Annotated in this window: 53 protein-coding genes and 1 tRNA gene (2 of these 54 only partly in view); 32 read left to right on the top strand and 22 right to left on the bottom strand. The window is 74.3% G+C overall.

All coding sequences use genetic code 11. The features are described 5' to 3' along the window. The 3 genes from E4P43_RS20320 to E4P43_RS00530 form a co-directional block, all read left to right on the top strand. On the top strand, positions 1-871 hold the 3' portion of the coding sequence (locus E4P43_RS20320; protein ID WP_245158843.1) for a methyl-accepting chemotaxis protein. Its footprint begins 545 nt before the window's first position; the window shows 871 of its 1,416 coding nt (coding positions 546-1,416); its start codon lies beyond the left edge, outside the window; the stop codon is at positions 869-871. After that, positions 868-1,047, top strand: a complete 180-nt coding sequence (locus E4P43_RS20315) for a hypothetical protein (protein WP_245158842.1) — start codon at positions 868-870, stop codon at positions 1,045-1,047. The genes E4P43_RS20320 and E4P43_RS20315 overlap by 4 nt, the downstream gene beginning before the upstream one ends. Positions 1,048-1,299: 252 nt before the next feature. Next, on the top strand, positions 1,300-2,955 hold the full coding sequence (locus E4P43_RS00530) for a methyl-accepting chemotaxis protein (RefSeq protein WP_135143461.1): 1,656 nt from the start codon (positions 1,300-1,302) through the stop codon (positions 2,953-2,955). Positions 2,956-3,044: 89 nt separating this feature from the next. Here the strand turns inward: E4P43_RS00530 and E4P43_RS00525 are convergent, their stop codons facing one another. Then, on the bottom strand, positions 3,045-3,599 hold the full coding sequence (locus E4P43_RS00525; RefSeq protein WP_135143460.1) for a bacterial proteasome activator family protein: 555 nt from the start codon (positions 3,597-3,599) through the stop codon (positions 3,045-3,047). Between the two features lie 109 nt (positions 3,600-3,708). Here E4P43_RS00525 and E4P43_RS00520 point away from each other — a divergent pair, with 109 nt between their 5' ends. Next, positions 3,709-4,932, top strand: coding sequence for a cysteine desulfurase-like protein (locus E4P43_RS00520; RefSeq protein ID WP_135143459.1), 1,224 nt, complete (start codon positions 3,709-3,711; stop codon positions 4,930-4,932). A 6-nt stretch (positions 4,933-4,938) separates the two neighbouring features. Here the strand turns inward: E4P43_RS00520 and E4P43_RS00515 are convergent, their stop codons facing one another. The 4 genes from E4P43_RS00515 to folP form a co-directional block, all read right to left on the bottom strand. Then, the gene (locus tag E4P43_RS00515) at positions 4,939-5,925 is read right to left on the bottom strand and encodes an NAD(P)H-quinone oxidoreductase (protein ID WP_135143458.1); all 987 of its coding nucleotides are present in this window, start codon (positions 5,923-5,925) and stop codon (positions 4,939-4,941) included. Between the two features lie 102 nt (positions 5,926-6,027). Further along, positions 6,028-7,620 carry a 4-coumarate--CoA ligase family protein gene (locus tag E4P43_RS00510; protein WP_135143457.1) on the bottom strand — a complete coding sequence of 531 codons (1,593 nt, stop codon included), beginning with the start codon at positions 7,618-7,620 and terminating at the stop codon, positions 6,028-6,030. Positions 7,621-7,699: 79 nt separating this feature from the next. Continuing rightward, a complete protein-coding gene (locus E4P43_RS00505) occupies positions 7,700-8,125 on the bottom strand; it encodes a PaaI family thioesterase (RefSeq protein ID WP_135143456.1) in 426 nt (141 codons plus the stop codon). Between the two features lie 23 nt (positions 8,126-8,148). Next, positions 8,149-9,009 carry a dihydropteroate synthase gene (folP, locus tag E4P43_RS00500; RefSeq protein ID WP_135143455.1) on the bottom strand — a complete coding sequence of 287 codons (861 nt, stop codon included), beginning with the start codon at positions 9,007-9,009 and terminating at the stop codon, positions 8,149-8,151. 82 nt (positions 9,010-9,091) lie between these two features. Between folP and E4P43_RS00495 the strand changes: the two genes are divergently transcribed. Continuing rightward, complete coding sequence (locus E4P43_RS00495) at positions 9,092-9,553, top strand: MaoC family dehydratase (protein WP_135143454.1); 462 nt, start codon at positions 9,092-9,094, stop codon at positions 9,551-9,553. A 46-nt stretch (positions 9,554-9,599) separates the two neighbouring features. On the opposite strand, the gene E4P43_RS00490 is transcribed toward E4P43_RS00495, so the two are convergent. Both E4P43_RS00490 and E4P43_RS00485 read right to left on the bottom strand, forming a co-directional pair. Further along, positions 9,600-10,850: a serine hydrolase domain-containing protein gene (locus E4P43_RS00490; RefSeq protein ID WP_245158841.1), complete on the bottom strand. Its 1,251-nt coding sequence runs from the start codon at positions 10,848-10,850 to the stop codon at positions 9,600-9,602. Positions 10,851-11,017: 167 nt separating this feature from the next. Then, on the bottom strand, positions 11,018-11,425 hold the full coding sequence (locus E4P43_RS00485; protein ID WP_280790916.1) for an HU family DNA-binding protein: 408 nt from the start codon (positions 11,423-11,425) through the stop codon (positions 11,018-11,020). Positions 11,426-11,580: 155 nt separating this feature from the next. On the opposite strand from E4P43_RS00485, the gene E4P43_RS00480 reads away from it, so the two are divergent. Next, complete coding sequence (locus E4P43_RS00480; RefSeq protein ID WP_135143452.1) at positions 11,581-12,504, top strand: aldo/keto reductase; 924 nt, start codon at positions 11,581-11,583, stop codon at positions 12,502-12,504. 60 nt (positions 12,505-12,564) lie between these two features. Here E4P43_RS00480 and E4P43_RS00475 read toward each other — a convergent pair whose 3' ends face one another. Next, complete coding sequence (locus E4P43_RS00475) at positions 12,565-12,744, bottom strand: DUF1059 domain-containing protein (protein ID WP_135143451.1); 180 nt, start codon at positions 12,742-12,744, stop codon at positions 12,565-12,567. Between the two features lie 65 nt (positions 12,745-12,809). Next, positions 12,810-13,910 (bottom strand): EAL domain-containing protein, encoded by a 1,101-nt coding sequence (locus E4P43_RS00470; protein ID WP_135143450.1) that lies wholly within the window; start codon positions 13,908-13,910, stop codon positions 12,810-12,812. Between the two features lie 172 nt (positions 13,911-14,082). Here E4P43_RS00470 and E4P43_RS00465 point away from each other — a divergent pair, with 172 nt between their 5' ends. Continuing rightward, entirely contained in the window at positions 14,083-16,830 is a 2,748-nt protein-coding gene (locus E4P43_RS00465) for a SpoIIE family protein phosphatase (RefSeq protein ID WP_245158840.1), read from the top strand. A gap of 9 nt (positions 16,831-16,839) precedes the next feature. On the opposite strand, the gene E4P43_RS00460 is transcribed toward E4P43_RS00465, so the two are convergent. The 3 genes from E4P43_RS00460 to E4P43_RS00450 form a co-directional block, all read right to left on the bottom strand. Further along, positions 16,840-17,571: a TRIC cation channel family protein gene (locus E4P43_RS00460; RefSeq protein ID WP_135143448.1), complete on the bottom strand. Its 732-nt coding sequence runs from the start codon at positions 17,569-17,571 to the stop codon at positions 16,840-16,842. 87 nt (positions 17,572-17,658) lie between these two features. Then, positions 17,659-19,710, bottom strand: a complete 2,052-nt coding sequence (locus E4P43_RS00455) for an acyl-CoA dehydrogenase (protein ID WP_135143447.1) — start codon at positions 19,708-19,710, stop codon at positions 17,659-17,661. After that, a complete protein-coding gene (locus E4P43_RS00450) occupies positions 19,707-20,453 on the bottom strand; it encodes a TetR family transcriptional regulator (protein WP_135143446.1) in 747 nt (248 codons plus the stop codon). The genes E4P43_RS00455 and E4P43_RS00450 overlap by 4 nt, the downstream gene beginning before the upstream one ends. 59 nt (positions 20,454-20,512) lie before the next feature. Here E4P43_RS00450 and E4P43_RS00445 point away from each other — a divergent pair, with 59 nt between their 5' ends. The 11 genes from E4P43_RS00445 to E4P43_RS00400 all read left to right on the top strand — a co-directional run bounded on the left by E4P43_RS00445 (position 20,513) and on the right by E4P43_RS00400 (position 32,060). After that, complete coding sequence (locus E4P43_RS00445) at positions 20,513-21,820, top strand: acetyl-CoA C-acetyltransferase (RefSeq protein WP_135143445.1); 1,308 nt, start codon at positions 20,513-20,515, stop codon at positions 21,818-21,820. Between the two features lie 75 nt (positions 21,821-21,895). Further along, positions 21,896-23,251: a 3-oxoacyl-ACP reductase gene (locus tag E4P43_RS00440; protein ID WP_135143444.1), complete on the top strand. Its 1,356-nt coding sequence runs from the start codon at positions 21,896-21,898 to the stop codon at positions 23,249-23,251. Beyond that, positions 23,251-24,105 carry a MaoC/PaaZ C-terminal domain-containing protein gene (locus tag E4P43_RS00435; RefSeq protein ID WP_135143443.1) on the top strand — a complete coding sequence of 285 codons (855 nt, stop codon included), beginning with the start codon at positions 23,251-23,253 and terminating at the stop codon, positions 24,103-24,105. The genes E4P43_RS00440 and E4P43_RS00435 overlap by 1 nt, the downstream gene beginning before the upstream one ends. 106 nt (positions 24,106-24,211) lie before the next feature. After that, positions 24,212-25,426, top strand: a complete 1,215-nt coding sequence (locus E4P43_RS00430; protein ID WP_135143442.1) for an acyl-CoA dehydrogenase family protein — start codon at positions 24,212-24,214, stop codon at positions 25,424-25,426. A gap of 125 nt (positions 25,427-25,551) precedes the next feature. Then, a complete protein-coding gene (locus tag E4P43_RS00425; protein WP_135143441.1) occupies positions 25,552-26,310 on the top strand; it encodes a class E sortase in 759 nt (252 codons plus the stop codon). Positions 26,311-26,321: 11 nt separating this feature from the next. Then, complete coding sequence (locus E4P43_RS19710) at positions 26,322-26,477, top strand: hypothetical protein (RefSeq protein ID WP_167759007.1); 156 nt, start codon at positions 26,322-26,324, stop codon at positions 26,475-26,477. Positions 26,478-26,620: 143 nt separating this feature from the next. Further along, entirely contained in the window at positions 26,621-28,144 is a 1,524-nt protein-coding gene (locus E4P43_RS00420; protein WP_135143440.1) for an ABC transporter substrate-binding protein, read from the top strand. Continuing rightward, the gene (locus E4P43_RS00415) at positions 28,141-29,082 is read left to right on the top strand and encodes an ABC transporter permease (protein ID WP_135143531.1); all 942 of its coding nucleotides are present in this window, start codon (positions 28,141-28,143) and stop codon (positions 29,080-29,082) included. The genes E4P43_RS00420 and E4P43_RS00415 overlap by 4 nt, the downstream gene beginning before the upstream one ends. Beyond that, positions 29,079-30,020, top strand: a complete 942-nt coding sequence (locus E4P43_RS00410) for an ABC transporter permease (protein ID WP_209313660.1) — start codon at positions 29,079-29,081, stop codon at positions 30,018-30,020. The genes E4P43_RS00415 and E4P43_RS00410 overlap by 4 nt, the downstream gene beginning before the upstream one ends. Beyond that, positions 30,017-31,033 carry an ABC transporter ATP-binding protein gene (locus tag E4P43_RS00405; RefSeq protein WP_135143439.1) on the top strand — a complete coding sequence of 339 codons (1,017 nt, stop codon included), beginning with the start codon at positions 30,017-30,019 and terminating at the stop codon, positions 31,031-31,033. The genes E4P43_RS00410 and E4P43_RS00405 overlap by 4 nt, the downstream gene beginning before the upstream one ends. Further along, entirely contained in the window at positions 31,026-32,060 is a 1,035-nt protein-coding gene (locus tag E4P43_RS00400; RefSeq protein ID WP_135143438.1) for an ABC transporter ATP-binding protein, read from the top strand. Before E4P43_RS00405 ends, E4P43_RS00400 begins: the two co-directional genes overlap by 8 nt. Before the next feature lie 11 nt (positions 32,061-32,071). Here E4P43_RS00400 and E4P43_RS00395 read toward each other — a convergent pair whose 3' ends face one another. After that, a complete protein-coding gene (locus E4P43_RS00395; RefSeq protein ID WP_135143437.1) occupies positions 32,072-33,292 on the bottom strand; it encodes an MFS transporter in 1,221 nt (406 codons plus the stop codon). Between the two features lie 116 nt (positions 33,293-33,408). Between E4P43_RS00395 and E4P43_RS00390 the strand changes: the two genes are divergently transcribed. From E4P43_RS00390 to E4P43_RS00375, 4 genes are all read left to right on the top strand, one after another. Beyond that, a tRNA-Ser gene (locus E4P43_RS00390) sits at positions 33,409-33,496 on the top strand. A 252-nt stretch (positions 33,497-33,748) separates the two neighbouring features. Next, positions 33,749-36,022, top strand: a complete 2,274-nt coding sequence (locus E4P43_RS00385; protein WP_135143436.1) for an immune inhibitor A domain-containing protein — start codon at positions 33,749-33,751, stop codon at positions 36,020-36,022. A 411-nt stretch (positions 36,023-36,433) separates the two neighbouring features. After that, positions 36,434-37,273: a hypothetical protein gene (locus E4P43_RS00380; protein WP_135143435.1), complete on the top strand. Its 840-nt coding sequence runs from the start codon at positions 36,434-36,436 to the stop codon at positions 37,271-37,273. A gap of 85 nt (positions 37,274-37,358) precedes the next feature. Then, positions 37,359-38,399: a GGDEF domain-containing protein gene (locus E4P43_RS00375; protein WP_245158838.1), complete on the top strand. Its 1,041-nt coding sequence runs from the start codon at positions 37,359-37,361 to the stop codon at positions 38,397-38,399. A 4-nt stretch (positions 38,400-38,403) separates the two neighbouring features. On the opposite strand, the gene E4P43_RS00370 is transcribed toward E4P43_RS00375, so the two are convergent. Genes E4P43_RS00370 through E4P43_RS00355 form a run of 4 tightly spaced genes read right to left on the bottom strand, consistent with a single transcriptional unit; the run spans position 38,404 to position 41,565 of the window. Further along, on the bottom strand, positions 38,404-39,519 hold the full coding sequence (locus E4P43_RS00370) for a geranylgeranyl reductase family protein (protein WP_135143434.1): 1,116 nt from the start codon (positions 39,517-39,519) through the stop codon (positions 38,404-38,406). A gap of 27 nt (positions 39,520-39,546) precedes the next feature. After that, entirely contained in the window at positions 39,547-40,482 is a 936-nt protein-coding gene (locus E4P43_RS00365; RefSeq protein WP_135143433.1) for an alpha/beta fold hydrolase, read from the bottom strand. A gap of 52 nt (positions 40,483-40,534) precedes the next feature. Further along, complete coding sequence (locus tag E4P43_RS00360; protein ID WP_245158837.1) at positions 40,535-41,110, bottom strand: TIGR00730 family Rossman fold protein; 576 nt, start codon at positions 41,108-41,110, stop codon at positions 40,535-40,537. Beyond that, positions 41,107-41,565, bottom strand: a complete 459-nt coding sequence (locus E4P43_RS00355) for a MaoC family dehydratase (RefSeq protein ID WP_135143432.1) — start codon at positions 41,563-41,565, stop codon at positions 41,107-41,109. The genes E4P43_RS00360 and E4P43_RS00355 overlap by 4 nt, the downstream gene beginning before the upstream one ends. Before the next feature lie 124 nt (positions 41,566-41,689). Between E4P43_RS00355 and E4P43_RS00350 the strand changes: the two genes are divergently transcribed. The 5 genes from E4P43_RS00350 (at position 41,690) to E4P43_RS00330 (ending at position 45,037) form a co-directional block, all read left to right on the top strand. Further along, positions 41,690-42,181: an NUDIX hydrolase gene (locus E4P43_RS00350; RefSeq protein WP_135143431.1), complete on the top strand. Its 492-nt coding sequence runs from the start codon at positions 41,690-41,692 to the stop codon at positions 42,179-42,181. A 40-nt stretch (positions 42,182-42,221) separates the two neighbouring features. Then, positions 42,222-43,010, top strand: coding sequence for a hypothetical protein (locus E4P43_RS00345; protein WP_135143430.1), 789 nt, complete (start codon positions 42,222-42,224; stop codon positions 43,008-43,010). A 43-nt stretch (positions 43,011-43,053) separates the two neighbouring features. Then, complete coding sequence (locus tag E4P43_RS00340) at positions 43,054-43,941, top strand: 1,4-dihydroxy-2-naphthoyl-CoA synthase (RefSeq protein WP_135143429.1); 888 nt, start codon at positions 43,054-43,056, stop codon at positions 43,939-43,941. A gap of 50 nt (positions 43,942-43,991) precedes the next feature. Continuing rightward, entirely contained in the window at positions 43,992-44,324 is a 333-nt protein-coding gene (locus E4P43_RS00335; RefSeq protein WP_135143428.1) for a hypothetical protein, read from the top strand. A gap of 122 nt (positions 44,325-44,446) precedes the next feature. After that, positions 44,447-45,037, top strand: coding sequence for a TetR-like C-terminal domain-containing protein (locus tag E4P43_RS00330; RefSeq protein WP_135143427.1), 591 nt, complete (start codon positions 44,447-44,449; stop codon positions 45,035-45,037). Between the two features lie 11 nt (positions 45,038-45,048). Here the strand turns inward: E4P43_RS00330 and E4P43_RS00325 are convergent, their stop codons facing one another. Continuing rightward, complete coding sequence (locus tag E4P43_RS00325) at positions 45,049-45,759, bottom strand: TetR/AcrR family transcriptional regulator (protein WP_135143426.1); 711 nt, start codon at positions 45,757-45,759, stop codon at positions 45,049-45,051. A 179-nt stretch (positions 45,760-45,938) separates the two neighbouring features. Between E4P43_RS00325 and E4P43_RS00320 the strand changes: the two genes are divergently transcribed. Then, positions 45,939-47,054, top strand: a complete 1,116-nt coding sequence (locus E4P43_RS00320; protein ID WP_135143425.1) for an NDMA-dependent alcohol dehydrogenase — start codon at positions 45,939-45,941, stop codon at positions 47,052-47,054. Positions 47,055-47,156: 102 nt separating this feature from the next. Then, a complete protein-coding gene (locus E4P43_RS00315) occupies positions 47,157-47,825 on the top strand; it encodes an HAD family hydrolase (RefSeq protein WP_135143424.1) in 669 nt (222 codons plus the stop codon). Between the two features lie 49 nt (positions 47,826-47,874). Here E4P43_RS00315 and E4P43_RS00310 read toward each other — a convergent pair whose 3' ends face one another. The 4 genes from E4P43_RS00310 to E4P43_RS00295 all read right to left on the bottom strand — a co-directional run bounded on the left by E4P43_RS00310 (position 47,875) and on the right by E4P43_RS00295 (position 54,322). Further along, complete coding sequence (locus E4P43_RS00310; protein ID WP_135143423.1) at positions 47,875-48,696, bottom strand: glycerophosphodiester phosphodiesterase family protein; 822 nt, start codon at positions 48,694-48,696, stop codon at positions 47,875-47,877. Between the two features lie 81 nt (positions 48,697-48,777). Continuing rightward, entirely contained in the window at positions 48,778-49,743 is a 966-nt protein-coding gene (locus E4P43_RS00305; RefSeq protein WP_135143422.1) for a glucosyl-3-phosphoglycerate synthase, read from the bottom strand. Between the two features lie 92 nt (positions 49,744-49,835). Further along, positions 49,836-52,421 carry a diguanylate cyclase gene (locus tag E4P43_RS00300; RefSeq protein ID WP_135143421.1) on the bottom strand — a complete coding sequence of 862 codons (2,586 nt, stop codon included), beginning with the start codon at positions 52,419-52,421 and terminating at the stop codon, positions 49,836-49,838. Then, positions 52,418-54,322: a GGDEF domain-containing phosphodiesterase gene (locus E4P43_RS00295; protein ID WP_135143420.1), complete on the bottom strand. Its 1,905-nt coding sequence runs from the start codon at positions 54,320-54,322 to the stop codon at positions 52,418-52,420. Before E4P43_RS00295 ends, E4P43_RS00300 begins: the two co-directional genes overlap by 4 nt. Before the next feature lie 128 nt (positions 54,323-54,450). Between E4P43_RS00295 and E4P43_RS00290 the strand changes: the two genes are divergently transcribed. The 3 genes in view from E4P43_RS00290 to E4P43_RS00280 are tightly spaced (at most 54 nt apart) and all read left to right on the top strand, a layout consistent with a single transcriptional unit that may run on beyond the window. Then, positions 54,451-55,236 carry an SGNH/GDSL hydrolase family protein gene (locus E4P43_RS00290; RefSeq protein ID WP_135143419.1) on the top strand — a complete coding sequence of 262 codons (786 nt, stop codon included), beginning with the start codon at positions 54,451-54,453 and terminating at the stop codon, positions 55,234-55,236. A 54-nt stretch (positions 55,237-55,290) separates the two neighbouring features. Continuing rightward, entirely contained in the window at positions 55,291-55,569 is a 279-nt protein-coding gene (locus E4P43_RS00285) for a hypothetical protein (protein ID WP_135143418.1), read from the top strand. Next, on the top strand, positions 55,556-56,012 hold the start of the coding sequence (locus tag E4P43_RS00280; RefSeq protein WP_135143417.1) for a hypothetical protein. The gene runs 893 nt beyond the window's last position; only the first 457 of its 1,350 coding nucleotides appear in the window; the start codon lies at positions 55,556-55,558; the stop codon falls past the right edge of the window. The genes E4P43_RS00285 and E4P43_RS00280 overlap by 14 nt, the downstream gene beginning before the upstream one ends.

The following is a 56,012-nucleotide window of genomic DNA, read 5'->3' as shown; positions in this document are numbered from 1 at the left end:
CGATGCCCGCAGCACCGCCTCGAACTTCCTCCTCCTGATGGTGCTCATCTGCGCGGCCGCGGCGGTCCTCGCGACGGTCATCGCCTGGCGCACGCCCCGCAGCATCGTGCGCCCGCTCACCGAGGCGGAGACGGCCATGGCCGCCGTCGCCCGGGGCGACCTGACCCAGCGCATCGAGGTCCGCGGGCAGGACGAGGTCGGCCGGACGGCCCGGTCGATCAACACCGCGCTCGCCTCCATCGGCGAGGTCATGGGCACGTTCCGCACGGCGATCGAGGCGCTCACCACCGCCAGCCGCCGCGTCGGGGACCTGTCCCAGCAGATCTCGGTCGGTGCCGAGGAGTCCTCCGCCCAGGCAGCGGTCGTGGCTGCCGCCGCCGGCGAGGTGTCGCACAACGTCCAGACGGTGGCTGCGGGCTCGGAGGAGATGGGCGCCTCCATCCGGGAGATCGCGCACAACGCCACCGAGGCGGCCTCGGTCGCCGGCCGGGCGGTGACGGTCGTGGGCACGACGACCGACACGGTGTCCCGCCTCGGGGAGTCCAGCCGGACCATCGGCGACGTGGTCAAGGTGATCTCCTCGATCGCGGAGCAGACCAACCTGCTCGCCCTCAACGCGACCATCGAGGCCGCTCGCGCCGGCGATGCGGGCAAGGGGTTCGCCGTCGTGGCCAACGAGGTGAAGGAGCTCTCGCAGGAGACCGCTCGCGCCACCGAGACATCGCCCGCCGGGTCGAGGCCATCCAGGCCGACAGCGCCGGCGCGGTCGGCGCCATCGCCCAGGTCGCGGAGGTCATCAACCAGATCAACGACTACCAGACCACGATCGCCTCGGCGGTCGAGGAGCAGACCGCCACGACGAACGAGATGAACCGCAGCGTCGCCGAGGCGGCCGCGGGGTCCGGCCAGATCGCCGCCAACATCGACGGCGTCGCCGCCGCCGCGAAGGCCACCACCGAGCACGTCGAGGCCTCGAAGGCGGCCGCCGACGAGCTGGCGCAGGTGTCCGGGCGGTTGCAGGAGCTCGTGGGCGGCTTCCGCTTCTGAGGCGGACCACCTCGGCCACCACCTGGACCCGCTGCGGCCGGCCCGATCCTCGATCGGGCCGGCCGCGGCCGTTCCCGCGGTCGGGGCGGGCACACTCCCTGGGACCGGGCCGCCTCCTGCCACCGTCGTGCGCTGTTCCGGGCCAACTCCTGCCCGGAACTTCCGCGCTGCCCGGCCGGTCCGGGTCAACATCTGCCCAGAACTGCCGAGAAGACCGGTGAAGTCAATCGGTCCAGGGAGAGCAGGCAGTCGATGGAGCACGCGTACGAGGCAGAGCGGCGGTCGGACGGCGACCACGCCGAGGGGACGAGGCGTGGGTTGTCCGGCGTCGGACTTCGCAGCCGGCTCCTCGGCGCGATCCTGGTCGTCGCCCTGAGCACGGTCGCGGTGGGTGCGTTCAGCATCAACCGGATGTCCACGCTCAGCGACCAGGCCAAGACCGTCTACGCCGACGGCGCCGTCCCGCTGGACGCCATGCGCACCCTGCAGGCCCAGTGGTGGGAGATGTCCACCAACGTCGCCCGCGCCAACATCCCGACCCTCCCGCCGGAGAGCCGGGCCCGGTCGCAGCAGGCCGCCCAGGAGCTCACGCAGAAGCTCGTCGACGGCCGTGCCGCCGTGGCCGAGATGTCGCTGTCGGCCGACACCCAGGCGGCCTTCGAGGAGTTCGGCACCGCCGTGGACGCCTACCTCGGCCTGCTGCAGAAGCTGGTCGCCGGCGTCGGCGCGGGGGCCGGCGCCACCCCGCCGGCCGTCGTGGCGCAGCTGGTCAGCGAGATGAACGCCCAGGAGACGATCATCGGCGAGTCCCTGGCAGCTGCCACCACGGGCGCCGCCGCCACCGCCGAGGCGACCGCCGCGGAGGCCCAGGACGCCTACGAGTCCGCCCGCACGCTGGCCCTGGTCATCATCGGCGCCGGTCTGCTGATCGCCGTCGTCCTGGCCGTGGTCGTCGCCAACGGCGTGACCCGCCCCGTCCAGCGCATCCGCGAGGTGCTGGGGCAGGTGGCCGAGGGTGACCTCACCGTCCGCGCCGGCAAGACCGGTGGCGCCGAGCTCGGCGAGATGGCCGCGTCGCTGGACCACACGCTGGACTCGATCGGCAACGTCCTCACCCTGGTCAACGACTCCTCGACCCGCCTCGCGGCCGCCTCCCAGCAGCTCAGCGGTGCGGCCGAGGGCATGCGCCAGAACGCGCAGACCGCCGCCGGCCAGGCCGACGAGGTGGTCGCGTCCGCCGGTGCCGTCGCGTCCAGCGTCGACACGGTGGCCACCGGCTCCTCGCAGATGGAGTCCGCGATCCGGGAGATATCGCAGAACGCCAGCGAGGCCAGCCGCGTCGCCAGCCAGGCCGTCGACGTCGCCGAAGACACCACCCGCACCGTCGGCAAGCTCGGCGACTCCTCGGCGGAGATCGCCACGGTCATCAAGCTGATCAACGGCATCGCCGAGCAGACCAACCTGCTCGCGCTCAACGCGACCATCGAGGCCGCCCGGGCCGGCGAGGCGGGCAAGGGCTTCGCCGTCGTCGCCTCCGAGGTCAAGGAGCTCGCGCAGGAGACCGCCCGGGCCACGGAGGACATCTCCAAGCGGGTCGAGGCCATCCAGGCCGACACCGCAGGAGCGGTCGACGCGATCAGCCAGATCAGCACCGTGATCGGCGAGATCAACGACTTCCAGGCCACGATCGCCGCGGCGGTCGAGGAGCAGACCGCGACGACGAACGAGATGAACCGCAACGTCGCCGAGGCGGCCAGCGGGTCCCAGGGCATCGCTGCCGCCATCACCGGCCTGGCGGCGGGGACGCAGGAGACCAACCAGCGGGTCGAGGAGGCGCAGCGCGCGGCGTCCGAGCTGGCCCGCATGAGCGGTGAGCTGCAGGACGCGGTGGCCCGCTTCCGCGTGTGATCTCACGGCGACGGCGCCGTCCCCGGGTCCCGGGGGCGGCGCCGTCGCGCGTGCGGGGTCGAGCCGGTCGGTCCGACCCGGATGGCGTCCTACAGGTACTGGCCCCCGCCGGGGCGGTAGTCCTGGGCCGGCCCCGCCTGCTGCCCACCGGGCAGGGCCTTGCGGCGGATCTCCTCCAGCTGGGCGCGGGCGGCCATCTGCTGGGCGAACAGCGCGGTCTGGATGCCGTGGAAGACGCCCTCCAGCCAGCCCACCAGCTGCGCCTGCGCGATCCGCAGCTCGGCGTCCGACGGCGTCTCGCCCTCGGTGAAGGGCAGCGTGATCCGCGCCAGCTCCTCGCGCAGCTCCGGCGCCAGCCCCTGCTCCAGCTCACGGATCGAGGACGCGTGGATGTCGCGCAGCCGGTTGCGGCTGGCGTCGTCCAGGGGAGCGGCGCGGACCTCCTCGAGCAGCTGCTTGATCATCGTGCCGATCCGCATGACCTTCGCCGGCTGCTCCACGAGCTCGCCCACGTGCAGCCCGCCGTCCCCGTCGTCGGCCTGCACGCCGTTCTGCGGCACGGGCACGGTGCCCAGGGGCCGCCCGTCGGGGCCGACCACGACGACCTGGTGGGGCCCTTCGGTGCCGTTCTCCGGAGAAGTCATGCCTCCCATCCTGCACCGTGCCCACGACAGGGGCCGCAGGGCCGGATGACGCCGCGTCGTGACCTGCCACCGGGGGTGACGGGCAGTCGCAGGAACTAGGGTGCGGCGCATGTCGAACGGGGCGTCGCGGCTGGACGTCGCACGTGTCCGCGGCCTCTTCCCGGCGCTGGCGGACGGGTACGTGCACGCCGACGGCCCGGCCGGGTCGCTGGTCCCGGAGACCGTCGCCCACGCCGTCGGCACGGCCATGCGGATGCCCGTCGCCAACCGGGGCGGGGTGTTCCCGGCGTCCGGGCGGTCGGAGGCGCTGGTGACCGGCGCGCGCACCGCCGTCGCCGACCTGGTCGGGGGCCGGCCGGGCGGCGTCGTCCTCGGGGCGAACATGACCACCCTGACCTTCGCGCTGGCGCGGGCGCTGGCCCGCACGTGGCGGCCGGGCGACCAGATCGTGGTCAGCCGGCTGGACCACGACGCCAACATCCGGCCCTGGGTGCAGCTGGCGGCCGCGGTGGGCGCGGAGGTGCGCTGGGCCGAGGTGGACATCGAGACCGGCGAGCTGCCCGCGTGGCAGTACGCCGACCTGATCACCCGCCGCACCCGCCTGGTGGCCGTCACCGCGGCGAGCAACGCGCTGGGGACCCGGCCGGACGTCGCCGGCATCGCGGCCCAGGCGCACGCGGTGGGCGCCCTGGTCTACGTCGACGCGGTCCACGCCGCGCCGCACGTGTTCCTCGACCAGCGCTCCCTGGGCGCGGACTTCCTGGCTGTGTCGGCCTACAAGTGGTGCGGCCCGCACGTGGGTGCGGTGGTCGCCGACCCCGATCTGCTGGGCTACCTGCACCCGGACAAGCTCGTCCCCTCGTCGGACAAGGTGCCCGAGCGGTTCGAGACCGGGACGCCGCCGTTCGAGCTGTTCGCGGGTGTGACGGCCGCCGTCGACCACCTGGCCACGCTCTGCGGCGAGGCGACCGGCTCCCGCCGCGAGCGGCTGCGCGCCTCCATGGCCGCCGTCGCCCGGCACGAGAGCGACCTGTTCGAGTGGCTGGACCAGGCGCTGCGCGTGATGCGCCACGTGCAGGTCCTGGGCAGCCCGGAGCGCAGCACCCCGACGCTGTCGTTCACCGTCGCCGGCATGCGGCCGCGGCAGGTGGCCGCCGAGCTGGCCCGGGCGGGGATCTGCGCGTGGGACGGCGACTACTACGCCCGCGAGCTGTTCGACGCCCTCGGCGTCAACGAGGCCGGGGGAGCGGTACGGCTGGGGCTCATGCACTACAACACGGCCGACGAGGTGGGCCGCATCATCGACGCCGTCGCCGGGCTGCGGCCCCGGTAGGCCCCGCTACCCCTCGTTGACCAGCAGCACCTTGCCGATGTGCTCGCTGGCCTCCACCACGCGGTGCGCCTCGGCGGCCCGGGACATCGGCAGCCGGCGGTCCACGACCGGCCGCACCACGCCGCGCTCGACGTCGGGCCAGACGTCGTGCCGCACCGCCGCGACGATCTCGGCCTTGCCGCCCGGCCCGGTCGCCGGCCGCGAGCGCAAGGTGGTGGCGTGCACGGCCGCCCGCTTGCCCAGGAGCTTGCCGAGGTCCAGCTCCGCCCGGGTGCCGCCCTGCATGCCGATCACCACGAGGCGGCCGCCCACCGCCAGGACGTCGACGTTGCGGGCCAGGTACTTGGCGCCCATGTTGTCCAGGACGACGTCGGCCCCGCCGGCCTCGGCCCTCACCCGCTCGACGAAGTCGTCCTCGCGGTAGTTCACCAGCACGTCGGCGCCCAGCTCGCGGCAGAAGTCGAGCTTCGCCTGGCTGCCCGCGGTCGTGGCGACGCGCGCGCCCGCCCGCTTCGCCAGCTGGATCGCCATGGTGCCGATGCCGCTGGAGCCGCCGTGCACGAGGAAGGTCTCACCGCGGCGCAGCCGGGCCAGCAGGAAGACGTTCGACCAGACGGTGCAGGTCACCTCGGGCAGGGCGGCCGCGGTGGCCAGCTCGACGCCCGACGGCCTGGGCAGCAGCTGCCCGGCGGGGACGGCGACCCGCTCGGCGTACCCGCCGCCCGACAGCAGCGCGCACACCTCGTCGCCGACCGGCCAGCCCATGACGCCCACGCCGACCTCGCTGACGATCCCGCTGCACTCCAGGCCCAGGATCTCGCTGGCGCCCTTCGGGGGCGGGTAGAAGCCCTGGCGCTGCAGCAGGTCCGCGCGGTTCACCGCGGTGGCGACGACGTCGACCACCACCTCGCCGGGCCCGCAGACCGGGTCGGGGGCCTCGCCCCAGGTCAGGACGTCGGGGCCACCGGGCTCGGAGATCGTCACCGCACGCATGGCCCGACCTTAGGGAGGCTCCCGGGCGACCGCCGCGCCCGGATACGCCTCGGGGCGGGAATCCGGTCGTGGATTCCCGCCCCGAGGCGCATCAGCGTGCGATCAGCGGGCCTTGAGGTCCTTGCGCAGGATCTTGCCGGCGGCCGACTTGGGAACGGCCTCGATGAACTCGACGAACCGGATCTTCTTGTGCGGGGCCACCTTCTCGGCCATGTAAGCCATGACGGCGTCCTCGGTGATCTCCGAGCCCGGCGAGCGGACGACGAAGGCCTTGGGCAGCTCCTCGCCGCTCTCCTTGTCCGGCACGCCGATGACGGCGGCGTCGGCGATCTCCGGGTGGTTGATCAGCACGGCCTCGAGCTCGGCCGGGGCCACCTGGTAGCCCTTGTACTTGATCAGCTCCTTGACGCGGTCGACGACCGTGTAGGCGCCGTTCTCGTCCACGATCGCCACGTCACCGGTGTGCAGCCAGCCCTCGGCGTCCACGGTGCCGCGGGTGGCCTCCTCGTTGTTGAGGTAGCCCTTCATGACCTGCGGCCCGCGGACCCACAGCTCGCCGGACTGCCCGGTGGCGGCGTCCTCGCCGGTCGCCGGGTCGATCAGCCGGCACTCGGTGTTGGGCACCGCGTAGCCGACCGAGCCCTTCGGGGGCTGGCCGGCGCCCTCCGGCTCGCAGCCGATGTCGGGAGTGGTGTGCGAGACCGGGGAGAGCTCGGTCATGCCGTAGCCCTGGGCCACGCTGACGCCGTCCGGGTTGCCCTTGCGCAGGCGCTCCTGCGCGGCCAGGGCCAGCTGCTCGTCCAGCGGGGCGGCGCCCGAGAGGATCGAGGTCAGCGACGACAGGTCGAACTGGTCGACCAGCGGGTGCTTGGCCAGCGCGAGCAGGATGGGCGGCGCGACGAACGCGCGGGTGATCTTGTGGTCCTGGATCGCGCGGAGGAAGTCGTCCAGCTCGAAGCGCGGCAGGGTGACGACGGCGCCGCCCCACGCCAGGCCCTGGTTCATCAGCACGGTCAGGCCGTAGATGTGGAAGAACGGCAGGACGGCGATGATCCGCTCGTCGGCGCCCAGGCTGATCAGCGGACGGCACTGCGCCACGTTGGCCACCAGGTTGCGGTGGGTCAGCATGACGCCCTTGGGCAGGCCGGTCGTGCCGCTGGAGTAGGGCAGGGTGACCAGGTCGTTGGCCGGGTCGATGTCGACCTGCACGCTCGGGGCGTCGGCGCCGAGCAGGTCGAACAGGTTCGCCTTGCCCTCGAAGCCGTCCAGGACGATGACCTCGTCGACCGGCGACTTCTCCACGGCCGCGCCGGCGCGGTCCATGAACAGCGAGATCGTGATGAGGATCTTGGCGCCGGAGTCCTTGAGCTGGAAGGCGATCTCGTCGGGCGTGTAGAGCGAGTTGATCGGGCTCATCACGCAGCCGGCGGCCGCGATGCCGTGGAAGACCACCGGGAACCACGGGGTGTTCGGGCAGAAGACGGCGACGACGTCGCCCTTGCGGAGCCCGCGGGCGTGCAGGTTCGCCGCGACCCGGTCCACGTACTGGGCGAGCTGGCCGTGGGTGATCACGTCACCCTTGAGGCCGTCGATCAGGGCGGGGGCGTCCGGGCGTTCCCTGCCGGCGGCCAGGACGAACTCCGGGACCGAGAGGTTCGGGATCTCGACGTCGGGATAGGGGCTGGCCAGCGCCACTGGTAGGACCTCCTCGGAACGGGTGTGTGGCGGTAGTCTCACATCCACCGTGTCCCCGCTCACAAGGGGGTTCGCCCGTTCAGCGGGGCCAGAGCACCGACTGGGTGCAGCGGAACAGCGCGATCGTCCTCCCGGTCGCCGCGTTCGCGACCACGGCGTCCCACACCTGCGTGGTGCGGCCGGCGTGCATGTTGGTCGCGGTGCACTCGATCCGGCCCTCGCGCGCGGTGCCGAGGTGGTTGCTCTTCAGCTCGATGGTGGTGAACCCGCTCGAGCCCTCGGGCAGCAGCGCGCGGGTGGGCAGGCCGCAGCTGGTGTCGGCCAGCGTGACCACCGTGCCGGCGTGCAGGTAGCCGTTGGGCGCGAGCAGCTCGGGGCGGATGTCGAGGTGGCTGGTCAGCCGCCCGGGCTCGTGGGTGTCGACGACGATGCCGAGCAGCCCGGGGAAGGTGCCCGGCAGGAGGTCGTTGAGCTCGTCGGCGGTGTGGAACCCGGTGGCGGCCATGGTCGGCAACCTAGCGCCGGCGCTCAGGCGAGGCCGCGGACGGTGCGCGTGGGCGGCCGGGTGCCCTGGATGGAGGCGACCATGTCCAGCGTCTGCCGGGTCGCCGCGACGTCGTGCACGCGGAACACCCGGGCGCCCAGCCAGGCGCTGACGGCGGTGGCGGCCAGCGTGCCGGTGAGCCGCTCCTCCAGCGGGACGTCGAGGGTCTCGCCGACGAAGTCCTTGTTCGACAGCGCCATCAGCACCGGCCACCCGGTGCCCACCAGCTCGCCGATGCGCCGGGTCGCCTCCAGCGAGTGCCGGGTGTTCTTGCCGAAGTCGTGGCCGGGGTCGACCAGCACCCGCTCGCCGTCCACGCCCGCGGCCACCGCGGCCTCGGCCAGCGCCGTCGTCCGGGCCACGATGTCGGCGACGACGTCGTCGTAGGCCACCCGGTGCGGGCGGGTGCGCGGCGGCAGGCCGCCGGCGTGCGTGCAGACGATCCCCGCCCCCGCCTCGGCGGCGACGCCGGCCAGCTCCGGGTCCACCCCGCCCCAGGCGTCGTTGACGACGTCGGCGCCCGCGGCCAGCACCTCCCGCGCGACGGAGGCCCGCCAGGTGTCGATCGAGATCGGCAGCGTCGGGTGCGCGGCGCGGATCGCCGCCACCAGGTCCGCGGTGCGGCGGATCTCCTCGGCGGGGGAGACCTCCTCGCCCGGCGCGGCCTTCACCCCGCCGACGTCGACCATGTCCGCGCCCTCGGCGACCACCTGGTCCACCCGCTCGACGGCGGCCGCCAGCTCGAAGGTGGCACCGCGGTCGTAGAACGAGTCGGGGGTGCGGTTGACGATCGCCATGACCACGAACCGGCCGTCGGGCACGTCGAGGGCCCCCAGTCGCAGCAACCCGCTCCCCGTCCGATCGTGGTGTGTGGTGGAGTCAGCCAACCAGACCGCATGTGGTCGGGACCGAGTGGAGGCAGAGCTGATGGCGCAGACGACGGCCGAGGGCGTCGAGGGGGTCCAGGGCCTGGTGGGCAAGCACCTGGGCTACAGCGACTGGGTGGAGGTCACCCAGGAGCAGGTGAACCAGTTCGCCGAGGCGACCGGCGACCACCAGTGGATCCACGTCGACCCGGAGCGGGCGAAGAAGGAGAGCCCCTTCGGCGGCCCCATCGCCCACGGCTACCTGACGCTGTCGCTGCTGCCCTCGCTGGTGCCGCAGATCGTGGAGATCAGCGGGTTCCGGATGGGCGTCAACTACGGCACCGAGAAGGTACGCTTCCCCTCCCCGGTGCCCGTGGGCGCCCGGGTGCGGGCCGGCGCGACGATGGAGGCCGCGACCCCGTTCGAGGGCGGCATCCAGATGAGCCTGACCGTCACCGTGGAGATCGAGGGCGGCAGCAAGCCGGCGATGGTCGCCACCGTCGTCTACCGCCGCTACCTCTAGCCACCGGAGGGGCCGAAATGGCCATTTCGGCCCCTCCGGTGCGGGGTCAGACGGCGATCGCCTGGTTGACCAGCTGCCGCAGGTAGTTGCGGATCGGCAGGGTGCTCGAGGGCAGCAGCTGCGTGTAGAAGGTGACGGTCACGTCCTCGAGCGGGTCCACGTAGAACGCCGTCGACGCCGCGCCGCCCCAGCTGTAGTCGCCCACGTTGGCGACGACGCCGTAGCGCGCCGGGTCGATCACCATCGAGAAGCCCAGCCCGAAGCCCACCCCGCGCAGCGGCGTCTCGGCGAACAGCGGCCGCCCGGAGCTCTCCAGGTCGCGGCCGCCGGGCAGGTGGTTGAGCAGCATGTGCCCCAGCGTGCGGGGGCCGAGGATGCGGCCACCGTCGAAGGAGCCGCCGCGGCGCAGCATCTCGACGAAGCGCAGGTAGTCCCCGGCGGTCGAGACCAGCCCGCCACCACCGGAGAGGAACGCCGGCCTGGTGTGCGCGGCCTCGCCCATGGCGTCGAGCGGCGCGAAGCCCGTGGGGGCGCCACCGGGCTGCCCGGGGACGGCCGCGTAGAGCCGCGCCAGCGAGTCGACGTCGTCCTCGGGGCGCAGGCCGAAGGACGTGTCGGTCATGCCGAGCGGGGCGAAGATCCGGTCGGCGAAGAACTCGTCCAGCGGCCGGCCCGAGACCACCTCGACCAGCCGGCCGAGGACGTCGGTGGAGACGCCGTAGTTCCACTCGCTGCCGGGCTGGAACAGCAGCGGCATCGAGGCCCACTGGCGGCACACCTCGGCGGAGTCCGCGCCCGGCGGGGTGCCCCACTCGTGGCCGTTGGCGCGGTAGATCGCGTCGGGGACGGTCGCCCGGTGGAAGCCGTAGGTCAGCCCGGACATGTGGGTGAGCAGGTGCCAGACCCGGATCGGCTCCACCAGCGGCTCGGTCACCGGCTTCTGGTCCGAGCCGGCGACGTACACGCGGGTCTCGGCGAACTCCGGGAGCCACCGGGAGATCGGGTCGGTGAGCTGGAAGGCGCCCTCCTCGTACAGCATCATCGCCGCGACCGAGGTGACCGGCTTGGTCATGGAGTAGATGCGCCAGCGGGTGTCGGGCTCGACCGGGCGGGCGTTCTCGACGTCGCGGAAGCCGCCGGAGCCGACGTGCACCAGCTTCCCGTGCCGGGCGACGGTGACCAGGAAGCCCGGGAGCTGGCCGTCGTCGACGTAGCGGGCCAGCCGCCGGTCGATGCGGGCCAGCCGGCCGGCGTCCATGCCGACCTCGGCCGGGTCGGTCTCCACTCGCAGCTCCACGCGCACCTCCGTGTCCTGGAACGCCGTCCGCCGCCGGGCGACGCCTCGACCGGCATCCTGGCCCACGAGGTTGTGAGCCAGGGCACAGGGGTCTCGGCGTCCGTCCGGCGGCGGACGAGGTGCGGACCAGGCGGTGCCGGCCGGGCGCTGCCGGCCGGCGCTGCCGATCAGACCGGGACGGAGCTCGCGGCCTTCTTCAGGTTGGAGCCCGCGGTCACCTTGACGGTGTTGGCGGCGGGGATGTCGATCGACTCACCGGTCTGCGGGTTGCGGCCGGTGCGCGCGGAGCGCTGGGTGCGCTCGACGGTCAGCAGACCGGAGACGGCGACCTTCTCGCCGCGGGTGATGGCGTCGACGAGCTCGTCCTGCAGCCCGGCGAGGACGGAGTCCACCGTCGAGGCGGGGACATCGGCGCGCTTGGCGATGGCGGAGACCAGTTCGGCCTTGTTCATGTGCTTCCTCTCGTAGGCGGTGGCGGTGCCATGGGTTCGGCACGCAGCCGGCTCGTTCCCCCCGGCGCGCGGGGCGCCGGTGGTGGCCCGGGTCGGCGCGGGGGGCGCGCGGTGGCCGGGCACCCGACCCCCGTGGAGAGGGCCGGATCGACAGGAACGCTGCCATGTCGCCCGGCCAAAAGACCAGCGGGGGGTCCCCGGAACCCCCTGGAACGACTCGGAGGTCACACCCGTCCCACCTCGCGCGGGGCCACGGGGCCCCGCCTAGCGTGGGTCGCATGCCGCTGATCCCGCGCACCGACCTCACCGTCAGCGACCTCTGCCTGGGCGGCAACGTCTTCGGCTGGACGGCGGACGAGGCGACGTCGTTCGCGATCCTGGACCGCTACCTCGACGCCACCCCCAGCACGCTGGCGCCCTTCGTGGACACCGCGGAGATGTACGGCGACGGCACCTCCGAGCGGATCCTCGGCAGCTGGATGGCCGCGCGCGGGGTGCGCGACCAGGTCGTCGTCGCGACCAAGGCCTCGCCGGGGCGCAAGGAGCACCCGCTGTCGGCGGCGGAGGTCAGGACGGCGGCGGAGCGGTCGCTGCGGAACCTGCGCACCGACGTCATCGACCTCTACTACGCGCACTACGACGACGAGACGACGCCGCTGGAGGAGACGCTCACCGTGTTCGACGAGCTGGTGCGGGCGGGCAAGGTGCGGCACGTGGCGGCGTCGAACTACTCGGCGGTCCGGCTCACCGAGGCCCTCGGCACGGCGGAGCGGGTGGGCGTGACGGGGTACGTGGCGCTGCAGACGCACTACAACCTGGTGGAGCGGCCGGCGTTCGAGGACGGCCTGCGCGACGTGGTCACCGACGCCGGGATCGGGGTGCTGCCGTACTTCGCGCTGGCGAAGGGCTTCCTCACCGGCAAGTACCGGCCGGGGGAGCAGGTCGACTCGCCGCGGGCGCAGGGGGCGGCGGCGTACGTGGGGGAGCGCGGGGACCGGGTCCTGGCCGCGCTGGCCGAGGTGGCGCAGGAGCAGGGCGTGCCGGTGCCGGCGGTGGCGCTGCGCTGGCTGGCCGACCAGCCGGCCGTCGTCTCGCCCATCGCCAGCGGGCGGTCGGTGGAGCAGCTGGCCGACCTGCTGCCGATGCAGGACCTGGTGCTCAGCGACGACCAGCGGTCGCGGCTGACCGACGCCAGCGCGTGAGGGGTCCCGTCCCCCCGCCCGGGTTCACGGGGCGGGGGGACGGGGGGGCTGGTGCCGTCCTCAGACGGTGACCATGGCGGCGCGGAAGCGCTCCATGAGCTCCGGGGTGATCTGGTCGGCGGTGATGCCGTGCACCTCGGCCGCGTGGGGCGCGGCCTGGGCGAAGATGCCGTCCTCGTCGGCGGCGGTGTACGTGGCGTCACAGCCCGGGATGATGTCGCCGCAGGCGAAGCGCTTCATGGAGGGACTCCTTGTCGGTGGTGCGGTCGTACGACCGGCCCGCCGGGTGGCGGCCGGGGGTCTGGTCAGCGGCTCCGGGGAACCGCCGTGGCGAGGTCCTCGATGCGCAGCAGCCCGAGGACGTGGCCGGTGGGGTCGGTGCAGACGACGGGGTCGAAGCGGTGCGCCGGGGGCCGGGTGAGCGCCCGCTGCAGGGTCTCGGCGATGTCGGTGGACGGGTGCACGCGCAGGGACACCGGGGCCGTGTAGACCTGCAGCGTCCGCGGGTCGGACAGCAGCAGCCCCATCGGCTCGCCGTGCGGGCCGACGAGCACGGCCGGGGCCACCTCGGGGGTGTCGTCCTCGCCGACCACGCACTGCCGCACCGGCCGGAGCAGGCTGGCGACGCTCTCGGTGAGCCGGCTGCGGGCGACCTGCGTCCGCACCAGCTTCTCGACCTCGGGGGCCAGGGGCAGGAACTCCGGTGCAGGACGGCCGAGCAGCCAGCCCTGCGCCAGGGGCACGCCGAGGCGGGTGAAGGCGGACAGCTCGGCGGCGGTCTCGATGCCCTCGGCGAGCAGCCAGGCGTCGATCTTGCCGGCGAACTCGCCCACCATCTCGGCCAGCGCCATGCGCACCGGGTCGCTGTCGGCGTCGGCCACCAGCGACCGGTCGAGCTTCACCATCTGCGGGCGCACCGCGGCCATCTGCTGCAGCCCGGAGTAGCCGCTGCCGGTGTCGTCGAGGGCGATGAGGGCGCCGCGCTCGCGCAGCGCCTCGGTCTGGCGGCGCAGCCGGCTGAGGTCGTCCACCGGGGTGTGCTCGGTCAGCTCCACGACGACGCGCTGCAGGTCCGGGCGGCTGGCCAGGGCCCGCTGGACGGCGTCGGCACCCAGCAGGTGCGGGCTGACGTTGACGGTCAGGAACGTGTTGGGGGGCAGCCGGTCGACGGTGGCCAGGGCCTTGTGGATCGCCAGCGCCTCGAGCTCGGCCGCGATGCCGGCCTCGGCCGCGGCGGCGAACCAGACGTCGGGTCCCGCGGCCCCGGGGAAGCGGGCCAGCGCCTCGTACCCGGCGACCCGAGCGGCGGAGAGGTCGACGATCGGCTGGAAGACCAGGGTCAGGTCGTCGGCGCTCGCGAGCAGGGGTCGGCAGTCGGGGAGGCGGGGCGCCCGCGTGCCGATCATGGGGGGTGCATCGGCCGGTCGGTGGAAGTCCTTGAACGGGCCCCCCGCCGCTCCCCCGGAGGAGTGGCGCCGACGTGCCGGTGAACCCGCTGCTCCCGTGCCCTGGGACCGGCGTGCCAGCATGTGCGTACGAACGCACCCGGCCGGTGCGCGAACCGGCGGAGGGAGTGCGGTGTCCACGTCCGACGCCGGCGCGCACGCCGTCGACCCGCTGACCGACCCGCTCCGCATCGCCGCGGCCCGGCGGCTGCTGCTGGAGGTGCCCGGCCCCGCGGCGTTCGACCGCCTGTCCTCGCTGACCGCCCGCGTCCTGGGCGTCGGGCACGCGAAGGTCACGCTCTTCACCGACCACGACGTCGTCGTCGGCGGCCACGGCCTCCCGGCCGGGGTGGTGGGCGGCCCGGCGCTGCTCACCGGCGCGCTGTCGGCGATGACCGTGCGCCAGGGGGCGCCGCTGGTCGTCCCCGCGGCCGCGGAGGACGAGCGGGTCCACGACCTGCCCGCCGTCACCTCGGGGCAGGTGCTCTCCTACCTCAGCGCGCCGCTGGTCGCCGCGTCCGGCCAGGTCGTGGGCGCGCTGGCCGTCTACGACCCCGTGGCCCGGGACTGGACCGGTGACGCCACGCAGCTGCTCGAGCAGCTGGCGGCCTCCGTCGTCGCCGAGCTGGAGCTCTCGGCGGCCCAGTCCGCGGTCGGCACCTCCCGCGCGTGGCTGGACGTGGCGCTGGAGGCCAGCTCCGTCGGCATCTGGGAGCGCGACCTGCGCACCGGGACCATCCACTGGGACGACCGCTGCGCGGCCATCTTCGGCCTGGACTCCGCCGTCGACCTCAACTCGCTGGACGACGTCCTCGCCACGCACGTGCACCCCGACGACCACGCCGCGATCGACGAGGCCATGCGCGTCGCCATCGAGGAGCGCGGCGACTACACGGTCGAGTTCCGCGCCCTCCGCGAGGACGGGGCCGTGCGCTGGGTGCTGGCCCGGGGCCGGGTGGTCGCCGACGCCACCGGTGCCGCGGCCCGCGTGCTGGGGACCGCCCTCGACATCACCGAGGCCCGCGGGCAGGCCGAGCAGCGGCTCACCGCCGTGCAGCGGGCCGCCGCCATCGCCGAGGTCGCCGCGGAGCTGGCCAACGCCGCGCGGCTGGAGGACCTGGCCGAGGTCGTGCTGCGCGGGGCGCAGGTGATCGACGCCCAGTCCAGCAGCCTGGCGATCTTCGACGCGCCCGGCGGGCCGCTGCGGCTGCACATGACCGAGAACCTGCTGGCCGCGGCACGCCGGGAGCACCCGGACGCCCTGGCGCTCGGCCACGGCGTCGTCCTCCCGCTGGACGACGCGCTGCCCGCGCAGCACGTGGCCCGGCACGGCCGCCGCCTGCTGCTGAGCGACATGGCGGCGGCGGTGGCCCGGTTCCCGGCGCTGGAGCCGGTCGTGGAGCTGCTCGGCCTGCGGGCCATCGCGGCGGTGCCGCTGCGGGTCGAGGGCCGCGTCCTGGGCACCTTCCTCGCCGTCTGGACCGTCGAGCACGAATTCGTCGGTGACGACGTCGAGGTGCTGGAGGCACTGGCCGCGCAGATCGCGCTGAGCGTCTCGCGCCTGCTGGCCGACGCCGAGCGCGACGCCGCCGTCGCCGCCATGTCCGAGGCCAACCAGCGGCTGCGGCTGCTCGCCGAGGCGGGGCGGGTGCTGTCCGGCACGCTGGAGATCGACCAGCAGATCGAGCAGCTGGCCTCGCTGGTCGTGCCCGACCTGGGCGACTGGTGCTGGATCGTCGTCACCGACGAGCAGGGCCGGCTGCACGACGTCGCCACCGGCCACCGCGACCCCGCGCGCCGGGCCGAGGTCGAGGAGTACGTGCGCGCCATGGTCGCGGTGATGACCGCGGACGCCGCGGCCCGCACGGTCACCGAGACCGGCCGGCCGGTGCTCATGCCGCAGATCGACTGGGACCACGTGGAGCGGGCGCTCCCCGACCCTGCGGCGCGGGAGCGCTTCGCCCGGCTGGGCGCCGCCTCCAGCGTCGTCGTACCGCTGGTCGCCCGCGGCCAGGCGCTCGGCGCGATGGGCCTGTTCACCCGCGAGGGGCGCGCGCCGCTCGGTCCGGCGGAGGTCGACACCGCCGTCGAGATCGGCCGCCGCGCCGGCCTCGCGCTGCACCAGGCCCGCCTCTACAGCCAGCAGCGCGACCTCGCCGACGCGCTGCAGCGCAGCATGCTCACCGACCCGCCGCAGCCGGAGCACAGCGAGATCGTCGTCCGCTACGTGCCGGCCGCCGAGGGCGCCGAGATCGGTGGCGACTGGTACGACGCCTTCCTGCAGCGGGCCGGGACGACGGTGCTCGCGATCGGGGACGTCGTCGGCCACGACACCCGGGCCGCCGCGGCCATGGGCCAGGTGCGCGGCCTGCTCCGCGGCATCAGCTACTCCAGCGGTGGCTCCCCCGCGGAGGTGCTCTCCGAGCTGGACCGCGCCGTGCAGGGCCTGGCGCTGAACACGATGGCCACGGCGCTGGTGGCCCACCTCGAGCTGGACCCGGAGGACGAGGCGGGCCGGATGCGGCTGCGCTGGGCCAACGCCGGGCACCCGCCGCCGGCGCTGCTGGCCTCCGACGGCAGCGTGGTGCTGCTCGACGGCAAGCAGGCCGACCTGCTGCTGGGCGTGGCGCCGGAGACCGTGCGCGAGGACCACGTCGCGGTGCTGGCGGCCGGGTCCACGGTGCTGCTCTACACCGACGGGCTGGTGGAGCGGCGCGACCGCGACATCGACGCCGGGACCGAGGAGCTGCTGCGGGTGCTGGGCGAGTGCGCCGGGCTCCCGCTCGACGAGCTGTGCGACCGCGTGCTGGAGCAGATGTTCCTGCCGGGCGCCGAGGACGACGTCGCCGTCCTCGCCGTGCGGCTGCGCCCCGAGGCCTGACCCGCCGGGTCAGCCCCTCCGGCGGAACAGGGCCGAGCCCGCGCGACGGCGCTCCGGGCGCCGCTCGCGGCGGCGCACCAGCCGCCCCCGGGCGCGCTCGGGCAGGTCGACGGCCACCGGCGCCTCCCAGCCGCGCCACACCGAGAGCACCCGGAGCGCGGCCACCAGCGTGATGACCAGCCCGGCCACCAGGAGCGGGCCGAGGTCCAGCGGGCCGGCGAGCACGGTCAGCGCCGTGGCGCCGATCAGCGCCGCGACGGCGTTGTACGGGCCGGGCTGCACGATCTCGGCGCGCTGGGCCAGCAGGACGTCGCGGATCAGCGCACCCCCGACGGCGGTCACCGTGCCGACGAAGATGACCGAGGCGCTGGGCAGCCCGGCCAGCTGGGCCTTCTGGGCGCCGATGACGGTGAAGAACCCGAGCGTGACGGCGTCCAGGACGACGAGCAGCCCGGTCAGCCGCGAGAGCCAGCCGGAGAAGTAGAACGTCACCATCGCGGTGATCGCCACTGTCGGCAGGTAGGCCTGGTTGGTCAGCGCCACCGGCGGGCCCTCGGCGAGCAGGACGTCGCGGATCAGCCCGCCGCCGAGGCCGCCGCTGACCGCCAGCAGCAGCACGCCGGAGACGGCGAAGCCCTCACGGGCGGCCAGCAGACCGCCCGTGAGGGCCCCGATCACGATCGCCGTGAGGTCGACGGCAGCCGGCACGTGCAGCGCGTCGGCCGCCGCCAGGATCTCCATGAGAAGGATTCTCTCGGTGACCCGATGGAACGGCCTCGTCCAGGGGCCCGCCCTGAGCTCGCGAAGGGTGGGGAGGACGAGGTCCTTCTACTGGCCCGGGGGCACGTCCACGTCGGTCGCGGTCCCGTCCGGGGTGTCCTGGCCGTTGATCACCCGGAGCTCGGCGTCGCGGGCGGCCATCGCCTCCTGGCGGTCGGCCTCCTCCTCGAGGATCTTGGCCGCCTTCCACGCCTCCGGGATGGCGAAGCCGTCGACGAGCGTGGTGATGTGCGGGCGCAGCTCCCGCAGCAGCTGGTTCACCGTCGCCGTCAGCGTCTTCGCCCGCGCCGGGGTGAGCTGCCCGTGCTCCAGGAACCACGCCTTGTCCGCCTCGATGGTCGAGAGGGCGTAGAGGTCGCAGAGCTTGTCGAGCAGCTCCTTGCCGGCGGCGTCGTCGGTGCGGTCGACGCCGGCGACGAACGCCTCGAGCACGATCCGGTCGATGTGGGCCTGCGCCGACTTCAGCACGTGGTCCTGGACGGAGTTGAACATGTCGAAGGGGGCCATGCCCTCGGTGGTCGAGTTCTTGCGCAGCCGGCCCGCGGCGCCCTCCAGCGAGTGCTTCTCGCGGAACTCGAACATCTTCAGCTGCCAGCCGCGGTCGAGCATGGGCACCTCGTCGTCCCGGCCGGGGACGGCGTCGACGAGCCGCTGGATGAGGGCGCGCGCCGCCGTCCGCTCCAGGACGGTCTCCCGGACCATGTCGGCGACGAAGCTGACCCGGCCCCAGCCGTCGAGCGAGCCGAAGTTGTCCCGGTAGCCGGTGAGCAGGCCCTTGGCGACGAGCTGGAGCAGGACGGTGTTGTCGCCCTCGAACGTGGTGAAGACGTCGGTGTCGGCCTTGAGGTGGGGGAGCCGGTTCTCCTGCAGGTAGCCGGCGCCGCCGCAGGCCTCGCGGCACATCTGGATGGTGGCCGTGGCGTGCGCGGTCTGGGCGACCTTCAGCCCGGCGGCGCGGGACTCCAGCTCGCGCTGGGCCTGCTCGTCGATCTCCTGGCCGTGCACGTGCACCGCCGTCTGCACGTCGTGCATGGTCGAGACCAGCTCGCCCTGGGCGAAGTGCAGCGCGTAGGTCTTGGCCAGCGCGGGGAGCAGCTTGCGCTGGTGCACGAGGTAGTCGTTGATGACGATCTCGCGCTCCTCGCCGGGGGCGGCGAACTGGCGCCGCACGTTGCCGTAGCGGACGGCGATGTCCAGCGCCATCTTCGTGGCCGAGGCCGCGGCGCCGCCGACGCTCACCCGGCCGCGGACGAGGGTGCCCAGCGTCGTGAAGAAGCGGCGGGTCTCGTTCTCGATGCTCGAGGTGTAGGTGCCGTCCTCGGCGACCTGGCCGTAGCGGTCCAGCAGCATGTCGCGCGGGACCTGCACGTGGTCGAAGGACAGCCGGCCGTTGTCGACCCCGGGCAGGCCGGCCTTCGGGCCGTCGTCGCCGATGGTGACGCCGGGCATCGGGTTGCCCTGCTCGTCGCGGATCGGCACCAGGAAGGCGTGCACCCCGTGGTTCTTCCCCTGGGTGACCAGCTGCGCGAAGACGACGGCCATCCGCCCGTCCTTGGCCGCGTTGCCGATGTAGTCCTTGCGGGCCGCCTGGTGCGGGGTGTTCAGGTCGAAGCACTGGGTGTCGGGGTCGTAGGTGCACGTCGTGCGCAGCTGCTGGACGTCGGAGCCGTGGCCGGTCTCGGTCATCGCGAAGCAGCCGGGCAGGTCGAAGCTCATCGCGTCGCGCAGGTAGGCGTCGTGCTGGCGCCTGGTGCCCAGCAGCTGCATCGCGCCGCCGAACAGGCCCCACTGGACGCCGGCCTTGACCATGAGCGAGAGGTCGACGAAGGCCACCATCTCGATCGAGGTGACCGAGCCGCCCATGTCGTCCTCGCCGCCGTACTGCTTCGGGAAGCCGTAGCCGACCCGCCCGGAGTCGGCGAGCTTCTTGGCGGCGCGGGTGACCCGCTCGCGGGCCTCCTGCATGGACTCGCCGTACACGGGGAGGAAGTCGGGGTCGTGCAGGTTCTCGCGGGCGTCGCGCCGGATGTGCGCCCACCGTCCGTCCAGGACCTCCTGGAGGACCTTGGGGTCGACCGTGGCGGGAAGGGTGCTGGTCACTGTTCCTCCTTGTTGCTGCGGGAAGCCCCGGTCTCGGGGTGCAGGGCCACGACGCCGGACACTCCGGCCCAGGCGAGTTCGGTCAGGTGTGCGGCGAGCTCGGTGCGGAGCATGGGGCGCCCGGCGCGAAGCCACCAGTCGGCGGCCGAGCGGACCAGGCCGACCAGGCCGTGGCCCCAGGCCCCGGCGGCCGCCGGGTCGCGGCCGGCGCGCTCCAGGGCGACGGCCATGAGGGCCGCCGCCTGGTCGCCGACGAGGTCGGCGAGGGTCCCCACGGGGTCGACCGGGTCGCCGCCGGGCTGCGGGGTGACGACGAAGCGGTAGACCTCCGGGTCGGCCTCCAGGAAGGCGAGGTAGGTCTCGACCGCGGCGGCGGTCATCTGCCGCGGCTCGTCGCTGCTCTCCATCGCCTCGCGCAGCCGGGGCAGCAGCTGCTGGGCCACCCGGCTGCAGACGGCGACGTGCAGGTCGGAGCGGTCGGCGAAGTGCCGGTAGACGACGGTCTTGCTGGTGCCGGCCTCGGCCGCGATCTCCTCCATGCCGACGCCGGAGCCGTGCCGGCCGACCGCGGACAGGGCCGCGTCGACCAGCTGCTCCCGCCGGGCACGACGGTGCTCGTCCCAGCGTGAGTTACGCCGATCGCGGGTACCGGGGGCCTTCGACTCGCGCGGGGGGCGCTCCTGCGCGATCTTCTCCAGCGGGGCACTGACCTGCGACGTACGTCTCACCGCCTCGGCTTTCATGTGACAGACAGTACCGCGTACCCTCGGTACCGGCCAATCCACCGACCCGGGAGGTCCCCATGGCTGACAACTCGAAGCCGGCGACCCGCAAGGCAGCGATCGTCGGCGGGAACCGGATCCCGTTCGCTCGCTCGAACTCCACCTACGCCCAGGCGTCCAACCAGGACATGCTGACGGCGACCATCGACGGGCTCGTCGCCCGCTTCGGGCTGCAGGGCGCGCAGGTGGGCGAGGTCGTCGCCGGCGCCGTCCTCAAGCACGCGCGGGACTTCAACCTGACCCGCGAGGCGGTCCTGGGCTCCAAGCTCGACGCCAGCACCCCGGCCTACGACGTCCAGCAGGCCTGCGGCACCGGCCTGGAGGCCGCGATCCTGGTCGCGAACAAGATCGCCCTGGGGCAGATTGAGTCCGGCATCGCCGGTGGTGTGGACACCACGTCCGACGCCCCGCTCGCCGTCGGCGACGACCTGCGCCGCATCCTCATCTCGCTCAACAGCGCCAAGACGCTGCAGGACCGGCTCAAGGCGATCGCCAAGATCCGCCCGGGCATGATCGCGCCGGAGATCCCGCGCAACGCCGAGCCGCGCACCGGCCTGGCGATGGGTGAGCACGCCCAGCTCACGGCCCACGAGTGGGAGATCGGCCGCGAGGAGCAGGACGAGCTCACCGTCCGCTCGCACCAGAACATGGCCGCCGCCTACGACCGCGGCTTCTTCGACGACCTGGTGACGCCGTTCCTGGGCCTGTCCCGCGACCAGAACCTGCGTCCGGACTCCTCGCTGGAGAAGCTGGCGAAGCTCAAGCCGGTCTTCGGCAAGGCGCTGCCCGAGGGTGCCGAGGCGACGATGACGGCGGGCAACTCCACGCCGCTGACCGACGGCGCCTCCGCAGTGCTGCTGGCCTCGGACGAGTGGGCCGCCGAGCAGGGCCTGCCGGTGCTCGCCCACCTGGTCGACGCCCAGACCGCCGCCGTCGACTACGTGCACGGCGGCGAGGGCCTGCTCATGGCGCCGGTCTACGCGGTGCCGAAGATGCTGGCCCGCAACGGCCTGACCCTGCAGGACTTCGACTTCTACGAGATCCACGAGGCCTTCGCCTCCACGGTGCTCGCGACGATGAAGGCCTGGGAGGACCCGGCGTACTGCAAGGAGAAGCTGGGCCTCGACGCCCCGCTGGGCTCGATCGACCGGTCGAAGCTCAACGTCTACGGCTCCTCGCTGGCCGCCGGCCACCCGTTCGCCGCGACCGGCGGTCGGATCGTCGCCTCGCTGGCCAAGACGCTGCACCAGGCGGGCCCGGGCAAGCGCGGCCTGATCTCCATCTGCGCCGCCGGCGGCCAGGGCGTCGTCGCCATCCTCGAGTCCTGACCTCCCCGCCCCCGAGGGGCCGACATGGCCATGTCGGCCCCTCGGGGGGCACCCCGACCGAAGGGAACCGCCCCCGTGGCTGACTGGTACACGAACTTCGCGAACTCCGGCTTCGGCACGACGCTGACCAAGCAGCTGGGCCTCCCGCGCCCGGCGGTGCTGCGCCGCTACGAGCCGGGGCAGCCGCTGCTCCCCGGCCCGGTGGTCATCGGCTCCGCCGGCCAGGGCCGGCTGCGCGACACCGTCTCGGCCGTCCTCAAGGACGCCGGCGTGACCGTGCTGTCCCCGGTGGCGGCCGACGGCTCGACCGACGGCGAGAAGCTCGGCGCCGTCGTCCTCGACGCCACGGGCCTGACCTCGCCCGGCGACCTGGCCAGCGCGCACGACTTCCTCGCGCCGGCGATCAAGCGGCTGCGGCCCAGCGGCCGGGTGCTGATCCTCGCCGACCCGCCGCAGGACACCGACTCCCCGGCGCAGGCCGCCGCCCGCCAGGCCATCGACGGACTGGTCCGCTCCATCGGCAAGGAGCTGCTCAACGGCTCGACGGCGAACGCCGTCTACGTGCCCGAGGGCGCCGAGGCATCCCTCGCCAGCCCGCTGAAGTTCTTCCTCTCCGGCCGCTCGGCCTACGTGGACGGCCAGCTGCTCACGCTGTCGCCCGCCGACGTGCCGACCGGTGAGGACGCCGAGAAGCCGCTCGCCGGCAAGGTCGCCGTCGTGACCGGTGCCGCCCGCGGCATCGGCGCCGCGATCGCCGAGGTCATGGCCCGCGACGGCGCGCACGTGGTCGCCGTCGACATCCCGGCCGCCGGCGACAGCCTGGCCAAGGTCGCCAACGAGATCGGCGGCACGGCGCTGCAGCTCGACATCACCGCCGCCGACGCCCCGCAGCGGCTGGTCGAGCACCTGCGCGAGCGGCACGGCGGCGTGGACGTCATCGTCCACAACGCCGGCATCACCCGCGACAAGCTGCTGGTCAACATGGACGCGGCCCGCTGGAACTCGGTCATGGCCGTGAACCTGCAGGCCCAGCTGGACATCACCCAGGCCCTGCTCGACGACGGCGACGTGCTCCGGCCCGGCGCCCGCGTCGTCTGCGTCTCCTCGCAGTCGGGCATCGCCGGCAACCGGGGGCAGACCAACTACGCGGCGTCGAAGGCCGGCGTCATCGGCATGGTGCGCGCCTGGGCGCCGGAGTTCGCCAAGCGCGACGCCACCATCAACGCCGTCGCGCCGGGCTTCATCATCACCGAGATGACGGCGAAGATGCCGCTGGGCACCCGCGAGGTCGGCTCGCGGATCAACTCCCTGCAGCAGGGCGGCCTGCCGGTCGACGTCGCCGAGACGATCGCGTGGCTGTCGCAGCCGGGCAGCGCCGGCGTGAACGGCCAGACCGTGCGGGTGTGCGGCCAGTCGATGCTGGGGGCCTGATGGCCACCACCGTTCTCGAGGCGCCGCCGAACATGGCGGCGCTCTTCGCCAAGGCCGCGCTGACCGCGCGCGGCCGCGGCGGGGAGCTGCCCGACACGCACCTGGCCCGCACGGGCGTGACCGTGGACCCGGCGAACCTCGCCGAGTACGCGCGGGTGTGCCGGTTCCCGCTGACCGACGCGCTGCCGGCCACCTACCCGCACATGCTCACCTTCCCGCTGCAGATGGCGCTGATGAGCGACCGCGCGTTCCCGCTGGCCCTGCCGGGGCTGGTGCACGTGCGCAACCGCATCGACGTCCTCCGGCCGGTCGCGGCGACCGAGGCGCTCGACCTGGAGGTCTGGGCCGAGCGGTTCGCGAGCCACCGCAGCGGGGCCACCGTGGACCTGTGCGCCTCGGTCTCGGCGGGCGGCACGGAGGTGTGGCGGGGCCGCTCGACGTACCTGGCCCGCGGCGCCAAGGCGCCGTCCGGTGCGCCGGAGTCCGACGTCACGGTGCAGGTCGGCGAGCTCGGCCACCCCGTGGCGACCTGGCGGATCCCCGACGACGCCGGGCGCCGCTACGCCAAGGTCTCCGGCGACGTGAACCCCATCCACCTCTCGGGGCTGACCGCCAAGGCGTTCGGCTTCAAGCGGGCGATCGCGCACGGCATGTGGGTCAAGGCCCGCGTGCTGGCCGCGGTGGAGAACCGGCTGCCCGACTCGTTCACCGTGGACGTCGGCTTCCGCAAGCCGCTGTTCCTGCCCTCGACGGTCACCCTGTCGACGGCGGCGACCGGGGGCGGCTGGGACGCCGCGGTGCGCAACGCGAAGAGCGGCACCGAGCACCTCGTCGCCACCGTCCGCCCGCAGTGACCTCCGGCACTCCCCCTCGTTGATCATCGGCGACTGGCTGCCCGCCACGCCGGTGAGGGCAGCCGTTCGCCGATGATCACCCCGGACGTCCGACAGGAGAACCCGCATGCCCGTCTCGTTCGACCTCACCGAGGACCAGCTCGAGCTGCAGAAGTGGGTGCACGAGTTCGCCGCGAACGTCGTCCGCCCGGCGGCGTCGGAGTACGACGAGCGGGAGGAGTTCCCGTGGCCGGTGCTCCAGGAGGCCGCCAAGATCGGCCTCTACTCCCTGGACTTCTTCGCCACCCAGTGGTTCGACGAGTCCGGCCTCGGCATCCCGATCACCATGGAGGAGCTCTTCTGGGGTGACGCCGGGATCGGCCTGGCGATCGTCGGCACCACGCTGGCCGCTGCGAGCGTGCGGGCCAACGGAACCGACGAGCAGGTCGGGCAGTGGATCCCCGCGATGTTCGGCACCGAGAGCGAGCCGAAGGTGGCCGCCTTCTGCTCGAGCGAGCCCGACGCCGGCTCCGACGTCGGCGCGATGCGCACCCGCGCGGTCTACGACGAGAAGACCGACGAGTGGGTGCTGAACGGCGCCAAGACCTGGGCCACCAACGGCGGCATCGCCGACATCCACGTGGTGAACGCCGTCGTCGACCCCGAGCTCAAGGCCCGCGGGCACGCCAGCTTCGTCGTGCCGCCGGGCACGAAGGGCATCGCGCAGGGGCAGAAGTTCCTCAAGCACGGCATCCGCGCCTCGCACACCGCCGAGGTCGTGCTGGAGGACTGCCGCATCCCCGGTGACTGCCTGCTCGGCGGCAAGGAGAAGCTGGAGCAGCGGCTCGCCCGCGCCCGCGAGGGGCAGAGGAGCGGCCGCACCCAGCCCTCGATGGCCACGTTCGAGCGCACCCGCCCCGCCGTCGGTGCCCAGGCGGTCGGTGTGGCCCGGGCGGCCTACGACTACGCGCTGGAGTACGCCAGGACCCGGGTCCAGTTCGGCCGCCCGATCATCGAGAACCAGGCGGTCGCCTTCATGCTCGCCGACATGAAGACCTCCATCGACGCCGCCCGGCTGCTGGTCTGGCGTGCGGCGTGGATGGCCCGGGTCGGGCAGCAGTTCACCGCCGCGGAGGGCTCGATGTCCAAGCTCGTCGCGGGGGAGACCGCCGTCCGGGTCACCGAGAAGGCGATGCAGATCCTCGGCGGCAACGGCTACACCCGCGAGTACCCGGTCGAGCGGATGGCGCGCGACGCGAAGATCTACACCATCTTCGAGGGCACGTCGGAGATCCAGCGGCTGGTCATCGCGCGCACTATCTCCGGCGTCCACGTGCGCTGACGGGGCCTGCGGCGGCTCGGCCGCGACGCGGGCCTCCTTCGTCCCCCGGGCCGGTTCCTTCCCCTAGCATCGGCGACGGCCCGAGGCGGGTGGACCTGTCGCAGGACCGAACCAGGAGAACCGACGTGCACAGCGAGCAGCCGGCCCCCGGGGAGCGCTGGCGCAGCGTGGTGCGCGGGATCGGCGAGCTGCTGATCACCGGCGGCCTGGTCCTGCTGCTGTTCGTCGTCTACGAGCTGTACGTGACCGACTACCTCACCGGCCGCACCCAGGACCAGCTCACCGAGGAGCTGCGCGAGGAGTGGTCCCAGCCCGAGGCGCAGGCCCCGGGCGCCCCGGGCCTGCGCGAGGTCGAGATCGGCGACGCCTTCGGCGTGCTGCGCATCCCGCGGCTCGGCGACGACTACGCCCGGGTCATCCTCGAGGGCACCACCGAGACGCAGCTGGCGAAGGGCCCCGGCCACTACCGGGGGACGGCGATGCCGGGCGAGCAGGGCAACGTGGCGCTGGCCGGCCACCGGGTCGGCAAGGGGTCGCCGTTCCTGGAGCTGGACGCGATGCGCCCCGGCGACCCGATCGTGGTGGAGACGGTCGACAGCTGGTTCGTCTACCGGGTCCTCGGCGACCCGGCGACCGGCGACCTGGCCGCGGACCCCAGCGGCATCCCGGGCCGCCAGATCGTGGCGCCCACCGACATCGACGTCATCTCCCCGACGCCCAACCAGGCAGCCTCGGCCGCCCCCTCCGGGGCGTACCTGACGCTCACCACCTGCCACCCGCGCTTCTCCGCGCGGCAGCGCATGATCATCCACGCCCGGCTCGACGGCGGCCCGCTCCCCAAGGCGGACCTGCCCGACGGGCCGCCGGCGCTCCACGAGGGCTGAGGGGGACGCGCGTGTACGGCTGGATCTGGCGGCACCTGCCCGGCGGGACCGGGCTGAAGGCGCTGCAGGCGCTCGTCCTCGTCGTGGCGGTCTGCGCGCTGCTGCTGTTCGTCGTCTTCCCGTGGGTGGAGCCGCAGCTGCCGTTCAACGACGTCACCGTCGACTGACGGCGGCCCCCCCGGGGCCGCGGGACGGGACGGTCACGTCCGGGCAACGATTCGCCGGACTGCCGTTCTCGGGTCGCGGACCTCCGTGTTCGGGTCCAGGGTCGGAGGACGGACGACGTCTCCCACCCCCCGGAGGTCCCCCGGTGCGCACGACACGACTGCTCGCCCTGGCCGCTGCCGGCTCCCTCGCGCTGAGCGCCTGCTCCGGCGGTGACTCCGTGGACACCGGTGGTGGCGGCGGAGGCGGTGACAACGTGCTGGTCGCGGCGGTCAGCGCCCAGCCCGACCAGTTCGACCCGCACGTCACCACGGCCTACCCGAGCTTCCAGGTGCTGGAGAACGTCTACGACACCCTCGTCGTCCCCAGCGCCGAGGACCTCACCTTCGAGCCGAGCCTGGCCACGGACTGGCAGACCAGCGAGGACGGGCTGACCTGGACGTTCACCCTGCGCGAGGGGGTCACGTTCCACGACGGCAGCGAGTTCGACTCCGCCGACGTCGTCTACTCCTACAACCGGATCATCGACGAGGAGCTGAGCAACGCCTTCCGGTTCCAGAACGTCGAGTCGGTGGCGGCCGACGGCCCGCAGTCGGTCGTCATCACCCTCAGCCAGCCGACGCCGAACCTGCTCGAGCGCATCGGTGCGTTCAAGGGGATGGCGATCCTCCCGGAGAACGCCGCCGAGGACCTCGACCTCACCACCGAGGCCAACGGCACCGGCCCCTTCGAGCTGGAGAGCTCGGACGCCAGCAGCACGGTGCTCACCGCCTACGCCGACCACTGGGGCGGCGAGCCGAGCGTCAGCGGCGTGGAGTTCCGCTACATCACCGAGCCGGCGGCGGCGCTGACCGCGCTGCAGAACGGCGAGGTGCAGTGGACCGACAACGTGCCGCCGCAGCAGATCGAGGCGCTGGCCGGCGACGACTCCGTCGAGCTGCAGACGACGCCCAGCGTGGACTACTGGTACATGAGCATGAACCTGGCGCGGGCCCCGTTCGACAACCGGGACGTGCGCCGGGCCATCTCCTTCGCCATCGACCGCGAGGCGGTGGCCGAGGCCGCGTGGTTCGGGGCGGCGCAGCCCAACCAGACGGCGATCCCCGAGGACAGCTTCTTCTACACCGACTACGCGCCGTTCGAGCCCGACCAGGACCAGGCGCGGCAGCTGCTGGAGCAGGCTGGGGTGCAGACGCCGCTGACGATGGGGCTGATGGTCACCGACGAGTTCCCGGAGACCGTCACCGCCGCCCAGGTGATCGCCAGCCAGCTCGAGCCGATCGGCATCGAGGTCGACATCGAGACGCTGGACTTCGCCACCTGGCTGGACCGCCAGGGCCAGGGCGACTTCGACGCCTTCTACCTCGGCTGGCTGGGCAACCTCGACCCGGCGGCGTACTACCAGGAGCAGCACCAGACCGACGGGCCGAACAACTACCAGAAGTACAGCAACCCGCAGGTCGACCAGCTGCTCCAGCAGGGCTCGGCCGAGACCGACGAGGCCGCCCGCAAGGCGATCTACGACGAGGCGGCCAAGCTCATCGTCGACGACGTCTCCTACCTGTACCTCTACAACCCCGACGTGGTGCAGGCGTGGGCGCCGGGGCTGTCCGGCTACCAGATCCGGGCGGACAAGGCGATCAACTTCGAGACAGTGGAGCTGCCCTGACCGGGTACCTCCTCCGCCGGGTCGGTCAGTCGCTCGTCGTCCTGGCGGGGGTGAGCGTGATCGTGTTCGCCCTGGTCCAGCTGGTGCCGGGCGACCCGATCCGGCTGGCGCTGGGCACCCGCTTCGACCAGGAGACCTACGACGCGCTCCTGGCCCGCTCGGGCCTGGACCAGCCGCTGGTGCAGCAGTACTTCAGCTGGGTCGGCGGAGCGCTCACCGGCGACCTCGGGGTCAGCTTCCGCAGCGGCGAGACGGTGACCTCGCAGATCGCCGAGCGGCTGCCGGCGACGCTGACGCTGGCGCTGGCCTCGATCCTGGTGGCGCTGGCGATCGCGGTCCCGCTGGGCACGATCTCGGCGCTGCGGCCGCGGTCGGTCGTCGACCGCGTCGCCACGGTGCTCAGCCAGTTCGGCATCTCGGTGCCGGAGTTCTGGATGGCGATCGTGCTGATCCTGGTCTTCGCCGGGACGCTGGGCTGGCTGCCCTCGGGCGGGTACGTGCCGCTCACCGACGACCCGGCCGGCTGGCTGCAGCGGCTGGTGCTGCCGGCGGTGGTCACCGGGGTGGTGTCGGGCTCGGTCATCACCCGGTTCGTCCGCTCCAGCGTGCTCGAGGCGCTGGGGGCCGACCACGTCCGGACGGCGCAGGCGAAGGGGCTCCCCGCCCGGCAGGTGTTCACCTGGCACGTGCTGCGCAACGCGCTCCTGCCCCTGGTCACCATCACCGGCGTCCAGCTGGCCTACCTGCTGTCGGGCGTCGTCGTGGTCGAGATCGTCTTCTCCTGGCCGGGCCTCGGGCAGCTCGCGCTGCAGGCGGTCCAGGCCCGCGACTACCCGGTGCTGCAGGGCGCCATCCTGCTGTTCGCGGTGGTCTTCCTCGTCATCAACCTGGTGGTGGACCTGCTCTACACCGCCATCGACCCACGGATCCGCCGATGACCGGTGCCCCGCTGCCCGAGCCCGCGGCGTCGCCGACGGGCACCGACGCCGGCGTCCGGTCGACGCAGCGCCCGCCGCGCCGCCGCTGGCGGGAGACGCTCGGCCTGCTGGCCCGCAACCCCACCGCGGCGGTGGCCGGCCTGGTCCTGCTCGGCATCATCCTGGTCGCGGTCTTCGACGAGACGATCGCGCCGAGCGGCCCCAACGAGATCTCGGTGGACGACCGGCTGCAGGGGCCCAGCGGGGAGCACCTGTTCGGGACCGACGACCTCGGCCGGGACATCTTCAGCCGGGTCATCCTCGGTGCCGGTGTCTCGCTGCGGGTCGGCTTCCTCGCCGTCGCCTTCGCCCTGGTCGTCGGCAGCGTGATCGGGCTGCTGGCCGGCTACTACGGGCGTTGGGTGGACGACGTCCTCATGCGCCTCATGGACGTGCTGTTCGCCTTCCCCGCGGTGCTGCTCGCCATCGCCGTGCTGGCCGTGCGCGGACCGGGCGCCGGCAACACCGCGCTGGCGATCGGCGTCGTCTACATCCCGGTGTTCGCCCGCGTCACCCGCGCCAGCGTCCTCGGCGTGCGCGAGGAGGTGTACGTGCGGGCCTCGCGGTCGGTGGGCGCGTCGGACTTCCGGATCCTCACCCGGCACGTGCTGCCCAACGCGGCGCCGCCGATCATCGTGCAGACCTCGATCAGCCTGGCCTTCGCCGTGCTGGCCGAGGCGGCGCTGTCCTTCCTCGGCCTCGGCACGCAGCCGCCCAACCCCTCGTGGGGGCTGATGCTCGCCGAGGGCCGGGGCTACATCGACCTGGCCTGGTGGCTGGCCTTCTTCCCCGGGATGGCGATCTTCCTGACCGTGCTCTGCTTCAACCTGCTCGGCGACGGGCTGCGCGACGTGCTCGACCCGCGGCAGCGGACGCTGATGGCCGGGGGTGGCCGGTGAGCGCGGCGCCCGTCCTGGAGGTCGAGGACCTACGGGTGCAGCTGCGCACCCCCCGCGGCCCGGCCCAGGTGGTGAACGGGCTCTCCTACACCGTGGGGCCGGGGGAGACGGTCGCCGTCGTCGGGGAGTCCGGCAGCGGCAAGAGCGTCTCGGTCCTGGCGCTGCTCGGCCTGCTCCCGGCGCGGGTGGCGACGGTGACCGGCCGCGCGCTGCTGCAGGGCGAGGACCTGCTGACCATGCGGCCCGAGCGGCTGCGGCAGGTGCGCGGCCCGGGCGCCGGCATGGTGTTCCAGGACCCGATGACCTCGCTCAACCCGGTGCTCACCATCGGCCGCCAGCTGGTCGAGGGCATCCGCGCGCACGGCGACGTGGACAAGGCCGCCGCCCGCCGCCGCGCCGCCGACCTGCTGGGCGAGGTGGGCCTGCCCGACCCGGAGCGGGCGCTGGACCGCTACCCGCACGAGCTCTCCGGCGGCATGCGGCAGCGGGTGATCATCGCGATCGCCCTCAGCAACTCCCCGGCGCTGCTGATCGCCGACGAGGCCACCACCGCCCTCGACGTCACCGTGCAGGCGCAGATCATCGACCTGGTGGAGCGGCTGCAGGCCGACCGCGGCACCGGCGTCATCTGGATCACCCACGACCTCGGCGTGGTCGCCGGGATCGCCGACCGGGTGCTGGTCATGTACGGCGGCCGCTGCGTGGAGGACGGCACGGTGGACGACGTCCTCGAGCGCCCGGCCCACCCGTACACGCGCGGCCTGCTCGGCGCCCTGCCCGACCTCGCGCAGCCCGCCGTCGACGGCGTCGTCCCGGACCTGGCCACCGTGCCGGGCACCCCGCCACCGCCCACCGACCTGCCCGAGGGCTGCGTGTTCTGGCCGCGCTGCCCGGTGCGCGGCGACGCGCGCTGCGAGCACGAGCAGCCACCGCTGACCGTCATCGGGTCGGCAGCCGTGACGCTGCCGCACCGGGCGGCGACCTGGTGCACGGAGGAGGCGCCCCGTGGGTGACGACGTGCTGGTGCGCGCTCGCGGGCTGGAGGTGCACTTCCCGGTCCGCGGCCAGGGGCTGCGCAAGAAGCAGGCGGGGGTGCTGCGCGCCGTCGACGGCGTGGACCTCGACATCCTGCGCGGCGAGACCCTCGGCCTCGTGGGCGAGTCCGGCTGCGGGAAGTCCACGCTGGGGAACGCGCTGCTCCGGCTCGTCCCCTCCACGGGCGGCACCGTCGAGTTCGCCGGCACCGACATCACCTCGCTCAGCGGGCGCGGGCTGCGGGAGCTGCGCCGGCGCGCCGGGATGGTGTTCCAGGACCCGTTCGCCTCCCTGGACCCGCGGCGGACGGTCGCGCAGACGGTGAGCGAGCCGCTGGAGGTGCACGGGCTGCGCTCGGGGCGGCGGGAGCGGGCCGCGCGGGTGGCCGAGCTGCTGGAGCTGGTCGGGCTCGACCCCGCCGTGGCCGGCCGCTACCCGCACGAGTTCTCCGGCGGGCAGCGGCAGCGGGTCGGCATCGCGCGGGCGCTGGCGGGGGAGCCGGACTTCCTCGTCTGCGACGAGGCGATCGCCTCCCTCGACGTGAGCGTGCAGGCCCAGGTCCTCAACCTGCTGCGCCGGCTGCAGCGCCAGCTCGGCCTGACCCTGCTGTTCATCTCGCACGACCTGTCCGCCGTCCGGCACATCTCCGACCGGATCGCGGTGATGTACCTGGGCCGGGTCGTGGAGATCGGGCCGGCGGAGGCCGTGGGCACCGACCCGAAGATGCCGTACACGCAGGCGCTGCTGTCGGCGGTGCCGCTGCCGCACCCGGCGCTGGAGCGGCAGCGGAAGCGGATCGTGCTGCGCGGCGACGTCCCCTCGCCCTCGGCGGTCCCCAGCGGCTGCCGGTTCCGGACCCGGTGCCCCTACGTGTTCGAGCCGTGCGACGACGTCGACCCGGCGCTGCAGCCGGCGGGGGCGCCCGGCCAGCTCGCGGCCTGCCACCTGCACGGCGTCGTCGGTACGCCGGCGACCGCCCCGGAGGGCGTCACCGCGCGGCCCTGACGGCCGGCGCGTCAGACGCGCGGGCCCACCAGCCGGGGGCGGGCGGCGGCGATCCCGACGACCAGCTGGGCGACGACCACGACCAGCAGCAGCACCAGGCCGGGCTCCCAGGCGCCGGTGGCCTCGTGCAGCAGGCCGACGCCCAGCGGGCCGGTGGCGGCCAGCAGGTAGCCGACGCTCTGCGCGGACGCCGAGAGCCGGCCGGTCTGGGCGACGTCGCGGGTGCGCTGCAGGATCAGCGTCATCGCCAGCGGGAACGAGATGCCGGTGCCCAGCCCGTAGAGCAGCGCCCACAGCAGCGGGGCCGCCGTGGGCGCGGCCAGGAGCCCGACGACGCCGGCGACGACGGGCAGCGTGCCGACCAGCACCCACCCCGCCTGGCCGGGCCGTCGCGCGGCCAGCGGCGGGACGAGCAGCGACGCGGGCAGCCCCAGCGCCGCGGCCAGCGCCACGGTGCCACCGGCGGCCACGGGGGAGCTGCCGGACTGGGCCTCGAGGATGTCGGCCAGCCAGGTGAGCATCGCGTAGAAGGACAGCGACTGGAGGCCGAAGAAGAGGGTGACGGCCAGCGCCACGCGGTCCCGCAGGACGGCGGTGCGGGCGCCGCTGGGCGCGGCCGGCGGGCGGGGGACACCGCGCCGGGCGTGGGCGAGGGCGGCCACGGCGACGAGGGCGACCAGCACGAGCACGCCCCAGAGCAGCAGCCCGGTCACCGCGCTGCCGGCGGCGCCGGCCAGCGGCTGGGCGAGGCCGGCGCCGATGCTCGCCGAGGCAGCCATCGAGGCGGTGACCATGCCCAGGACCAGCGCGCTCCGGGCGCCGTACTCCGCGCGCGCTGCCGCGGGCAGCAGCACGTTGGCCACCGCGATGCCGCCGGTCAGCAGGACCGTGCCGACGTAGAGGCCCGGCGCCCCCGCCATGCGGAGGAGCACGCCCGCGGCCAGGGCGACCATGCCCAGCAGCACCGCACGGTGCACCCCCAGGCGGGTCGCCAGCGCCGGGGCGAAGGGCGAGACCAGGCCGAAGCAGACCAGCGGGAGCGCGGTGACGACGGCCAGCGCCCCGGTGGAGAGCGACAGCTCCTCGCCCAGCTCGCCGAGCAGCGGCCCGACGGCGGCGAACGGCGCGCGCAGGCACAGCGCGACGAGCACCAGGACGACGGCGGGGAGCACGAGCAGCCACCGGGAGCGGTGCTCGGTGGCGTTCTCGGTCTGCGTCCCGGCCCCCGTCATGACGTCCATGCTGACCCTCGCCGCCACGGCCGGTGCGCCCGGGTCGCGACGCCGGGGGGCGCGGGGCCAGGGCTGCCGGGCCGCGGCCGGGGTGGCCAACTAGCCTGGGGCGGCCAGGAGGGCTCGCCTAGTGGCCGATGGCGGCGGTCTTGAAAACCGCTAAGAGGTAACCCCTCTTCGTGGGTTCGAATCCCACGCCCTCCGCTCGCTGTCCCAGATGCTGGGACGCCAACCAAGATTTTTCTTGCACTGCGCATCTGTTTCGCCGAGGTGAAGACCCAGCTCAGAGCGGGCGTCCGCGGCGGGCGCTGCGTGTCGCGGTGTGACCGGTCCGTCTCGGTACGTAGACACCCGTTGCGGCGCTCACCTAACGTCCCCGACGGCCGCCCGCGAGGGCCTCCGGTGACTCCCCACCGCACGGCTGGGTGGCCCATCCTCTGATCCAGGAGAACGTCCTTGAAGAGAGCTCTGGCCGTCGTTGCCGGTGCCGCCCTGGTCATGGCGGTCCCCGTGACGGCTTCCGCCGCACCACCCGCCGCGCCTCCCGCCGACGAGCCGCAGGCCGGCCCGGACCGCGCCCACGACCTGCCCCACCCGCTCGGTGACAAGCAGCGCGCCCAGCGGGCCGCCGCCACCGAGAAGGTGCTGACCGGCAAGGCTGCGCCGCGCGGCAAGAACAAGGTCGTGGAGGTGTCCAACGGCCAGTACGTCGAGCTGGCCCAGGAGGACAGCGACGCGATCTGGACCGTCCTCGGCGAGTTCGGCGACCTGGGGCACAACGAGATCCCCCGGCCCGACCGCACGGTGGACAACACCACGATCTGGACCGAGGACTTCTCGCAGGGCTACTTCGACACGCTGCTCTACAGCAGTGCGGCCGGCGTGAACTCGGTGGCCAACTTCTACGAGGAGCTGTCCTCCGGCCGCTACACCGTCACCGGCGAGGTCGAGGACTGGGTGACCGTCGACGGCCACCCGGCGGCGTACTACGGCGAGGGCGACGACGGCCAGCGGCCGTGGGAGTTCGTGAACGAGTCGGTCGACACCTGGTACGCGAACCAGGTCGCCGCCGGCCGGACCGCCGAGGAGATCGACGCGTACCTGTCCCAGTTCGACGTCTGGGACCGCTACGACCACGACGGCGACGGCGACTTCGACGAGGCCGACGGCTACATCGACCACTTCCAGGCCGTGCACGCCGGCATGGGCGAGGAGGTCGGGGGCGGTGCCCTCGGGGCGGACGCCATCTGGTCGCACCGCTGGTACAACCAGACGACCGGTATCGGCGAGGGCGGCCCCACCGTCGGCGGCGAGGTCAACCCGCTCGGCGGGACCCAGGTCGGCGAGTCCCGCTACTGGATCGGTGACTACACGGTCGAGCCGGAGAACGGCGGCGTCGGCGTCTTCGCCCACGAGTTCGGGCACGACCTCGGTCTGCCGGACCTCTACGACACCTCCGGCAACGCCGGCGGGGCGGAGAACAGCACCGCCTTCTGGACGCTCATGAGCTCCGGCTCCTACGGCAACTCCGGCCGCCCCGAGGACGGCATCGGCACCAAGCCGATCCACATGGGGGCCTGGGAGAAGCTGCAGCTGGGCTGGCTCGACTACGAGGTCGTCCGGTACGGGCAGAAGACCGAGGTCAAGCTCGGCCCGGCCACGCACACCACCGACGCCGCGCAGGCCGTGATCGCGCTCCTGCCCGACCGCGAGGTGACCGTCGACCTGGGCGCGCCGTTCGAGGGCGCCGACTACTGGTACTCCGGCAACGGGAACGACGTCGACCACAGCATGCTGGCCCCGCTGCCGGCCGGCGCCACCACGCTGACCGCCAAGGCCCGGTACGCCATCGAGGAGGACTGGGACTACGCCTACGCGGTGTACTCCACCGACGGCGGCAGCACCTTCACGACGCTGCCGACCAACCGGTCGACCGGCACCGACCCCAACGGCCAGAACTTCGGCAACGGCATCACCGGCTCCACCGGTGGCCAGTGGGTCGACCTGACCGCCGACCTGGCCGGCGTGCCCGCGGGCGCGCTCGTCGGCTTCCGCTACTGGACCGACGGCGCGGCGGTCGAGCAGGGCCTCGCGGTCGACGCCGTCGCGTTCGGCGGCACCCCGGTGACGGACTGGACGCTCGACGGGTTCACCGTCACCACGGGCAAGGCCACGGAGTCGCACTTCAACGCCTACATCGCCGAGAACCGGGCCTACACCGGCTACGACGCGGGCCTGCGGACCGGCCCGTACAACTTCGGTGACCCCTCGCGGCCGGACTGGGCGGAGCACCTGCCCTACCAGGACGGGCTGCTGATCAGCTACTGGAACGAGCAGTACGAGGACAACAGCGTCGGCGCCCACCCGGGCGGCGGTCTCGTCCTCCCGGTCGACGCCCACCCGGAGCTGCTGTACGAGCCCACGGCCGACGAGGGCCAGCGGGGCAACCACGAGATGTGGCGCCCCCGGGTGCAGTCCTACGACTCCACGTTCGGGCTGGACGCGACCGACCGCGTCACGCTGCACGACCCGGACACCGGGGTCGCGAAGACCTACGGCGGCCTGAAGGCCGTGCCCACGTTCGACGACCGGAAGGACTGGTACGTCGAGCCCGGCTCCAAGCCCGACGCCAGCGGCTGGACCGGCGTCGACGTCCCGCGCACGGGCACGAAGATCACCGTGGCCGGCGTGAGCGCCGACCGCACCTTCATGCAGGTCCGGTTCAACTGAGCTGAGCGCTCCGCGAACGGCCCGTCGGCACCCGCCGGCGGGCCGTTCCGCGTTCCGGGCCGGCAGGCGCGAGCGATGTGCGTCAGGGGCGCACCACGGCAGCCCGGACGCGCCCACCGCGCACATCGCCGGCGGGCCCGCGGCGACACGCCGCGACATGCCGGTCGGGCCGGCCGCCGACCCCGTGACCGCGGCGCGAGTGCCGTGTTTCCGCAGGTCAGCCGACCGATTGTCGACATGGCGCCGGGGCAGGGGGAGGGTCACCAGCGGGTCCCGGTGGCCCCCGCAACGATCCGGTGACGGGCCGGTCGGGGCGGGTCCGGAACCGGTCCGGCGACCCCCCCGGCAGCCGTAGCTTCTGCACCACACCGCGGTACTTCCCGCCGCGGCGAGGGCACCGAGGAGTTCCCCGTGACCATGGGCACGTTGATGGTGTGGCCGGCCACCGCACTGCTGGGCTTTCTGCTGTGCACCGCCGTGGTGGTGGTCCTCGGAGCCAGCTCGACCGCCCGCTACGAGTTCGAGCGCAACGGCGCCCGGACCTCCGAGGCCGCGCTCGCCCGGAGCATGGGCAACCACCCGGCCGGCCGCCGCGCCGCCGGCGCCCGCGCGGCCACGGCGACCGAGGGGCGTCCCCAGGCGGTCGCCGTGGCCGTCCGCCCCGTCGAGGCGCCGCCGGCTCCGGCGCCCGCCGTCACCGGCCCGACCTGGTGGCTGGTCGGGGAGACCGCCCAGGTGGTCAGCGGCCCGTTCGACGACCGGCTGGACGCCGACTGGGCGGCCCTCAACTCCGGGGTCCCCGCCGTGGCCGTCTACGGCGCCCGCCGCGGTGACGGGACCGTGGCCCCCCGCCCCTCGCCCGAGGACCGGGCGTGGCTGGCCGAGCTCGGCGACCAGCTGGACCGCCTGCCCGAGGACTGGGACGCGCTGCTGTCGGACACCGACCCGCTGACCACCCTCGTCGTGGAGATCGCCGCCGCCCTCCTCGAGGCCGGGCTGCCGCTCTTCGACGCCGGCCAGGCGACGCCCTCCGGTGGCGTGTGGCTGGCGCCCGACGCCGCCACCTGCGGCGTGGTGGTCAGCTGGCGGACGCACCACCGGATGAGCGTGCAGGGGTCCCGCGGCCAGGAGGCGGAGAGCGCCGTCCAGGAGCTGATGAACGGCACGGTCGCCGACGTGCTGGCCCAGCTCGGGTTCGTCGTCGAGGTCTTCGGCCCGGCCGGCACCCCGATGGTCACGGCGCTGCGCTGACCCGGCCATCCAATTGGGCACAACCGAAATGTGATCCGCGCCCCGTGGCGCTAAGGAAACCCCCGTTGCGTGCCGATGGGGACGTGTGAGGATCCCGCCGTCGCTGCGAGCGCGCGAGCCGCGTGCTGCCGCGCGCACGGCGGTGCTCGTCCTGCTCGTCTGCTCCGGGATGATGGCGCTGGTCGGCATCATGGGGCCCTCCGCCGACGGGGACGCCAGCCGGTCGGTCGTCTGGGCCTGCTGCGCCGGCCTGCTCCTCACGGCCGGCGTCTACCACTGGGTCCCGGCCACGCTGCTGGACCGGGCCGGCGGCTTCATCGGGCTGGCCGTCGTCGGGGTGACGGTGCTCTGCACGCTCGCGGTCTCCGCCGGCGGCACGTCGACCCGCGCGCAGGCGTTCCTCGTCTTCGTCGTCCTCTACGCCGGGTTCCACCTGCGCACCGCCGGCGCCCTGCTGGTCACCTCCCAGACGGTGGTCGCCGGCGGCATCATGCTGTTCACCAGCGACGCCGTGGAGTCCGCGCTGACCGACTTCGTCTTCTTCGGCTCCATGCTGGGCGTCACCGGCGTGCTCCTCGCCCGCTCCTCCAACTCCCACGAGCGGCTGGTCGGGGCGCTCAAGCGCCAGGCCGACGTCGACGCCCTCACCGGGCTGGTCACCCGCCGGGTCCTCGACCGGGCCCTCAGCAGCGCCCTGGCGCGGACCGGCCCCCAGGAGGGGACGGCGCTGCTGCTCATGGACGTCGACGAGTTCAAGTCCATCAACGACGTGCACGGCCACCTCGCCGGTGACGACGCGCTCGTCCACCTCTCGCGGATCGTCAAGCTCCAGACGCGGTCCAGCGACGCCGTGGTGAGCCGGATGGGCGGCGACGAGGTCGCCGTCCTGCTGCGCAGCTGCTCCCGCGAGACCGCCGTGCGCCGGGCCGAGCACCTGCTCGACGCCGTGCGCGGCGAGCCGCTGGTGCTCCCCGACGGCACGCTCTACGGGCTGTCGATCAGCGTCGGTGTCGCGCACGCCGACACCCGCACCGACGACCTGCGCACGCTGTACGCGGCGGCCGACGAGGCCCTCTACGCCGCCAAGCGCGGTGGGCGCGGGCGCGTCGAGGCCGCGTTCGCCTGACCCGCTAGCGCAGCCGCCGCGCGGCCGCCGCCAGCGTCCGGGGCGTGAGGCGGCCGTCGGCCAGCCCGAGCGCGACCACGTCGTCGAACACGCGCTGGTCGGCCGCCGCGCCGCGGAACACCGCGTCCATCAGCAGCGGCCACCGGCTGAGCGCCGAGGCCGCCGACGAGTGCCGCAGGTGCCGGCCGAGCCGACGCGTCAGGGCCGCGCGGTGGGCAGCGCCGGCGTCCGCCCCGGCCACCGCCGCCTGCCCGGCCATCGCGCCGGAGAGCACGGCGTAGAAGATGCCCTCGCCGGTGAGCGGGTTGATCAGCGAGGCGGCGTCACCGGCCAGCAGCACCCGGCCGTCGGGCTGCCGGGGCCGCCCGGTGCTCAGCGGCAGCCGGTGCGCGCGGAGGTCGTCGGCCGCCACCCCCGGCAGCAGGCGCTGCAGCCCGTCGAGGAGCCCGGCGCGGGTGGCGCCGCCGGAGACCAGCTCCCCGTAGCCGACGTTCGCCCGCCCGTCCCCGAGGGGGAAGGACCACGCGTAGGCCGGCCAGCGCTGCTCGGTGGTGAGGATGACCTGGACGCCGTCCTGGCCGGGTGGGACGGGCGCGTACCCGCGGATGGCCACGGCGAGCTGGTCGTCACGGTTGCGGGGGGCCCGCAGCGCCCGGCGGACGACCGACTCCGCGCCGTCGGCGCCCACCAGCACGCCCGCGCTGAGCGCGCCGTCGACCTCGACCCGGTCCGGCCGCACCGTCACCTGCCGCACGAGGTGCCGGCGCAGAGCCGCCCCGGCGTCCTGTGCCGCCGCGACCAGCCGGGCGTCCAGGACGGCGCGAGGGACCACGTGCGAGGGGCGCTCGGTGGCCCGCTCGACCGTTGTGCCCCGGGGTGAGCGCAGCCGCAGCCGCGGGACGGCCGGGTAGCCGGCGGTGACGGCGGCGGGGTCGACGCCCAGGCCCGCCAGCACGTCGAGCGCCTCGGGGGCGATGCCGTCGCCGCACACCTTGTCGCGCGGGAAGTCCGCCCGGTCGAGCAGGAGCACGCGGGCCGCCGGGTCCGCGCGACGGGCGGCCAGCGCGCACGCTGCCCCGGCCGGGCCTGCGCCCACGACGACGACGTCCCAGTGCTCCACGACGGGAACGCTAGGCAGCCGGCCGGCTCACCGCCCGACGGGCCTCGCGACGCCGTCCCAGTTCTGCGCCAGCAGGCGCCGCCAGCTGTCCAGGTCGTGGTCGGCCGGCTCGGTCGAGCCGACGAAGTCCAGCAGCACGTCGCAGAACCGGTCGGGCTCGTCGAGGTGCGGCCAGTGGCCGGCGCCGTCGAACACCTCGACCCGGGCGCTGGGGACCTGCGAGCGCACAGCCTCGGCGTGCGCCGCGGGCACGATCGGGTCCCGGCTGCCCCAGATCACCAGCATCGGGACGGCGTCGGCGAGGTAGAGCCGGTCCAGGGCGCTGACGGACTGGCCGCGGGCGTCGACCACGCCGCGCAGCGTGCGCAGGAACGCCCGCCGGGCCTCGACGTCCTTGAGGGCCAGCATCGCGTCGACCGCCTGGGCGAGGTCACCGATGCGCCGCCACCCGGCCACCCGCCCGGCCCGCTCCACGACCTGCAGCCCGGACCGCAGCGGGCCGGAGACCTGCGCGAGCGCGGTGACGACGACCTCCGCGCCGGGCAGGGTGGCCGCCCGCAGCCCGGCCGAGAGCTCCGGCCCCAGGCCGCCGCTGCCCACCAGCGCGAGCCGCTCGCACCGCTCGGGGAACTGGTAGGCGAACTGCAGGGCGATCCCGCCGCCGAGGGAGTGGCCGACGACGGTGGCCTTCTCCACGTCCAGCACCGACAGCAGGTCGCGCATGCCGTTGGCGTACGCGGCCAGCGAGTAGTCGCCCCGCGGCTTGTCGGAGTTGCCGTGCCCGAGGAGGTCCGGCGCGATGACGGTGTGCGTCTCGGCCAGCCGGTCGATGACCTTCGACCAGGTCTGGCAGTTGTTCCCGATGCCGTGCAGGAGCAGCAGGACCGGGCCGCTGCCGGCCCGGACGAAGGCGCGCTTGTGCCCGTGCACGACACGGCTCTCGGCGACCTGGCGGGTTGGCATCGCCCCAGTGCACCACGTTCTGTGTTGCCGCGGGGTTACGCCTACCGCGAGTTCACGACGAGGAGGGTGCCGTCCACTTCCGCGGCGGGTGCTCGTAACCCTCGACGAAGGACAGCAGGCCCGCGGCGTCGTGCACGACGCCGAGCGCGTCGAGCCGGCGGCCGTCGAGGTAGCCGTCGTCGACCATCCGGCGCAGCTGGGCGAGCAGCGGCTGCCAGAAGCCGTCGACGTCGAGCAGCAGCGTGGGCTTGGCGTGCAGGCCGAGCATCCCCCAGGTCCACGCCTCGAAGAGCTCCTCGAGGGTGCCGGCGGCGCCGGGGAGGGCGACGAAGGCGTCGGAGAGCTCGGCCATGCGGGCCTTGCGCTCGTGCATGTCCTGTACGACGTCGAGGCGGGGCAGGCCCGTGTGGGCGACCTCGTCGTCGACCAGGTGCTGCGGCATGACGCCGATGACCTCGCCGCCGGCGGCGAGCGCGGCGTCGGCGACCGTGCCCATCATCCCGACGTGCCCGCCGCCGTAGACGATGCCGACCCCGGCCCGCGCGAGGTCGGTGGCGAACGCGGTGGCCGCGGCGGCGTGGGACGGCGGCCCGGCGTGCGACCCGGTGAAGACGGCGACGCGCATCATCCGCCGTAGTAGCGGTAGACGGGCTCGGCGATGCAGACCGGCTTGTCGCCGCCCTCGCGCTCGATCACGCAGGAGAAGGTGAGCTGCTTGCCACCGGTGATCTGCTCCACGCCGGCCAGCGTGGCGGTGAGCCGCACGCGGGAGCCCACGGGCACCGGCGAGGGGAAGCGCACCTTGTTGAGGCCGTAGTTGACGCCCATCACCGTGTCGGTGACCAGCAGGACCTGCCCGAACAGCGGCACCAGCAGGGAGAGGGTCAGGTAGCCGTGGGCGATCGGCCCGCCGAACGGGCTCTCCTTCGTCGCGCGCTCGACGTCGACGTGGATCCACTGGTGGTCACCGGTGGCGTCGGCGAACAGGTTCACGTGCTCCTGGGTGACGTCGTACCAGTCGCTGGTGCCGAGCTCGGTGCCGATCAGCCCGTCCAGCTCCGCCATGGTCGTGGTGGTGGTCATCGCCGTTCCTCCGTCGCCGTGGGCCCCGCGCCTCGCGGGTGCCTCCCGGCAACTTAGCCGGGTGCCGCTCCGGGCCCGCGGCGGTGCCTGGCCGACGACCGGTCCCTCGGGGTTCACTGGCCGGGTGCTCGCCTCCACCGACGGCTGGACCCTCTGCGCCCAGGGGCACCGGCACTGGGGCCGCGCCGGCGCCGCCGGCCTGCTGGTCCACCGGGACGGCGACGACGGCCCGGAGCTGCTCCTGCAGCACCGGGCGCGGTGGTCGCACCACGGCGGTACCTGGGGGACGCCCGGTGGTGCGCTGCACGAGGGGGAGAGCCCGGAGGCCGGGGCGCTGCGCGAGGCCGGCGAGGAGCTGGGGCTGACCGCCGGGGACCTCGTGCTGGGCGCGCACTCGGTCGACGACCACGGCGGATGGGCCTACACGACGGTGCTCGCCCGGCCGGCGCGGCCGTTCGAGGCCGGTGACCTGCGGCTGGACGGCGAGAGCGACGGCGTCGCCTGGGTGCCGCGGGACCGGCTGGGGGAGGTCGAGCTGCACCCCGGCCTGGCGGCGTCGCTGGGACGGCTGTGGCTGCTGATGCGTCACCCGGACGGAGGAATACATACCGGGTGAGTGGGCACTCCTTCCCTGATGTCCCCGCCCCCGGCCCGGGGTGGGGCAGCACCACCGCACCGCCACGAAGGAGCCGGCCCTGTCCCGCCACGCCGCAGCCCGCACCGGACGCCACGGTTCCACCGTCTCCGGTGCCGGCCGCCACGAGCGCCGCACCCGGAGCAAGGGTTTCCTGCTCGCGCTCGCCCTCGTCTGCGCCGGCATGCTCGCCGCGGTCCCGCTGACGCTGATGCTCATCGGCGGCTCCGGCAGCGGCGACGGCGGCGGCAGCAGCTCCTCCCGCGACTCCGACGGGGTCTTCGCCGGCAACGGGGACACCCGGACCGGCGGGCCGGCCGGCATCACCACCGAGGCCAGCCGCACCCCCGCGCCCGGGGACACGCCGCTGGCCCCCGCCGGGGAGACGCAGGCCGACGGTGCCCCCGCGGGTGCTGCCGGTGGTGCCCAGAACGGCGGCGGCGGTGCCCAGGGCGGCGCGGCCGGTGCCGGCTCCGGCTCGGGCGGTGGCGCCCCGGCGGGCGGTGGCAGCGGTCCGGCCGGTGGTGGCGGCGCGCCTGCCGGGTCAGGTGGGTCCGGCTGGACCGCCGGCGGTCAGCCGGCCCCGGCTCCCGCGCCCGCGCAGCAGCAGCCCCCCGCGCAGCAGCAGCCCCCCGCGCAGCAGCCGGCACCGCAGCAGCCCGCCCCGCAGCAGCCGCCGGCCCAGCAGCCGCCCAAGACCGACGCCGAGGGCCGGCCGTGCCCCTGCCAGCTGGTCAACGGCGTCCTCACCAGCCTGGCCAGCATCACCGACCCGCTGGGCGACGCCGTCGGCGGCCTGCTCGGCAAGTGACGCGCCTGCCCGCGCCCGCCGGGGCCCGGGTTAGGTTCGCCGCATGACCGCGCGCGACGACGTCTCCGAGATCTTCGACAGCTCCGCGTGGGAGCCGGTCGAGGGCTTCGACTTCGAGGACATCACCTACCACCGGGCCGTCGACGCCGGCGTCGTCCGGATCGCCTTCGACCGCCCCGAGGTGCGCAACGCGTTCCGACCGCAGAGCGTCGACGAGCTGATCACCGCGCTGGAGCACGCGCGGCTGTCCACCGACGTCGGCTGCGTGATCCTCACCGGCAACGGCCCCAGCCCCAAGGACGGCGGCTGGGCGTTCTGCTCCGGCGGTGACCAGCGGGTGCGCGGGAAGTACGGCTACGAGCACTCGGCCGGCTCGAGCGGGCGGCTGCACATCCTGGAGGCCCAGCGGCTGATCCGCTTCATGCCGAAGGTCGTCATCTGCGTCGTCCCCGGGTGGGCCGCCGGCGGCGGGCACAGCCTGCACGTCGTCGCCGACCTGACGCTCGCCAGCGCCGAGCACGCCCGGTTCAAGCAGACCGACGCCGACGTGGGCAGCTTCGACGGCGGCTTCGGCTCGGCGTACCTCGCCCGCCAGGTGGGCCAGAAGTTCGCCCGCGAGATCTTCTTCCTCGGTGACGAGTACACCGCCGAGGAGGCGCACCGCATGGGGATGGTCAACCGCGTCGTCCCGCACGCGGAGCTGGAGGCCACCGCGCTGGAGTGGGGCAGGAAGATCGTGGCCAAGAGCCCGACCGCCCAGCGGATGCTCAAGTACTCGTTCAACCTGATCGACGACGGCCTGGTCGGCCAGCAGCTCTTCGCCGGCGAGACCACCCGGCTGGCCTACATGGCCGAGGAGGCCGTCGAGGGCCGGGACGCCTTCCTCGAGAAGCGCGACCCCGATTTCACGCGCTTCCCCTGGCATGTCTGAGGGCCATAGTGGCCATAAAGGCCCTTGAGCAGCCCAACGAGGAGGTCGTCGTGATCGTCGAGGTCATCACCGGTGCGGACGAGCGCCCCGAAGCCCGTGTCGTGGACGTCGACGACCTCGGCCGGCTGCACCTGGCCCTGGGCCAGGTGACCGACGAGGAGGCCGGCCAGGCGCTGGAGAGCTCGGGCCTGGGGCGACTGCAGGACGCCGACACCGCCCAGCTGGACGCCGCCGCGCTGCGGGCGGCCGCCGAGCCGCGGGCGACCGCCCCGGACTGGTCGGCGCAGTGGGACGCGATGGTCGCCACCGCGCGCAGCCAGGGCTGGCTGTCCGAGGACGGCGCCACCATCCAGGTGCACGTGGAGAGCGCCGCCGGGGCCTGACCGCCGCTGCCCGGCTGACCAGCCACGTCATCGCAGAGAGATACGACGAAGATCGTTGTGGTCGCTCCACCGAGCAGCCACTATGTCCGGGTGCAGATGACCAGCCGTCGCGGAACGGCGTCATGACGGGGTCTCCCGGCCGGCCCCTGAGCGCCGAGCTGTCGGAGCAGTTGCTCACCGTCGCCGTCGACATCCTGGCCGACGAGGGGTGGGGCCGGCTCAACAGCGACCGGATCGCCGCCCGCGCGCGTGCGGGCAAGGCGGGGATCTACCGCCGCTGGCCCACGATGGCCGCCCTCGCCCGGGCCGCCCTGGGGCGCTTCCACCTCGTGGTCGTCCCCGAGGACCGCGGCTCGCTGCGGGAGGACCTGCTCGGCCTGCTGGAGCGCTGGACCCGGCCGCTGGACCGCGAGGAGCGCGCAGCCGCCAGCCTGGTGGGCGCGGCGTGCCACGACGAGGAGCTGCGGGCCGGGCTGGACGAGGCGCTGGTGCGCCCGCTCGGCGAGGCCGTGCGGGTGCTCTGCGCGCGCTCGGTGGCCCGCGAGGAGGCGATCCGCCCGGAGCGGGAGCGGCTGCTGTCCAGCGTCCTGGAGGCGTTCTGGTGGCAGCGCTACCGGTTGGCGGAGCCGCTGACGCCGGACAACGTCGCGTTCGTCGTCGACGAGGTGCTCATCCCGATGCTGCGCGGGGTCGGGGAGCCGGTCGCCGCCTGAGCGGCTGCCGGTCAGCCGGCGTGGCGGACCGGCCAGTCGACCGGGGGCAGTGCGCTGGCGCGGGCCTCGACGTCGGGGACGACGCTCATGACCGCGTCGAACAGCTGCTCGGCGAGGCGGCCGAGGTTCTCGGCGATCTCGTGGGGGCAGGCGCCCTGGTGGACGCGGGTCCGCTGCCCGACGATCAGCGAGCGCACCGCGGCCAGCCAGGTCGCGGCGGTGAGCGTCGCGGCGGTCGCGGGGTCGTGCGGGGGCGGGCCGTCGTCGGCGCGGACGTCGGTGGTCCACGCCTCGTGCAGCGCGGCGGTGAGCAGCCGCTCGCTCTCGTGCACCAGCTCGCGCTCGCGCGCCAACAGGGCCTCGGAGGTCTCGATGGTGCGCAGGTAGGTGAGCGAGGACTCCACCGCCATCGCGCCGAACTTCCCCCGGACCAGGGCGACGAGGTAGTTCTGCAGCGCGGTCAGCGGGGCGGTGCCGGCCGGGCGGTCGCGGACGGCGTCCGCGGGGCCGGTCACCCACGGGGCGCGACCGTCGAAGAACAGCTCCTCCTTGGTGGAGAAGTGGTTGAACACCGTCTGGACGGCGACGTCGGCGCCCCGCGCGATGTCGACGATCGTCACGGTGTCGAAGCCGCGGTCGGCGAACATCTGGTGGGCCACGGCTCGGACGTGAGCACGGGTCCGGGCCTTCTTCTGCGCGCGGCGGTCGTTGAGGTCACCCACGGTCCCAGCATAGGCACGCAGCGTGCTCGGCCGCAGTGTTGACCGGCCGATCGGTATGTATGTGACGGCTGGGATCCGGGACCCCGCGCGGGCGCGCCCGCCCGACCAGGCACGATGGCCTCCGCTGCCGCCGGTGTGATGCCGGTCGCCCGACCCCCACCCTCGAGGAGGAGCCCCCGGTGCTCACCAGAGCCGCCGTCCTGCGCAAGCCGGACACCGAGTACGAGATCGTCGAGCTCGAGGTGCGGGAGCCGGGGCCGGGCGAGGTGCTGGTGGAGATGGCCTACTCCGGGCTGTGCCACTCCGACGAGCACCTGCGGCACTCCAACCCCGGCGGCCGCTACCCGATCGTCGGTGGGCACGAGGGCTCGGGCGTGGTGCTCCGCGTCGGGCCGGGCGTCACGGGCGTGGCCCCGGGCGACCACATCGTCACCAGCTTCCTGCCCGCCTGCGGCCACTGCCGGTTCTGCGCGTCGGGGCGGTCCAACATCTGCGACAAGGGCGCCACGATCGCGACCGGCCTGCTGCCCGGCGGGCAGTACCCGTACCGGCTCGACGGCGAGGAGCTCGGCGGCTTCTGCATGGTCGGTGCCTTCGCCCGGCACACGCTGCTCAGCGAGTTCTCCTGCGTGAAGATCGACCCCTGGCTCCCGCTGGACACCGCCGCGCTCACCGCCTGCAGCGTGCCCACCGGCTGGGGCTCGGCGGTCTACGCCGGCGGCACCCGGCCCGGCGACGTCGTCGTCGTGGTGGGCCTGGGCGGGGTGGGCGTGAACGCGGTGCAGGGCGCGGTGCACGCCGGGGCCATGCACGTCATCGGCGTGGACCCGGTGGCGATGAAGCGCGAGTTCGCCGAGTCGTTGGGCGCGACCCGCACCGTGGCGAGCACCGACGAGGCGGTCGGGCTGGCCCGGGAGCTCTCCCGCGGCACGGGCGCCGACGTCGTCGTCGTCACCGTCGGCAAGATGTCCGCCGAGGTCTACAAGGGCGCGGCCGCCTGCCTGGGCAAGGGCGGCACCCTGGTGCTGACGGCGCTGGGCGACCGGCCGTCGGACGGGTCCGTCACGCTCAACGGGCAGATCACCACGGTGTTCGAGCACCGGGTGCAGGGCTCGATGTTCGGCTCGTGCAACCCGTTCACCGACATCCCGCGGCTGCTGCGCATGCACGAGGAGGGCCGCCTCGAGCTGGACCGGCTGATCACGAGGCGGTACTCGCTCGACGAGGTCAACCAGGGCTACCGCGACCAGGCCGCCGGCGAGACGGTCCGCGGCCTCCTCGTCCACGCCGACTAGCAGAAGGACCCCCTCGCCCCCCGGCACTCGCTCCGCTCGCGCCGGGTCCCTGCGAGGGGGCCGGGGGGTTCAGAGGCGCCGGTCGTGGGCAGCCCGCACCCCATGAGCTCCCCGCGCATCGCCGTCCTGGACGTCGACGGCACCCTCGTCGACACCAACTACCAGCACGCCCTCGCCTGGTACCGGGCCTTCCGGTCGCTGGGGGAGACCTTCCCGGTCTGGCGGATCCACCGGCTGATCGGCATGGGCGGCGACCAGCTGGTGGCGGCGCTGGGCGGGGACGAGGTCGAGGAGCGGATCGGCGAGGAGGCGCGCGAGCGCTGGGTGACCGAGGCCGACCCGCTGATGGAGGAGGTCGCCGTCCTGCCCGGCGCGCGCGAGCTGCTGCTGGCGCTCAAGGAGCGCGGGCACCGCGTGGTGCTGGCCAGCTCCGGCAAGCCGCACCACGTCGACCACGCGCTGGACCTGCTCGACGCCCGCGACATCGCCGAGGCCTGGACCACCAGCGAGGACGTCGAGTCGACCAAGCCCGCCCCGGACCTGCTCCAGGTGGCGCTGAAGAAGCTGGGCGAGCCGGTGGACGCGCCGAGCATCCTGTTCGGCGACTCGGTCTACGACGTCGAGGCGGGCAAGAACGCCGGCATGCCGTCGATCGTGGTCCGGTCCGGCGGGTTCGGCGACGACGAGCTGCGCGACGCCGGGGCCCTGGAGATCTTCGACACCCCGGGGGACATCGCCGAGGCCCTGGACCGCCTGGACCTGAGCAGCTGACGCCCGAGCAGCTGACGCCCGAGCAGCTGACGCCTGGACAGCTGAGCGGTCAGCGGCCCAGGCGGCGGAGCACCTCGTCGGGCCGGTCGGTGATCATCGCGTCGACGCCCAGGTCGCGCAGGAAGTCGATGTCGTCGGCCTCGTTCGCCGTCCAGACGTGCACCTCCTTGCCGGCCGCGTGGGCCTGCGCCACGTAGTCGGGGTCGGCGCGGACCAGGGCCAGCCCCGGCCCGACGGCGCTCATCGATCCGGTGAGCAGCTCGGCGCGCACCGGCCGCAGCCGCTTGCCGATGAGCTGAACGGTCTGCACGCCGGGCGCCAGGACGCGGGCCCGGCGCACGGCCAGCTGCGAGAAGCTCATGACCCGGAACGCGGGCTTGCCGCCCCACTCGGCCGGCTGGTCGCCGTCGAGCAGGCCGTAGCGGCGCAGGCAGCGGACCAGCTCCTGCTCGACGCGGCGGGCGTGCCGGGTGGGGTGCTTGGTCTCGATGGCCAGCCGCACGGTCCCGGGGGTGGCGGTGACGTACTCGAGCAGCCCCTCGAGGGTGAGCACGCGACCGTCCTCGACGTCGGGCTCGTCGGTGACGGCGAGGATCTCGTCGTCCTTCCAGCTGCCGGCCCGCCCGCGGCGCGGGCCGAACTGGAACTGCTCGAGCTCGGCGAGGCGGAGCGTGGAGACGACACCGCGGCCGTTGGACGTGCGGTGCACCCGGCGGTCGTGGACGCAGACGAGCACTCCGTCGCGGGTCATGCGGACGTCGCACTCGACCGCGTCGGCGCCGATGTCCACCGCGTGCCGGTAGGCGGCCAGGGTGTGCTCGGGCGCCTCGGCGGTCGCCCCGCGGTGGGCGACGACCTCGGGGCCGCTCACCTGCGGGCGCGGCGGGGACGGGGGAGCGGCACGGGGAGGATCCTCCCTGCCGGGCGCGCGACCCGCAGCGGAGGCGCGCGGCTAGCCGGCGAGGCGGGCGCGGTACTCGGGGACCGTCGCCATCGGGGGCCGCTCGTCGACGGCGACGTCGCTGCTGCGGGGCACGAAGCCCACGCCGTCGTGCCGGAACTGGGTGAGCCGGCCGCTGGGCTCGCGCGAGCAGGCGGCGCGGGAGAGCACGGTGGCCACCACCTGCCCGGCCATCTCGCCGAGGGCCTCGACGCCCTGGGAGGTGTGCCGGCGGGTGCCGAGGTCGACCTGGGCGAGGGAGGAGAGCCCGCCGGCGCGCAGCAGGTCCACGAGGAGCCCGACCTCCACGCCGTAGGAGGCGACGAACGGCACCCGCTCCAGGGCGTCGCGGCGGCCGGCGTACTCGCCGCCGAGCGGCTGGACGAAGCCGGCGAGCTCGGGCCACAGCGCGTTGAGCAGCGGCCGCGCGGTCAGCTCGGTGACCCGCCCGCCGCCGGCCGGGACGACCGCGCCGTCGACCTCCAGCGGCCGGGTGTAGCAGCCCTTCACGTACCGGACCTGCGGGTCGGTGAGCAGCGGGCCGAGCAGCCCGGGGACGTAGTGGGTGACGTCGCCCAGCAGGTCGGCGTCGAGGAAGACGACGAGGTCGCCGCTGGTGGCGGCCAGTGACTTCCACAGCGCCTCGCCCTTGCCGGGGCGGCTGCCGTGGGCGGGCAGCACGTCGGCGGTGGCGACGACGTCGGCGCCGGCGGCCCGGGCCACGGCGGCGGTCGCGTCGGTGGAGTCGGAGTCCATGACGACCAGCTCGTCGACCAGCGGGACGCGGCGGACCCAGTGCTCCCGCAGGTCGGCGACGAGGCGGCCGACCGTGGCCTCCTCGTTGCGCGCGGGGAGGACGACGCTGACGCGGTGGCCGCCGCGGCGCTTGGCGCGCAGCAGGGCGGCCGGGTCGAGGTCGGCCAGCGAGGTCGCGGTGCTGGTGCGCTCCTCGAACCATGCTCGGGCGTCGGGTCTCACGCGTCCACTGTCGTCCACCGGGTCGGGACGCCACCAGGGCGACCCCCCGGTGTTCACGCGAACGTCACGGCGGGTTCCCGCGCGGCCCGGCGTCAGCGGGGGACGGCGTGCCCGGCGGCGAGCTGGGAGGCGAGGTCCTCGACGGTCAGGTCGTACGGCAGCGCGCGGCCGTGCAGCAGGTGGATGCCGGCGGCGATGGCGCCGTCGCGCTGCTCGGCGGTGGCGATGCCGCCGGCGATGGAGCGCAGGCCGAGGGCCTCGGTGGTGCGGGCGATCGAGGCCAGGACGGTGAGGGCGCGGTCGGTGTCGTCCCGGGTGGCCAGCGACGACAGCTCGACCCGCACCAGGTCCAGCGGCACGCGGGCGAGCAGCGCCCAGATGCTGTGGCCCATGCCGTAGCCGTCGAGGCAGAGCCGGACGCCGGTGCGCCGGACCGCCTCGAGCTCGGGCACGAGGGCCGCCGAGGAGGTCATCAGGGTCTCCTCGGTGAAGGAGAGCACCAGCCGGGAGGGCTCGATGCCGGCGTCGGCGACGGCGGCCGCGACCTCGTTGGCCAGGCCCTCGGCGTTGGCGGCACCCGGGGGCAGGCTGACGGCGACGCCGAGCGACGGCTCGTCGAGGAGCGCGATGCCGGCGCAGGCCTGGCGCAGCAGCCAGCGCTGCAGGTCGGGGATGCGGCCGAACCGGTCGGCGACCGACCACAGCTCCAGGCCCCGGACGACGCCCCGCACGGGGTGCTCGTACACGGGGGTGGCGTGCACCAGGTCGATGCCGCCCTCGGCGTTGCACGCGGTGTCCATCCGCAGGCTCAGCGTGCCCTGGGCGAGGGCCGCGGCGAAGCTCAGGTCCTCCATGCCGGAGACGACCAGCGCGTCGGTCTCGGCGAGCCGGACGCAGCCCTTGCCGGCGCGCTTGGCCTCGCGCAGGGCGGCGTCGGCGGCGCGGAACGCTGCCTGGCCGCCGACGGTGGCGAGGGTGGAGACGCCGACGCTGGCGCCGACGGCGAAGGTCTGGCCGCCGGCGCGGAACGGCCGCGCCATGACGTCGACGACGCGGTGGGCCACCTCCTCGCCGTCGGCGACGGAGCCGCTGAGCAGGACGGCGAACTCGTCGCCGCCGAGCCGGGCGACCAGGTCGTCGTCCCGGACGACGGTGTGCAGCCGCCGGGCGACCTCGACCAGCAGCTGGTCGCCGGCCTCGTGGCCGGCGACGTCGTTGACGGCCTTGAAGCCGTCGAGGTCGAGCACCAGCAGGGCGCGCGGGTCGTCGGAGACGACGCCGAGCTCGCGGAAGAGCAGGACGCGGTTGGGCAGCCCGGTGAGGTGGTCGGTGTAGGCCATGCGCTCGAGCTCGCGCTCGCGGAGCCGGCGGCTGGTGACGTCGCGCAGGTAGAGCACGCGGCGGCTGCCGCCGGGGCGCTCGGAGGAGGTGACCTCCAGCTCGCGGGGCTCGGCGCCGTCGACCGGCACGCGGAAGTGCAGGGCGGAGCCGTCGCCGGCGGCCTGGGCGCGCGTGCCGGCGCGCACGGCGTCGCGGTCCTCGGGGACGACGAGGTCGAGCAGCGAGACGTCGCGCGCGGTGGCGCCGTCGATGCCGAGCAGGTCGCGGGCGGCGGGCGAGGTGAACAGCAGGCGGAACTGCGCGTCGATGATCGCGATGCCGTCGGAGCTGGACTCGATGAGCTCGCGGAAGTCCTCCTCGCTGCGCACGAGGTCCTCGGTGACGCGGCTGTCCTCGCGGATGCGCAGCACGAGCCGCAGCCCAACGAGCAGGAGGACGACGGCGATGCCGAGCTCGGCGGCGGTGCTGAGGGGCTCGCCCTGCAGCACGCCGACGCCGAGGGCCAGGGGCATGCCCAGCACGGCGGCCACGACGAGGACCAGGCCGGCGGGGCTGATCTGCGGGGCGGAGGCGCGCGCGGTGCGCTCGACGGAGTGCAGCGGTGCCCGGTGGGCGGCCAGGGTGGCGCAGAGCAGGGCCGCGGCGACGGCGCTGTCGGAGGCCGCCGTCCAGACCCACGAGGGGCTGACGATGGCCATCGCCTCGGCGCCGGCCGCGGAGGCCTGCAGCGCGACGCCGACGAGCAGCGTGGTCGCCGAGCGGCGCATCGCCGCCGTCGACACGGTGCACATGACGCCGGCGCCGCCGAGCATTACCGCGGCGTAGGCGCCGTAGGTGAGCACGAGGGAGCGCAGGTCCTCGGGGGCGTTCGCCGGGTTGACCAGCGGGGTGCGCAGCACCTCGGTGATGACCAGGATCGCGACGACGACGACCGCGCCGTCGACGGCGAGGGCGCTCCAGCGGGTGCGGATGACCCGCCAGGCCTGGACCGCGCAGGTGACCAGCGGTGAGGTGGCGCCGAGCAGCAGGATGACGTCGTCGACGCCGAAGCCGTCGAACTCCGGCCCGGGGAACGAGCCGGCCAGGAACTGGGCGACGGCGAAGCCGACGGCGCCGACCGCGGGCGGCCACCACGGGCGGGCCGCGGCCCGCTCCATGACCCGCAGGCGGCGGAAGACCATGACGGCGCAGCTGGCGGCGACCGAGCCCAGGACGAGCTCGTCCCACTGCATGCCGGTGCCGTCCGGGGCGCTGAACGGGACGGCGAGGGCCAGCCCGACCGCACCCAGGACGACGGTCCAGCGGAGCTGCACGGGGACCTCGCGCAGCCAGGTCATGCCGTCACCTCGGGCGAGGTGGCGACCGCGAGCTCGGGGACCGTGCGCCACGCACCGGCGGCGAGCTGGTCGACCTCCAGCGGGCGGGAGAACGCGTAGCCCTGCACGTAGCGGTGGCCCATGTCGCGGATGAGCCGCAGCTCGCCGGGGGTGGTGACGCCCTCGACGATGACGGGCAGGCCGAGGCTGGCGCCCAGCTGGAGGACCGCGCGGCACAGGGCGCGGCGCTGCGGGACGGTCTCGACGTCGGCCAGGAAGTGCTGGTCCATCTTGAGGACGTCGACCGGCATGCCGACCAGGTAGGCCAGCGAGGACCAGCCGGTGCCGAAGTCGTCGAGCGCGACGCGGACGCCGAGCTCGCGCAGGGTCTCCAGGTCACCGGCGACGTGCGCGTCGAGCAGCATTGACTCGGTGATCTCGACGATCAGCCGCGTGGCGGGCAGGCCGCTGGCCTCCAGCGCGGCGACGACGTCGGTGACGAGCTCGCCGCTGCGGATCTGCCGCGCGGAGACGTTGACCGCGACCGACAGCTCGTCGTCGGTGCGCCGGGCGACGGTCTCGCAGGCCTCGAACAGCACCCAGCGGCCGAGCTCGGTGATCAGGGGCGACTCCTCGGCCAGCGGCACGAACTCCTGGGGGGAGACGTCGCCGAGCTCGGGGTGCCGCCAGCGCAGCAGGGCCTCGACCGAGACGGTGCGGTGCATGACGACGTCGACCACGGGCTGGAAGGCCAGCCGCAGCTCGCCGCGGGCCAGCGCCCCGGCCAGGTCGACGGCGAGGGTGCTGCGCCGGTCCTGCGCGATCCGCAGGGCGTCGTCGTAGCGGTGCACGGAGCCGACGCCGGCGGCGCGGGCGCTGGAGAGGGCGAGGTCGGCGCGGCGCAGGGCCTCGCCGGGGTCGATGTCGGGGGCCAGGCCGGTGACGCCGGCGGTGGCGGTGAGCGGGCCGGCGGGGGTGGCCACGTAGCCGAGGGTGGTGATCAGCCGCGTGGCGACGACCTCGGCGTCGGAGACGGTGCCGTCGACGAGGACGACGAAGTCGCCGTCCTTGCCGCGGGCCAGCCAGTCCTCGCCGCGCAGCTCGCGGGTGAGCCGCGAGGTGAGCACGCGCAGCACGGTCTCCTCGCTCCCCGGGCGGGAGGTGGCGGAGGCCAGGCCGTCGATCGAGAGCAGGGCCAGGGCCACCGGGTGGGTGGCGACCTGCCGCTGGACGGCGGCCAGCCGGCGGCTGAGCGCGGTGCGGTTGGGCAGCCCGGTGACCGGGTCGGCGAGCGAGAGCTCGAGCAGCTCGGGGTCGACGCCGCGGCCGCGGGCGGTGACGTCGCGGCAGTACAGGACCAGCGCGGCGATCTCCGGGTCCGCGCGCAGGTCGCGCACGGTGGCCTGGACCAGCCGCCACTGGCCGTCGCGGGTGCGCACCCGAGCCGTGCGGACGGCGAACTCGCCGCCCTCGCCGGGGGGCGCGGACAGCGAGCCGAACAGGCCGGCGCGGTCGTCGGGGTGGATGGCGTCGACCAGCGGGAGGCCGCTGAGGGAGCCGGGGTCGACGTCGAGCAGCGAGGCGATCGCGGGGGAGGCGAAGGTGATGCGCAGGTCGCCCCCGACGATGACGACGGGGTCGACGCTGCTCTTCACGATCGTGCGGAAGGCGGCGTGGCTGGCGCGCAGGTCGCCGGTGAGCCGCTGGTACCGGCGCCACACGGCGGTGAGCGCCGCGGTGATCGGCACGAGGCCGAGCAGGGCGCTGAGGCCCTGGAGCAGCGGGTGCCCGGGCAGGAACGCGGGGACGACGGCGACCAGCGCGACGGCGAAGGAGAGCACGACGAGGAGCCCGGTGCGCCCACTGCGGGGCGCGACCAGGCCTGCAGCCGCGGGCTGCCCCGGATCGGGGGCGGTCGTCACGTCATCGTTGTCGGGAGGCAAGGCCCGTTGCTGCAGCCCTCGTTACGGATCCGTCACCCGGACGGGGGACCCTGGTCGTCCCCGGCCACCGGGCAGTCGGAACGGTTCGGTCGCGTAATCTCGTCCACATGCTGCAGGGCTTCGAGCGGCCACCGTGGTGGGCGGTCGCTCTCATGGCCGTGTGCACCCTCTTCCTCGCCATCGGCCTGCCGGTCGCCATCGACCGGGGACGCGTGGACCCGGCCGAGCGGACAGCGGCCGGGTCGCCGTCGGAGGCCTCGCCACGGGCGACCACCTCGGCTCCCGGGACCGCCGCGGAGTCGGGGGAGACGAACGAGGAGCGCGTCCGCATCGCCGTGCTCGGGGACGCCTACACCGCGGGCTCGGCCATGGACTCGGGTGAGGAGAGCCGCTGGCCGGCGCTGCTGTCCGAGCAGTTCCCCTGGGACGTGACCTCCTACGCCGTCGGCGGTACGGGCTTCGCCGCCGGCCGGGAGCAGGCGCAGTCCTTCGCCGACCGGGTGCCCGAGATCGTCGCGGCCCGTCCCGAGGTGGTGGTCGTGGCCGGGGGGCACGACGACGTGAACGCGCCGGTCGCGCAGGTGCAGGACGGCGTCCGGCGCACCCTCGGCGAGCTCCGGGCAGCCCTGCCCGACGCCCGCGTGCTGGTCGTGGGGGTCTTCTGGCCCGGCCGGAAGCCGGCAGGGGTGTTCGCCGTCAACCGGGCGCTGCAGACGACCTCGGCCGAGGTCGGGGCCACCTTCGTCGACGCGCTCAACGAGGGCTGGCTCGAGGGCGCGGACCCCGCGCTGGTCGGGCCGGACGGCACGTACCCGACCGACGCGGGGCATGCCGCGCTGGCGCAGCGGATCGGCAGCGCGCTGGTCGCGGCGGGGGTGTCCACGCAGCTCTGAGCCGCCCCCGGCTGCCGAGTCGCGCGCAGTGCTTGAGCGCAGGACCATCGCGTCATGCCCTCAGCCAAGAGGTCCGACCGTCTCCCGGTACCCCGCAGCGAGGCCGGCGGGGGAGTGCCCGACCGCAGGCGGAGGGTCGCCCTGCTGCTGGAGACCGCGGAGGTCCTGGCCGAGCGGGCCCGCCGCACGGAGGACTCCGCCCAGGCGCAGGTGCTGATGCGCAGGTCGGCCGAGCGCCGGGCGCAGGCGGTCCGGCTGGCCGCCTCCGGCCGTGCGCCGGAGCCGCGCCGGATGCTGGGCGGGGCGTGGCCCGGGCGCCTTGCGCCTTCGTGAGCGCGACGCCGGGCAGCTGACCCGCGGCACGCCGGACGCACGACGCCACCGCCTCGGCTACCTGGCGTTGGCCGTCGGCGTCGTGCTGACCCGGCTGCCGTTCGTCCCGGGGGCGGGGCTCGGCCGCGACCCCGACGCCTGGCGGATCTACCTGGCCGGGCGGATCACCGCCGACAGCGGCACGTACACGCCGTCGCGCCCGCCGGGCTACCCGGGCATGGAGGCGGTCGCCCTCGCCCTGCACGCCCTTCCGTGGTGGGTGTTCGCCACCCTAACCACGCTGGTGACCGCCGCGGGCGTCGTGGCCTTCGCCGCCCTCGCCCGCGACCTCGGCGTGCGGGCCTGGCCGCTGGTGGGCGCGGGCCTGGCCCTGACCAACGTGGTGTGGGTCAACAGCACCGCCTTCATGGACTACACCTGGGCGCTGGCCGCGCTCGGGGGCG

The organism is Blastococcus sp. TF02A-35 (genome assembly GCF_004571075.1).
Classification (GTDB): Bacteria; Actinomycetota; Actinomycetes; order Mycobacteriales; family Geodermatophilaceae; genus Blastococcus.
The sequence above is the reverse complement of the archived record's forward strand: the minus strand, read 5'-3'. Positions and strand labels throughout refer to the sequence as shown.

What these genes read in the sequence shown, in the direction of transcription:
- E4P43_RS20315 (WP_245158842.1), top strand. Translation starts at nt 868, where the DNA reads ATGAACCGCAGCGTCGCCGAGGCGGCCGCGGGGTCCGGCCAGATCGCC.
- E4P43_RS00530 (WP_135143461.1), top strand. Translation starts at nt 1,300, where the DNA reads ATGGAGCACGCGTACGAGGCAGAGCGGCGGTCGGACGGCGACCACGCC.
- E4P43_RS00525 (WP_135143460.1), bottom strand. Translation starts at nt 3,599, where the DNA reads ATGACTTCTCCGGAGAACGGCACCGAAGGGCCCCACCAGGTCGTCGTG.
- E4P43_RS00520 (WP_135143459.1), top strand. Translation starts at nt 3,709, where the DNA reads ATGTCGAACGGGGCGTCGCGGCTGGACGTCGCACGTGTCCGCGGCCTC.
- E4P43_RS00515 (WP_135143458.1), bottom strand. Translation starts at nt 5,925, where the DNA reads ATGCGTGCGGTGACGATCTCCGAGCCCGGTGGCCCCGACGTCCTGACC.
- E4P43_RS00505 (WP_135143456.1), bottom strand. Translation starts at nt 8,125, where the DNA reads ATGGCCGCCACCGGGTTCCACACCGCCGACGAGCTCAACGACCTCCTG.
- E4P43_RS00495 (WP_135143454.1), top strand. Translation starts at nt 9,092, where the DNA reads ATGGCGCAGACGACGGCCGAGGGCGTCGAGGGGGTCCAGGGCCTGGTG.
- E4P43_RS00480 (WP_135143452.1), top strand. Translation starts at nt 11,581, where the DNA reads ATGCCGCTGATCCCGCGCACCGACCTCACCGTCAGCGACCTCTGCCTG.
- E4P43_RS00475 (WP_135143451.1), bottom strand. Translation starts at nt 12,744, where the DNA reads ATGAAGCGCTTCGCCTGCGGCGACATCATCCCGGGCTGTGACGCCACG.
- E4P43_RS00470 (WP_135143450.1), bottom strand. Translation starts at nt 13,910, where the DNA reads ATGATCGGCACGCGGGCGCCCCGCCTCCCCGACTGCCGACCCCTGCTC.
- E4P43_RS00460 (WP_135143448.1), bottom strand. Translation starts at nt 17,571, where the DNA reads ATGGAGATCCTGGCGGCGGCCGACGCGCTGCACGTGCCGGCTGCCGTC.
- E4P43_RS00450 (WP_135143446.1), bottom strand. Translation starts at nt 20,453, where the DNA reads ATGAAAGCCGAGGCGGTGAGACGTACGTCGCAGGTCAGTGCCCCGCTG.
- E4P43_RS00445 (WP_135143445.1), top strand. Translation starts at nt 20,513, where the DNA reads ATGGCTGACAACTCGAAGCCGGCGACCCGCAAGGCAGCGATCGTCGGC.
- E4P43_RS00435 (WP_135143443.1), top strand. Translation starts at nt 23,251, where the DNA reads ATGGCCACCACCGTTCTCGAGGCGCCGCCGAACATGGCGGCGCTCTTC.
- E4P43_RS00430 (WP_135143442.1), top strand. Translation starts at nt 24,212, where the DNA reads ATGCCCGTCTCGTTCGACCTCACCGAGGACCAGCTCGAGCTGCAGAAG.
- E4P43_RS00410 (WP_209313660.1), top strand. Translation starts at nt 29,079, where the DNA reads ATGACCGGTGCCCCGCTGCCCGAGCCCGCGGCGTCGCCGACGGGCACC.
- E4P43_RS00395 (WP_135143437.1), bottom strand. Translation starts at nt 33,292, where the DNA reads ATGACGGGGGCCGGGACGCAGACCGAGAACGCCACCGAGCACCGCTCC.
- E4P43_RS00365 (WP_135143433.1), bottom strand. Translation starts at nt 40,482, where the DNA reads ATGCCAACCCGCCAGGTCGCCGAGAGCCGTGTCGTGCACGGGCACAAG.
- E4P43_RS00360 (WP_245158837.1), bottom strand. Translation starts at nt 41,110, where the DNA reads ATGATGCGCGTCGCCGTCTTCACCGGGTCGCACGCCGGGCCGCCGTCC.
- E4P43_RS00355 (WP_135143432.1), bottom strand. Translation starts at nt 41,565, where the DNA reads ATGACCACCACCACGACCATGGCGGAGCTGGACGGGCTGATCGGCACC.
- E4P43_RS00340 (WP_135143429.1), top strand. Translation starts at nt 43,054, where the DNA reads ATGACCGCGCGCGACGACGTCTCCGAGATCTTCGACAGCTCCGCGTGG.
- E4P43_RS00330 (WP_135143427.1), top strand. Translation starts at nt 44,447, where the DNA reads ATGACGGGGTCTCCCGGCCGGCCCCTGAGCGCCGAGCTGTCGGAGCAG.
- E4P43_RS00315 (WP_135143424.1), top strand. Translation starts at nt 47,157, where the DNA reads ATGAGCTCCCCGCGCATCGCCGTCCTGGACGTCGACGGCACCCTCGTC.
- E4P43_RS00300 (WP_135143421.1), bottom strand. Translation starts at nt 52,421, where the DNA reads ATGACCTGGCTGCGCGAGGTCCCCGTGCAGCTCCGCTGGACCGTCGTC.
- E4P43_RS00290 (WP_135143419.1), top strand. Translation starts at nt 54,451, where the DNA reads ATGCTGCAGGGCTTCGAGCGGCCACCGTGGTGGGCGGTCGCTCTCATG.
- E4P43_RS00285 (WP_135143418.1), top strand. Translation starts at nt 55,291, where the DNA reads ATGCCCTCAGCCAAGAGGTCCGACCGTCTCCCGGTACCCCGCAGCGAG.